We start from the raw sequence: 57671 nt of genomic DNA on the forward strand, positions 1-57671 counted from the left end.
TGCATAATGCAGGTTTTTTATGCTTGCCGCACCTAGAACCTAGTCGTGATACTGCTCTGCAGCATATAAGGTATTTTCTAATAGACTCGCAATCGTCATCGGGCCAACACCGCCGGGGACCGGAGTGATAAAGCTGGCATTTTGCGCTGCGACTTCATATTGCACATCGCCAACTAAGGTGCCGTTATCTAAACGATTAATACCTACATCGATCACTATCGCCCCTGGCTTGATCCACTCTCCCGGAATAAAACCGGGTTTACCCACTGCAACCACTACTAAGTCGGCTTGGCGGATCTTTTGTTCGAGGTTTTTAGTAAAACGATGACATGTGGTCGTTGTGCAACCCGCCAGCAGTAACTCCAGAGTCATTGGGCGGCCGACAATGTTCGATGCGCCAACCACAACCGCATCTAAACCATAGGTATCGACGCCAGTGGATTTAATGAGTGTCATAATGCCCATCGGCGTGCAAGAGCGCAGCACCGGAATACGTTGGGCTAAACGGCCAACATTATAGGGGTGGAATCCATCGACATCTTTATCGGGGCGAATGCGCTCGATGACCTTAGAATCTTCAATATGGGCTGGCAATGGAAGTTGTACTAGGATGCCGTCAATGGTTGGATCATCATTGAGGTCATCGATCAGCTTGAGTAATTCTTCTTCGGTGCAGCTAGTGTCGAGATCATATGAGCGGGAAATAAAGCCTACTTCTTCACAGGCCTTACGTTTGCTTCCAACATAGACCTGGGAGGCCGGATCGGCTCCCACTAATATTACGGCTAAACCCGGTACGCGTTGTCCAGCCTCTTTGCGGGCGGTGACTTTTTCACGAAGTTGAGTGCGGATGGATTGAGCAATCGCCTTGCCGTCGATTATTTGGGCTGTCATGGGTGTAGGATATCCTTTATATGGGCGATGGTTAAAACGGTAGTTAACACAGAGATTGGCAATCGCGGCTATTTTAACAGGGCCTAGCAATTGTGTCATGGTTAAAGCCAAGGTCGAATAGACAAAAAAAGCAGTATTAGCCTGATAATTCAGCACCTAGAATCAATCGTTAAAAAAATCGTTGACGGGTGTAAAGTGAGGGGATAAGATGCGCTCCGTTCTCAGGCATACTTATCTAGTAGCTTATAAGTAGGTAATAATTGAGACCTTTGGTGATTAGCGCAGTCCGGTGGTGCATCCAGATTATGGATGAGAACGGACCAGAGGGAATACTCTGAGTTGATACCAAATAAAATGTAAGACCTTCGGTGATTAGCACAGTCTGATAGTGCATCCAGATTTTGGATGAGAGCGGACCAGAGGGAATACTCTGAGTTGATACCAAATAAAATGTAAGACCTTCGGTGATTAGCGCAGTCCGGTAGCGCATCTGGTTTGGGACCAGAGGGTCAGAGGTTCGAATCCTCTATCACCGACCAATTTATTGTTATTTGCTTGCAGAATTGAATTCAAATGAGCGAATAACATGGATAGCCAAACGCTATCCAACGCCGGTTAGGATGCAGATATTCTGTAGACCATGCGCCCGTAGCTCAGTTGGATAGAGCACCCGCCTTCTAAGCGGGTGGTCGCAGGTTCGAATCCTGCCGGGCGTACCAGTTTCAGTGGTGATTGTAGCTCAGTTGGTAGAGTCCCGGATTGTGATTCCGGTTGTCGTGGGTTCGAGCCCCATCAGTCACCCCATTTTTAGTACTTCGAGTACAAAATAAAAAAAGCGACCTCGGGTCGCTTTTTTTATACCCCAGATTCGGCTGTTGAGGCTCGACTCTGCAGAAAACGGTGGCTATAATGTCGCGTCTTGATAGATATCAACTATGAGCGACCTGTGCCAAAAGCCAGTAGTGGTGGGCATTGTAGTCAAATTTAATGATCAAGAAACGAATACCTGAATAGTTGATGATTCGGCTATTACAAAGGACGTTAGACAAATTTCGAGGTAAAACAATGCAAGTTTCTGTTGAAGCAACCCAAGGCCTAGAGCGTCGCCTGACCATTTCTGTTCCTGCGGAACAAATTGAAAAGCTGGTTAAAGACAGTTTACAACGTGAAGCTAAGCGTGCTCGTATCCCAGGTTTCCGTCCTGGTAAAGTGCCTGTCACTGTAATTAACAAACGTTATGGCGCGGCAATTCGTCAAGATATTACTGGTGAAGTGATGCAACGTAACTTCATCGAAGCCATCATTGCTGAGAAATTAAACCCAGCGGGTGCACCAACTTTCGTTCCAGGTTCAACCGATGGCGAAAAATTCGAATTTATCGCTACCTTTGAAATCTATCCAGAAGTTGAGCTGAAAGGCTTAGATGCAATCGAAGTAGAACAACCAAAAGCACAAGTAACTGACGCTGACGTTGACACTATGATTGAAACTTTACGTAAACAACACGCGACTTTCGCGGCTGTTGAGCGTGAAGCTGCCGATGGCGACAAAGTAAAAATGAACTTTGTTGGCTCAGTTGACGGTGAAGAATTTGAAGGCGGCAAAGCTGACGATTTCGAACTGCAATTAGGTAGCGGCCGTATGATCCCAGGTTTTGAAGCTGGTATCTTAGGTCACAAAGCGGGCGAAGAATTTGTTATCGACGTGAACTTCCCAGAAGAATATCACGCTGAAAACCTGAAAGGTAAAGCGGCCAAGTTCGCGATTACGCTGACTGAAGTGCAAGCGGCTAACCTGCCAGAAGTGAACGATGAGTTTGCGGCTCTGTTCGGTATCAGCGAAGGTGGCTTAGAAGCCCTTAAAACCGAAATCCGTAAAAACATGAACCGTGAACTTGAGCAAGCGTTAAAAGCTAACGTGAAAGAGCAAGTGATCAACGGTCTGTTAGCTAACAACGATATCACTTTGCCAAAAGCATTGATCGATGGCGAAGTTAACGTATTGCGCCAACAAGCTATGCAACGTTTTGGCGGCCAATCGGCTAACATGCCAGAACTGCCAGCTGAGCTGTTCACTGAACAGGCTGCACGTCGTGTTAAAATCGGTCTGCTATTAGGCGAAGTCATCAAGACGAACGAACTGAAAGCCGAAGACGAGCGCGTACAAGGTCTGATCGCTTCTATGGCTTCAGCCTATGAAGATCCGAGTGAAGTTGTGGCTTATTACAACAGCAACAAAGAACTGATGCAGAACATGCGCAACGTTGCTTTAGAAGAGCAAGCGGTTGAAGCACTGTTAAAATCTGCTAAAGTGGCCGAGAAAGAAGTTGCTTTTGAAGAATTTATGAACAAGGCTACTGGTCGCGCATAAGCTAAGCTTGACTTGATTGGCTGTTCGCCATTTATAATGGCTCGTATGAGGCTCCTCATGCGAGCCATTTTTATTTAGGGAAGTAAATAATGCATAATGCGTCAGACATACAAAGTGCTTTAGTGCCTATGGTGATCGAACAGACTGCTAAGGGTGAACGTTCATACGATATTTATTCTCGTCTATTGAAAGAGCGGATTATCTTTTTGGTCGGTCAAGTTGAAGAACACATGGCTAACCTGATTGTGGCGCAATTGTTATTTTTGGAATCAGAAAGCCCTGATAAAGATATTTTCTTATATATCAACTCACCCGGCGGCTCAGTTACTGCGGGTATGGCGATTTATGATACCATGCAATTTATTAAGCCTAACGTGAGCACTGTGTGTATTGGCCAAGCGGCCAGTATGGGCGCCTTCCTGTTAGCGGGTGGCGAGAAGGGTAAACGTTTCTGTTTGCCAAACTCTCGGGTGATGATCCATCAACCATTGGGCGGTTTCCAAGGTCAGGCTTCTGATATCGCTATTCACGCACAAGAAATTATCGGCATCAAGAATAAGCTCAACCTGATGCTCGCCGAGCACACTGGCCAGCCACTCGAAGTGATTGAACGTGATACCGATCGCGACAACTTTATGAGTGCGACTCAAGCCGTGGATTATGGTTTAGTTGACGCTGTGATGACAAAACGCGGCTGATTTTTGCTTTTGACTGGGCTATGCTCTGTAAAAGGTTAAGCAAATTTAAGACTGGCAGTAGAGCAGACTGCAAATGAGGTAATTAATGGGCGACAACAAAAATAATGGTGACAGCGGTAAGTTGCTGTACTGCTCTTTTTGCGGTAAGAGCCAGCATGAAGTGAGAAAACTGATTGCTGGTCCATCAGTATACGTATGCGATGAATGCGTTGAATTATGTAACGACATTATTCGTGAAGAGATTAAAGAGATCTCTCCAAAACGTGATAACGATAAATTGCCAACGCCACATGAGTTGCGTGCGCATTTAGACGATTATGTGATTGGCCAAGACCGAGCCAAAAAAGTGCTTTCTGTCGCGGTTTATAACCACTATAAGCGCTTAAAAAACTCATCACCTAAAGATGGGGTTGAACTAGGCAAAAGCAATATTTTGCTGATTGGCCCAACGGGTAGTGGTAAAACTCTGCTGGCTGAGACACTGGCGCGCTCGTTAAACGTACCTTTCACCATGGCCGATGCCACCACCTTGACCGAAGCGGGTTATGTGGGTGAAGACGTTGAGAACATCATTCAAAAATTGCTGCAAAAGTGTGATTACGATGTCGAGAAAGCGCAGCGCGGTATCGTTTATATTGATGAAATCGATAAAATTAGCCGTAAGTCAGACAATCCATCGATCACCCGTGACGTTTCGGGCGAGGGTGTGCAGCAAGCACTGCTCAAGCTGATTGAAGGCACAGTTGCCGCAGTTCCACCCCAAGGTGGCCGAAAGCACCCGCAGCAAGAATTCTTACAAGTCGATACTTCTAAGATCCTGTTTATTTGTGGTGGCGCGTTCGCTGGGCTTGAGAAAGTGATTGAGCAGCGTGCCCACGTTGGCTCGGGCATCGGTTTCGGTGCTCAGGTAAAAGGTGAAAAAGAGAAAGCAACGATTTCTGAAACCTTATCCCAAGTTGAACCCGGTGATTTAGTCAAATATGGCTTGATCCCTGAGTTTATCGGCCGTCTGCCGGTGGTTGCGACTCTGACTGAACTGGATGAAGAAGCCCTAGTGCAAATTCTATCTCAACCTAAAAATGCCCTAACTAAGCAGTACAGTGCGTTATTTGAGATGGAAGGCGTGGAGCTTGAGTTCCGTGAAGATGCGCTAAAAGCGATAGCCCATAAAGCCATGTCCCGTAAGACGGGGGCCCGTGGCCTGCGTTCAATTGTTGAAGGTATTTTACTCGATACAATGTACGACATTCCTTCAACCGAAGGCGTGGTGAAGGCGGTTGTTGATGAGTCTGTGGTCAATGGCGAGTCTGCACCTATCCTGATTTATGAGCGAAATGACACTCAAGCGGCTTCTGGCGAGCAATAATCGTACTGTTCGATAGCAAACTGAAAAACAAGGAGCCCATTGGGCTCCTTTTTTCGTATTGACCATTGAAACTCATTAAACCGTCCCAATATACTCCATTATCAATCCCATTCACCAAAACGGAATCGAGCTATGACCCTAGAGCGTGAAGCGCATATCGAACTCCCCGTGCTGCCACTGCGAGATGTGGTGGTCTATCCCCATATGGTAATTCCGTTGTTCGTTGGCCGAGAAAAGTCAATTCGTTGTCTCGAAACGGCAATGGCCCAGGATAAACAGATTATTTTAGTGGCTCAGCGAGATGCCGAGCTCGATGAACCGACGAAAGATGATATTTTCGATGTCGGTACAGTTGCCTCTATTTTGCAGTTATTGAAATTGCCTGATGGTACGGTAAAAGTGCTCGTTGAAGGTGGTCGTCGCGCCCGTATCACCCGTTATACCCAAGAAACTGAATTCTTTGTGGCTAAGGCTGAGTATCTGGAATCAGAACCGCTGGAAGACAAAGAAGAAGAAGTGTTGGTGCGCAGTGCCATTGGTCAGTTTGAAGGTTATATCAAGCTCAATAAAAAGATCCCACCAGAGGTCTTAACCTCTTTATCGGGTATCGATGAAGCGGCGCGTCTGGCAGATACTATGGCCGCGCATATGCCACTCAAGCTTGAAGATAAACAATCTGTGCTTGAGATGATCAACGTCGGTGAACGTCTGGAATATTTAATGGCGATGATGGAATCGGAGATCGACCTACTGCAGGTTGAAAAACGTATCCGTACCCGCGTTAAAAAACAGATGGAAAAAAGCCAGCGTGAGTATTATCTGAACGAACAGATGAAAGCCATCCAAAAGAATTGGGTGACTTAGACGAAGGCCATGATGAGTTTGAAGCCTTAAATCGTAAGATTGAAGAGGCTAATATGCCAAGCGAGGCAAAGGAAAAGCCTTAGCCGAGCTGAACAAATTACGCATGATGTCACCCATGTCGGCGGAAGCCACAGTTGTGCGCAGTTATGTGGACTGGATGACGTCAGTGCCTTGGAGCCAACGCTCAAAGATCAAACGTGATTTAGCCAAAGCCCAGGAAGTGCTGGATACTGACCATTATGGTCTGGAGAAAGTGAAAGAACGTATTCTGGAATACCTCGCGGTTCAGAGCCGTGTTCGCCAACTCAAAGGGCCAATCCTGTGTCTAGTTGGACCACCAGGTGTCGGTAAAACCTCACTTGGCCAATCGATCGCTAAGGCGACCGGTCGTAAGTATGTGCGTGTTGCCTTAGGCGGCGTACGTGATGAGGCGGAAATCCGTGGACATCGCCGTACTTATATTGGCTCTATGCCGGGTAAAGTCATTCAAAAGATGGCTAAAGTGGGGGTGAAGAATCCCTTATTCTTGCTCGATGAAATCGACAAAATGAGTTCTGATATGCGCGGCGATCCGGCTTCTGCTCTATTAGAAGTCTTAGATCCTGAGCAAAATGCGACCTTTAACGACCATTACCTCGAGGTCGATTATGACTTATCCGATGTGATGTTCGTGGCAACGTCTAACTCTATGGACATTCCTGGGCCGCTACTGGACCGTATGGAAGTCATTCGGCTATCGGGTTACACCGAAGATGAAAAGCTAAATATTGCTAAACAGCATTTGTTGACCAAACAAATCGAACGTAACGGTTTAAAAGCCAATGAAATCCATGTGGATGATAGCGCGATTGTTGGCATTATCCGCTACTACACCCGTGAAGCGGGGGTGCGTTCACTCGAGCGTGAGTTATCTAAGATTTGCCGTAAGGTCGTGAAAATGATCCTGCTCGACAAGTCTGTTAAGTCGGTGACTGTGAATCAAGATAACTTGAAGTCATTCCTTGGCGTGCAGCGTTTTGACTACGGCAAAGCGGAGTCGAATAATCAAATCGGCCAAGTGACGGGGCTAGCTTGGACACAAGTGGGTGGCGATCTACTCACTATTGAAGCCACCTCAGTGCCAGGTAAAGGAAAACTGACTTACACTGGCTCCCTTGGTGATGTGATGCAAGAGTCGATTCAAGCTGCGATGACAGTGGTTCGCGCCCGCGCCGAACAATTAGGTATCAACGGCGACTTTTACGAGAAGCGCGATATCCACGTGCATGTGCCAGAAGGTGCGACGCCAAAAGATGGTCCATCGGCTGGCGCGGCTATGTGTACCGCTTTAGTATCAAGCTTAACGGGTAACCCTGTGCGTGCCGATGTGGCCATGACAGGGGAAATAACCTTACGTGGTGAAGTGTTACCTATCGGTGGTTTGAAAGAAAAACTGCTGGCAGCCCACCGCGGCGGCATAAAATTGGTACTTATACCAAAAGAAAATGAGCGTGATTTGGAAGAAATTCCTGCCAATGTGATTGCCGATTTAGAAATTCGTCCCGTGCGTTGGGTCGATGAAGTGTTAAAACTGGCCCTAGAAAGGCCAGTTGAGGGCTTCGAAGTGGTTAAAAACTTGGCATAACGCAAGAAATTGCGCTATCACGTTAAAAAAAATGAAAAAAGGGGCTTAACAAAGCGCAGACCTGTGGTAGCCTAGGTCTGTGGAGAGCCAGCTGCTCCAAGCCCTTGGCGCAACTGGCTTTGAGCTGTATCCAGTTTTAATTCTTTGGTTTTCGAACTCAGCTTGAACTTTGAATTCAAGCTTGTTATAAAAGCCTCCGCAGACCGCTCTAGAGACGGATTTGGTTGCGGCGCAAAAAAATTACATTCAAGGGGATGACATGAACAAATCTGAACTAATCGAGAAAATCGCTTCTGGTGCTGACATTTCTAAAGCCGCTGCCGGCCGTGCACTGGATTCTTTTATCGCTGCTGTGACCGAAGGTCTGAAAGAAGGCGATAAAATTTCTCTTGTTGGTTTTGGTACTTTTGAAGTGCGTGAGCGCGCTGAGCGTACTGGTCGCAACCCACAAACGGGTGAAGAAATCAAAATCGCAGCAGCAAAAATTCCTGCATTTAAAGCAGGTAAAGCTCTGAAAGACGCTGTCAATTAATTTTTGATATCGTAGCCTTTGTAAGGCATTCGTAATGATAAGCACTGTTTAATCAGTGCTTTTTACGAATTGAAAGTAATGGAATTTGAAGTTTTACTTTAACCATTACTCGGGGTTTTAGTACTTACCTATGGTAGCGTCTGAATTATCCCCATAAATTACAGAAAGGCGCATCTCAAATCGATGCGCCTTTTTATTTTGTTAATCGCAACAAGCGAGAAATCTGATGTTAGAAAAGATCCGCGACGGTTCGCAAGGCGTGATTGCTAAAGGCATTCTCGTACTTGTGATTTTATCTTTTGCATTTGCAGGTGTCAGTAGCTACTTAGGCTCAACAACTGATGTACCCGCCGCAGAAGTCAATGGTGACAAGATCACTAAAGCCGAGTTAGAGCAAGCCTATCAGAGCGAACGCTCTCGTATGGAGCAACAACTGGGTGAAATGTTTGCTGCATTATCTGCCGACGAAAAATACCTAGAAAGCATAAAGCAGAGCGTGTTAGAACGTTTAGTTGCCGACAAACTCATCGACCAAGCCGCACATGCGATGGGCTTAAGAGTATCCGATGAGCAAATTATTGCAGCCATCAAATCAGAGCCCGCTTTTCAAACTGATGGCAAATTTGATAACGAGCGTTATCAAGCAATTCTACGTCAGTTAGGTTATCAGCCCCAAACCTTTAGAAACATGATGCGCGTGGATATGACACGCCGCCAGCTGACTGCGGCCCTAGTTGGTACAGAGTTTGTGTTACCCGGTGAAGCTAAGCAATTAGCCGAACTACAAGGTCAAACCCGTGACATTCGTTACTTGGTGGTAGATTCTGCCCCATTCCTTGCCAATGCCATTGTTACCGATGAACAAGTAAAAAATTACTACGATGCTAACCAAGGGCAATTTATGAGCCCAGAAAAGGTGAGCCTAGAGTATGTTGAGCTAAATGCTGCTGATTTTGCTAAAAATAGCCCCATTTCGGACGAAGAAGCACAAGCTTATTATGATGAACACAAGGCACAATATGTGGCGAGTGAAAAGCGTCTGGCGGCCCATATTCTGGTAACTCCTGGTAGCGATGAAGCCGCAGCAAAAACCAAGGTGGAAGATTTAGCGAAGCAACTAGACAATGGTGCAGATTTTGCGGCATTAGCTAAAACTAACTCCGACGATACCTTAAGTGCAGAGCAGGGCGGTAAGCTAGATTGGTTTGAACCCGGCGTGATGGATCCAACGTTTGATGCCGCACTCTTTGCGTTAAATAAGGGTGAACATTCTGGCGTTGTTAAAACTGATTTTGGTTTCCACATTATTAAATTACTCGATGTGCAAGCCGGTGCGACAGTGCCCTTTGCCGACGTGAAGGCTAAAATTGTGGCCCAGTTGCAGGACAAGAAAGCCGTAGATCAATTCTACAGTTTGCAAAGCAAATTAGCTGATACTAGCTATGAGGTACCAGATACCTTAACTGAAACGGCAAAAGCTGTAGGTTTTGCAGTTAAAACCACACCACTATTTTCCCGTGATGATGTCCCCGCTGAGTTCAATAAGCCGGATTTTGTGAAAGCCGCCTTCTCCGATGCTGTGATGCTACAGGGCTTGAACAGTGAAGTGATTGAGCTTGCACCCAACCATGTAATTGTTATTCGTGCAAAAGAGCATCAGGATGCAGGCACTTTGCCATTAGCGAATGTGAAAGCCGATATCACGGATCGTTTGAAGCAAGAACAGGCGAACGTTGCTGCCCGTGCTAAAGCGCAGGAAATGTTGTCACAGGTTAAAGTTGGGGCTACCGATATTGCGCTAATTGCTAAAGCTAAATTGGGTCGCGGTGAGCAAACCATTGACGCTGCCATTGTGGGTAAAGTATTCCAAATGCCAACACCGAGTACGACCCCAGTGGTTGATACTGTGGCTTTAGCAAATGGTTATGCTGTGGTCGCGCTGGATAAAGTTAACGCTGCAGAGAGTGTTAGCGATGAGCTAGTGAATGCACTTAAGCAACGTTTGAACGCGCAATACAGTGAAGCAGACTATCGTGGCTTGATCGATTCACTCAAAGCCAATGCCAAGGTGTTGTACCCGGTAGAAGGTTAATTCACGCATGGATAGTGGTTAAGGCTGTTATCCTCTAAGACACTGAATAAAAGGCCAAGTTAATTCACTTGGCCTTTTTATTTGTGTGTTTATCTAGGATGTGATACAGCTTTAAATCAATGGGTTAATCATCCACTCCAATCATAACACTGCTCGCTTTGATAAGCGCATAAGCTGAATTACCGACTTTAAGGCCTAAACGTTCGCAGGATGCCTTAGTGACCACAGCGGTGAGCACCACGCCCGGTGCTAGTTCAATAGTGACCTCATTATTCACTGAGCCAATTTCGATAGCGGTAATTTTTCCACTAAGGTTATTACGTGCACTGATTTTCATTCCTTGTCCCTATGCTATCTGTGAAAAGTCATGCTAGTTTAGCTTATTGCTCTGGGGTTACAGCAAATAAAAACGCCACCCGAAGGTGGCGTTTAACATTATGGTGTTAATGCATGCGAATTAGAGTTCGATCACGTCAAATTCAACGTAAGGATTTACATCTGCATCGTAATCAATACCTTCGATACCGAAGCCGAATAGTTTAATAAATTCAGCCTTATATTCTTGATAGTCTGTGAGTTCAGAGAGGTTCTCTGTAGTGACTTGCGGCCATAAATCACGGCAATGCTGCTGAATATCTTCACGCAGTTCCCAGTCGTCTAAACGTAGACGATTGTCGCTGTCGGTTTCTGGCTTAGCGCCATCGGCGCGGAATAGACGCTCGCTGAACATACGATAGATTTGCTCCATACAACCTTCATGGAGCCCTTCTTGGCGCATTTTCTTAAATACCATAGCGATATACAGTGGCATCACAGGGATGGCCGAGCTCGCTTGAGTTACAACGCTCTTCAGTACCGCCACATTTGCGCTGCCGCCAGTGGCTGACAGTTGCTCATTTAAGGCTTTTGCTGCGCGGTCCAGATCCATCTTGGCTTTGCCAAGGGCACCATGCCAGTAGATTGGCCAAGTCAGCTCAGTACCGATATAGCTATAGGCAACTGTTTTGCAGTTATCGGCTAATACACCGGCTTCCGATAAGGCTTTGATCCACAGTTCCCAATCTTGTCCGCCCATCACTGTGACAGTATCAGCAATTTCTTGCTCAGTTGCTGGCTCAACGGTGGCTTCAATGATGCAGTCTTTATTGGTATCGACAGCAGTCGCAGTGTAGGTTTCACCTATAGGTTTCAGTGCAGAGCGAATAAGCTCACCGGAATCGGGCAGTTTACGCACAGGGGATGCCAGTGAGTAAACGACCATGTCGATTTCACCGAGATCTTGTTTGATAAGCTCAATGACTTTTTGTTTCGCTTCATGGCTAAAAGCATCGCAGTTAATGCTCTTAGAATACAAACCAGCGGATTTTGCGAACTTATCGAAAGCGGCAGAGTTGTACCAACCTGCAGTTCCAGGTTTTGCCTCTGTACCTGGCTTTTCGAAGAACACGCCAATGGTCGCTGCATCGCTACCGAAAGCGGCGGCGATACGTGAAGACAGACCATAACCGCTAGATGAGCCCACCACTAAAACCTTTTTAGGGCCATTAGTGATTTTGCCTTTTGCTTTGGTTAAGGCGATTTGTTCTTGAACGTTTGCTTCACAGCCAACGGGATGGGTGGTGGTACAAATAAAGCCACGAATTTTGGGTTTGATAATCATGTTTAAGCTTCTTCTATCAAAATAGCCAATAGGATAAATATTTCGGCGCGTAAATGGCATCTATTTTTAGCCAATTCGCCTGATTATTTAAGTGGTTGGAGCAGTTTAACGCTTGTGGACAAACAGGCTCTGCTCTTGGATCAGCCTCTGGGTGTATTCATGTTGTGGCGAGTTAAATATCTGTTCTGTTGGGGCTTTCTCAACCATAATCCCCTTATGTAATACCATAATTTTATCGCTAACATGGCGGATAACATTGAGATTATGGGAGACGAAGATATAAGACAAGCCGAGATCTTTTTGCAGTTTTAGCAATAAGTTCAGAATTTGCGAGCGTACAGAAAGATCAAGCGCGGTTAAGGCTTCATCGGCAATAATAATTTTGGGGTTGAGCATTAAAGCCCGTGCAACCGCGACCCGTTGTTTTTGGCCTTCGGAGATCATATGTGGATAGAAATCAGAATGCTCCGGCAATAAACCGACTTTCCTTAAGGTGTCTATTACTTGACTATGACGTTCTTTGGCTGAAAGCTCAGTGTTAAAACGCAACGGTTCATCTAGCAACTGACCAATAGTGAGTCTGGGATTGAGTGAAGTATTAGGATCTTGGAAAATCATCCGGATCAAGCGGCAACGCTGCTTGATGTTGCGGCTATCTAAGGCTTCACCTTCAAAGTATATTTCACCGCCGCTGCGGGGTTCTGCACCGACTAAAATTCGCGCAAGGGTACTCTTGCCTGAGCCAGCTTCGCCGACTATGGCTAAGGTTTCTCCACTATTGAGCTCGAAGGACACAGGGGCTAAGGCATCGTTATATTGACGTGAAAAGCCTTTATAGCCAGTATCATATCTTTTATAGAGATCGTTAACTTTAAGCAGTGGGGTCGTCATTTGTTGTTTCGCCGTGGTAAGGGAAATGGCATGCAAAGTAGCGGTCTTTTAGGTGGCTTAAACTTGGCTGGTTAACACATTTCTTTTGTGCTTCGGGGCACCTTGGTCCTAAGCGACAACCAATGGGAAGATGTTGTAGCGCAGGTGCTGAGCCAGGGAGTGTGGGCATTATAGTCTTGTGCGCTTTGATACCCGAGTAGTCAGGCATATTATCGAGTAATGCCTTAGTGTAGGGGTGATAGGGGGAGGCAATCAGTTCCTCTGTTGGTCCCGACTCCATCACTTGACCACAATAGAGTACTGACAAGTGATCGCACCACTGGGCTAAGGTTTCAAGCTCATGGCTGATGATCAAAATCGACACATTTTGCAGCTGATTGAGTTGGGAAAGTAGGCGAAAAATCTGAGCTTGAGTGCTAAGTTCCATTGAGTTTGTCGGTTCATCGGCAATCAACAGGCGCGGTTGATTGGCGACGGCCATAGCGATCATTACTTTCTGGCATTCACCTTCGGACAATTCCCATGCGTAACTCGCCATCACTTTCTGTGGGTTTTTAATTCCGACTTTATGTAGCCATTTTTGTGCTGTCAATTGTGTCAGTTTGCGCCTCTGCCAGAAATAGGCTTTGGGATTCTTTGGCATCGCCTGCATCAACTGACTCCCAACAGTCTGTGCGGGATCGAGGCTGCCTGAAGGATCTTGGAAAATCATCGCCATATCTGAGCCCATCAGGTTACGGCGCTCCTTTGAACTCATCGTCATCAGATTATTGCCGTCCCACATCATACGATCGGCGGTAATAGTCCAATTGGGTCCTGGGATCCCAAGAATCGCCCTTGCTAACAGGCTTCGGCCAGAACCGGATTCACCGACTAGGCCATGAATTTCCCCCGCATTGAGCGTTAGACTGACCTTTTCGAGTGCCCGCACTCTGCCGTGGGGCGTATCGAGTTCAATGGTGAGATTTCGTACGTCGAGTAAAGGCATAAGTTAGTTTCTGATGGGCGCGAGCGCCGATCTTAAGCCATCGCCAACCAAGTTAATGGCCAGCACACTAAAAAGAATCGCGAGTCCCGGGATGCTTACCGTCCAAGGTGCGGTCAATAAATTATCTATGCCCTGTGCCACCATTGCTCCCCATTCTGGGCTTGGCGCCTGTGCTCCTAAGCTTAAGAACCCGAGGGCGGCTATATCTAAAATGGCGGCAGAAATGGCCAAGGTTGTTTGAATAATCACGACTTCCCATACGTTTGGCATGATGACATACCAAAAAATCTGCAGTGAATTGGCGCCATCTAAACGGGCGGCTGTCACGTATTCTTTTTGCAATTCCTCATGCACAGATTGATGAATGGAACGCACAAACTGTGGAGTTAAGGCGATACCTACAGCCCAAAACACATTTTCGAGTCCTGGTCCCATCACGGCAACCACTAAAATGGCCATCAAAAGTGAGGGGATTGACAGCAGAGCATCGAGTAAATGACCGAGGATACTGGACTTTAAGCCGCGCATCATTCCGGATAATGAACCGATAATAAATCCTGTTACTAAGGCAGTAACTACAATTAAAAGCGCCATGCCGAAGGTCAAATGGGCACCATGTAGTAAACGACTAAAAATATCGCGCCCGAGATCATCCGTCCCTAAAAAGTGTGCCACTGTACCCGAAGGATCCCAAGATGGAGGTAATAATAACGCCCTTGGATCTTGGGCTTCGGGTGGGAAAGGCGCAATCATAGGGCCAAACAGGGTTAGCAAGAGCAAGAATGCAATCGTCCACAAACCCGCCAAGGCGAAGGGGTTAGCCGAAAAATTTTGCCATACCCGCATCATAGGGGAGGCGATTTGCTCTTCTTGATAGATTTTAACTGGCGGCATAAAGGTCTTTTCTGCTCAGTGGATTGAAGACAGTATGCAACACTTCAATCAAGATACTTAGGAAGATGATCAGCAAGGCAACAGCCAGAATACCACCTTGGATAACAGTATAATCCCGTTGATAAATCCCCGATACTAACCATGAGCCAACCCCCGGCCAAGAGAAAATCATTTCAACCACAATGGCATAACTGGCAAAGGCGCCAAGCATTAAACCAAGGTGCTTAAGCACAGGGATTAAGGCATTGGGTAATGCATGGCGCAGAATAATAGTGCTGGTGTGCATTCCCCGGGCTTCGGCGGCGCGAATAAAAGTCTGATTCATCACATTCATCATGGCGGAACGGGTACTGCGGACGACTACTGTAAAAGGTAAAACGGCCAACGTTGTTGCGGGTAAGACAATATGTAACAGCGCATCTTTAAAGGCTGACATGCTGTATTCAGACTCAGAAAGTAAGGTATCAACTAACATAAAGCCTGTGATGGGTTTAATCTCATACAACAAATTAAGCTGTCCTGATATAGGTAACCAGCCGAGATCGACCCCAAACCAGAGCGACAGATAGTGCCCCAACCAGAAAACGGGCACTGAATAGCCCGTGAGGGTAATCGCCATGATAGTATTCTGGGTGAGTTTATGCTGGCTTTGAGAAGCTAAAACCCCGAGAGGTACACCTAAGCCAATGGCAATTATCGCCGCCATAACGGCTAATTCAAACGAGGCGGGAAGGACGGCGCGTAATTCTTCGGCAACGCTTTGATGTGAGGTGACCGATACCCCTAAATTACCGCTTAATCTTTGTTGTAAATAAGCAAAAAATTGCCACGCTTGATTGTCATTCAATTTGTAGTCTTGTTCTATTTGCACCAATTGGCTTGCCGTAGGGGCATGAATGCCTGTCAGTGCAAAGCTACGCTCAACGGGAAATAATCCTGTGGTATAAAACAACACCCCAACCATTACCAGTGAGGTCGCAAGAAAGAGATAGAGGCGACGTAAAAGGTATCTGAACATCAGCGAGCCTCCAGCGGAGCTTGGCTGGTATGGGCAAAGGAAATTCCACCAAAGGGCGTGAGTTGCATATTTTGGATATTGTTACGGGTTAAGGCAACACGTTTCGCGTGGGCTAAACTCAGCATAGGAACTTGGTCGGCTAAAAAGGCTTCGGCCTCTTGATAAATGGCTTTACGTTCTGCTTGGTTCGACACCACTCGCGCTCTGTCTAAGATGGCATCAAATTTGGGGTTACACCAGCGAGAACGGTTGTTATTCGACTGCATTGCTGAGCAGCTCAGCAGTGGAGTAAAGAAATTGTCGGGATCGCTGTTATCGGCATTCCAGCCGATGAGCACTGAGTCATATTCATCGCGGCTGAGCCTTTGACCAAATACACTCCAGTCGTAGCTGATAATATTGACCTTAACGCCGATATTCGCTAAATCAGATTGAATTAACTCAGCAGTTTTCAACGCATTAGGGTTATATGTCCGGGCTACTGGCATGGCCCAAATATTGATGCTGAGATTTTTTATCCCTGCTTCTTTGAGTAAATTACGTGCTTTTTGTGGGTTGTAATCGTTTAGCCCTTTATTGTTGTCGTAGGCCCAAGAAGCGGGTGGCAGCACCCCTGTCGCCTCAATGGCGGTATTTTGATAAACCGCCTGAAGGATATTCTGTTTATCGACCGCATAGGCGAGTGCACGGCGTACGCGGACATCATCGAGCGGCGGTTTCTGGGTGTTAAAGGCCCAAAATGCGACGTTCAGCCCAGGTTGGGATTCAATCGTTAATTCGCTATGTTGTTTGATGACGGGCAGTTCTCCCGCCTTAGGTAGCGCTGAAACGCTGCAATCACCCGCGATAAGTTTAGCGAGCCTGACCGTGCTTTTAGGGGTGATATCAAAAATTAACATTTCAACGTGTGCGGGTTCCCCCCAAAAATCTGGATTACGGCGATAGCGAATATATTCGTTTTTAGCGTATTGCACTAAGGTAAACGGCCCAGTACCGATGGCAAAGTGGTCGACGTTTTCAGGATGACCTAGGGTTAACTGCTGCTGGGCATATTCGGCGGATAAGATCACCGCAAAGTCGGTGGCGAGATTTGACAGAAAAGAGGCATCTTTACGGGCTAGATAAAAAACGACTTCATGGTCATTTATCTTTTTTATCTCCTTCACTTGCTCTGAAAAGCCAATGCTTTGGAAAAAGGGGTATCCAGTGCGAGAGACCCAATGGTAAGGATGTTGAGGGTCAATGATACGATTAAAAGAAAATAACACATCATCGGCATTGAAAGTGCGGGAGGGAATAAAACGCGACGAGTATTGAAACTTGACATTTTCCCTGAGGACAAATCGGTAGCTTAGACCATCCTCTGACATTGACCAATGGGTTGCTAATGCAGGAACGAGTTTGCCCGACTGAGTATCGTAGTCGATCAAGCGGCTATAAATTTGGTGCGAGGTGGCATCGATAGTGGTGCCTGAGGTCACCAACTGTGGATTAAAAGACTCGGGATTTCCTTCGGAGCAATAGACCAAACCAGAAGGAAGTCGTTGGGGGCCACACGCGACCAACAACCAACTCATGCAAAAAACTGCAGTTGTTAGGCAAAGGCGTCTAATTAGCACACTCATTTATAAATCATTATTTTATCGACTATGAAAGGCTATTTTAGCAGTGCATCTCCCCCGTGGGCAATCTGCTTATGCTTTATCGAGTAAATTGTACTTTTTCAGGATGCCTCGCAGTTGGTGATAGCTCAATCCTAGAAGCTCCGCGGTCTTTTTTTGATTATATTGGCTGTTTGAGAGTGCCTGCTGGATCAGATCCATTTCGTACTTCTCAGTTTGCTCTTTAAAATCCAGCGGGAAATTAAAGCTATTCATTGCAGGATCATTGTTGGCAACTGCTTCCGATTCAAGTGTTGGTACAACTTGGGGTGTACTGGCAACGGTTGTTGGCGTTACTAAGGGGAGTTGGCGCTCGCGGGTCTTGACCCGAGTTTTAGGCCGATAGGGTGAAGCAAAGGGATCAAGGGTAATATGATCGATTGGCCGATTTTCACCGCCATTGCGATAGACACTGCGCTCGACCACGTTTTTAAGTTCACGGATATTCCCCGGCCAGTCATGGGTCATTAACTGCTCGACCGCATGGGCGCTGAATCCACTAAATAGCTGTAGCTTCAATTGGCGCGCCATGCCAACGGCAAAGTATTCCGCCAGCGTCATAATGTCTTCAGGGCGACAGCGCAGTGGTGGCAGTGTGATCACATCGAAAGCGAGTCTATCGAGCAAGTCGGCACGAAATTCGCCAGCTTCGGCAAGCGAGGGGAGATCTTCGTTAGCGGCGCAGATTAAACGGACATCAGCCTGCACGGTTTTACTGCCGCCGACCCGTTCAAATTCGCCATATTCAATGACGCGCAGGAGCTTTTCTTGGATGAGCCCAGAGGTATTGGCTAATTCGTCGAGGAATAAGGTGCCGCCGTCGGCGCGCTCAAAGCGGCCTTCGTGTTTGCCTTTGGCGCCAGTAAAGGCGCCTGACTCATGGCCAAACAATTCGCTCTCGAGTAAATTTTCACTCAAAGATGAACAGTTTAGCTTAATAAAACTTTGATCCCAGCGCTTAGACAGATAATGTAAGCGTTCGGCAATAAGCTCTTTACCTGTGCCACGTTCACCAATAATCAGTACGGGTTTAGACAGCGGCGCTATTTGCGACACATGTTCTAACACTTCGAGTAGGGCGTTGGATTGGCCGATAAGGTTGTCTTGCTGAAATTTATTATCCACGATATTTTTTAGTCTTTCGCGCTAAAATTTGGTGAAAATGATAATAAGTGGCTTGAGACGTAAAAGGAAGTAAAAGTTAATGTTTTGTTTAAGTTGCTGTATTTAAACATGAAGTTAAAGTTGGCACGGTTAGTGTATTACCTTGTACGAGACCAACATCAATTTGAGGATAGGATTATGGGAATTTTCTCTCGTTTCGCCGATATCATTAACTCTAATATCAGCGCATTGCTGGATAAAGCCGAAGACCCAGAAAAAATGGTTCGACTGATTATCCAAGAAATGGAAGACACACTCGTTGAAGTGCGTTCTACCTCAGCTAAAGTGTTAGCTGAAAAGAAAGAGCTGCAACGTCGTATCAATCGCGTGTTAGAGCAAGTGCAAGATTGGCAAGATAAGGCTGAACTAGCGCTGTCCAAAGACCGTGAAGACTTAGCGAAAGCCGCTTTAGTTGAAAAACAAAAAGCGACCGGTTTAGCAGACACGCTGAATCAAGAGTTAGCCGTTATCGATGAACATATCGCACGCTTGAAAGATGAAGTGGGCATGTTGCAAGAAAAGCTGCTCGATGCAAAAGCACGTCAAAAGACCATTATTTTGCGCACTCAAACAGCGTCATCACGCTTAGAAGTGAAAAAGCAGTTAGATTCAAGCAAGATCGACAACGCTATGCTCAAGTTTGAGCAATATGAGCGCCGTGTCGAAGGCTTAGAAGCCCAAGTTGAATCCTACGATCTTGGCAGTAAGAAGACCTTAGCCGATGAGTTTGCGGCGCTAGAAGCGGAAGACTCTGTGAATGCAGAACTGGCAGCGCTAAAAGCCAAGGTAAAAGCTAAAGCGCCAATTAAGTCAAAAGAATAACAATTCAGAGGTGAGTTATGGATATGGACGTACTGATGGCGCCGATTATTATTTTCATGGTGATAGTCGCGCCAATATGGTTAGTTCTTCATTATCGCAGTAAGCGACAAGTGAGCCAGGGACTCACTGAGGAAGAGTTTTCACAACTCAATGACTTGATTGCCAAGGCCGATAAAATGGCGGCACGTATCGAAACCTTAGAGGCCATTCTGGATACAGAATCGCCTGAATGGAGGGGGAAAAATGAGAGGATCTAATGGCCGTACTTTGTACCGCATTCCCCAGTCAGGCAAAATAGCGGGTGTATGTGCAGGGATTGCCGAGTACTTTGCGATTGAGACTTGGTTAGTGCGAGTACTGGCGGTGTCTATCTTCTTACTCGGTGGCTCGGGTGTGGTGTTTATCATCTATGTTGCCCTGTGGGTGATTTTAGACATCAAGCCACAAAAGTCGTACGATAGGGACGATATTGAAGTGAAGAAGAAGCCGTGGCAGTCGGGAGAACCCGCAAAGCAAGCACTGAGTGACGTGAGCCGTCAATTTCGAAATTTGGAAGTCAGGCTGCAAAATTTAGAACGTCACGTCACCTCTGACAACTTTGATTTAAAGAGACAGATCAATAGTTTGTAACCCTTCTAAAGGGCGGCCATGTCCGCCCTTGTTGCTTAATCTCTGCTCCAATCCAGTGTATAGTTAACCTCATTCGACATAAGGGAAGTCTCTATGGGAATGCTTGATGCTTCACTCCATAAATTAACCCAAAAGGGTCAATCCCTGTTACATCGCACCGCGGACCGACATTTACGTTTGGCCGTGACTGGGCTTTCTGGTGCGGGAAAAACGGCGTTTATCACAGGGTTAGTGAATCAGTTACTCAATTCTGGGCCTGTTTCAACCTTACCCCATGCCCGTAATAACAGCGCTTTACCACTGTGGCAGGTGAGCCGCGATCAGCGTTTGCTCGGGGTTAAGCGTGCCATGCAGCCGGATCTGGAAATCGCCAGTTTTGATTATCAAGGCGCCATGTTAGCGCTCACTTCCGATCCAGCAACTTGGCCAGCCTCCACTCGCACTATTTCTGAATTACGATTGGCGATTAAATACCAGCCGCAAAAGGGCCTACTGGCTAAACTTTCCGATACCGCCACACTGTATTTGGACATAGTCGATTATCCCGGCGAATGGTTACTCGATTTACCTATGCTGCGCCAAGACTTCGTTACTTGGTGCCGTGCACAGCAAGTTCGCATTGAGAATCTTAAAAGCTCACCCTTGTATGCCCAGTTTGAACAATCTTTGATGTCATTAGATTTAGCCGCCAGCGCCGATGAGCAGCAATTAAAGCGGATTGCCGATCAATATCAGTTATTACTCAATGATTTAGTACATGTGCAAGGTTATTACCAAGCGCAACCAGGGCGCATGTTATTGCCGGGTGAATGGCAGGGCGCGCCCTTATTGGCTTTTTTCCCCCTGTTATTGGTCAATGATGAAAAGTTCGCAGCGCTTTCGCAAAGCGATAAACACAGTGGATTCCATGTACTGGAAAAACGCTATCAAGAATATGTAGCTAAGGTGGTTAAGCCTTTCTATAAAAATCACTTTGCCGGTTTTGATAGGCAACTCGTGCTAGTTGACTGTTTTAGTGCGTTGAATCGCGGTAAAAAGCAATTTGAGGATATGGGTGCGGCGCTCAATGCCATTATGGAAAGCTTTCAGTTTGGCCAATCGAGTTATTTACGGCGTTTATTTGCCCCCCGCATCGACCGTTTGTTGTTTGCCGCGAGCAAGGTCGACCATGTGACGCGCGATCAGCAGAGCCATGTTTTGTCCCTGCTGACCGATATGTTGAAACACAGCCAGCATTTTGCCAGCTTCGATGGTTGTAAAGTGGAGACGATGGCGATTAGCGCCATCAAGGCGACACGCCACGGCATGGTGACGACCCAAGAGGGCGAGGTCGAAGTCGTGCAGGGGATAGGGCTCAATGGCAAAGCCCTGACCTTGTTTCCAGGCGAAGTGCCCACTCGCTTACCTGAAGCTAATTTTTGGCGTGATCAAGGGTTTAACTTTATCGGCTTTGCACCACCGAGCAATGTCAATGTCGACCCATCTCAAGTGCACTTTGACCATATTCGTCTCGATCATTTGTTGCAGTACTTACTGGGAGATAAGTTGGAATGACGCTAAAGCTATCGGATAACGCTAATGAGCCGGCCTCCAATTCCTCTGCCAACTCATTTGAACGCTCGACTGAACAATCAGTTGAACAATCCATTGAACAACAGGCCATTAAACAAAAGCCGCTGAAAAAGCAGCAGCTGTTTGATCCACAAGTCGTGGCGCTCAAACCCAGCAAAGAGGAACTCAAAGGGGCTAAAGCCTTTGAACCGCATACGCCTGTGCAAGAAGTGGCTACCGATATTGAGGAATTGATGGATGAGACGCTGTCTGCCCATCCAAAAATGATCGATGCCAAATCGGTATCGCCTCAACTCGTTAAGTCACGCCGTTGGTCTTGGCTCGCTCGTCTGGCGGTATCGAGTTTATTGCTGCTCGTAGTGGTTCAAACGGGATTAGCACTGAGGGATGCTTGGTTTGAGAGCCCTTGGTTGTTCAGTTTTTATGGTGTGGTGCTTGGGGTCGTCAGTGCGTGGGCATTGGCGGGCGCAGTCAGTGAGTATCGTAAACTGAAGCGACTCAAACAGGTCGCCGATACCCAAGAAACTGGCGCTAGGCTGGCGCAGAGCATGCAAATGGGTGAGGCAGATAGCTTTATCGATAATATCGTGTGCCACTATGACGACAGTCAAGGTGTACAGCAACTTCGTCGCTCATTAAAGGATGAGCATAATGATGCCGAGAAAGTCTTGTTATTTGAGGACTTAGTTCTGACGGAGCGAGATGAACTGGCCAAAAAGGTGGTGCGACGCTATGCGGCTGAATCCGCAGTGTTACTGGCGGCCAGCCCGTTAGCCGTGCTCGATATGGCGATCATCCTATGGCGTAATCAACGTATGCTGCGCGATGTCGCCCGCTGTTATGGCATAGAGCTAGGCTATTGGAGCCGGATTAAACTTATCCGCAGTATTATCATCAATATTATTTATGCGGGCACCAGTGAGTTAGTCACAGATTTAGGTACACAGCTGTTATCAGTTGAAATGACAGGTAAATTGTCTGCTCGCTTGGCCCAAGGTTTAGGGGGCGGCATGCTAACTGCGCGCCTCGGATATCAAGCCATGGCGTTGTGTCGGCCGATTGTGTTTAGGGAAGAGCAAAGGCCTAAATTGTCTAAAGTGCATCAGGAATTGTTAATCGAACTGAAGCAGTTTTCAGGCAAGCTGTTTACCAAGGAAGGCCGCGACGCATTAAAAGGCCAGTTCGCCGACGTTGATGACAAGGTCTATCGGTCAGCTAAAGATAAGTCTAAAGAGTAGATGCTATTTAATATCATATAATTAACTGATTTTAACGGCCTAAAGTAGATGCGCTAATGGACTTGTTCCTTAGCGCATTTTTTATGATTTTTTACAGGTATCGAGTATGAAAAAATGCGACTTAGAAGTGTTATGTAACAAGTTAATTACACTTTGCGCGCTGCTATTTTCGCCATGCTACTGGCTTAAGTGCTTGGCCGCGTTATGGTAGGGCTTATTCGATAGGGCTAATGTTTCATTAACTTATCTATTGAATTGTCCATAATGCGGGCATTGAGCGCTCCACACCAACAATCAATCAAGAACGGGAACCGCTCAATGCCAATCACAAGGAGTTAGGTATGCAAGATGAGTCAGGCAAGATGTGGAAAGCGGCAACACAGGTTATTCATGGCGGCCATGAGCGTGAGGCCTTTGGTGCCTTAGTGACGCCGCTTTATCAAAGTGCGACTTTTGTGTTTGAGTCGGCGCAGCAAGGTGGTGAGCGATTTGCGGGTAATGAGCCGGGTTATATTTACACGCGCTTAGGGAATCCAACAACCGCCGAGCTTGAACGTAAAATGGCGATTTTAGAAGGGGCAGAGGCCGCTGCTGCAACGGCATCTGGCATGGGTGCAGTATCCGCCGCATTACTGGCCAACTTGCAGATGGGCGATCATTTAGTAGCATCCAATGCCGTATATGGTTGTACTTATGCGCTAATGACGACGCAGTTCGCTCGCTTTGGTATTGAAGTGTCCCTAGTGGACTTTTCATCGATAACAGAAACAGAAGCGGCGATTAAATCCAATACTAAGGTCATTTTCTGTGAGACCCCAGTCAATCCCCATTTGCAGGTGTTTGATTTAGCGGCAATTGCAAATATTGCCAAACGTCATCAACTGGTCAGTATTGTCGATAATACCTTTATGACGCCATTACTACAGAGACCGCTGGATTTTGGTATCGATTTAGTGATCCACAGTGCGACTAAATATTTGAATGGTCATGGCGATGTGATTGCGGGGATAGTGTGTGGCAGTGAAGAGCAGCTCCATAAAGTGAAGTATGAGATCTTAAAAGATATTGGTGCTGTGATATCGCCCCACGATGCTTGGCTGATCTTGCGCGGCCTTAAAACCTTAGACGTGCGTCTACAGCGCCATTGCGATAGCGCCCAGCGCGTGGCCGAGTTTTTGGCCGAACATCCCAGTATTAACCGCGTGTATTATCCTGGACTTGCCTCTCACCAAGGGCATCAATTTATTGGTCAACAGATGAAACGTGCCGGTGGGGTGATCGCATTTGAATTGGCGGCAAATTTGGAACAAGCCATGGCTTTTGTGGGTTATCTAAAGCTATTTTCTATAGCGGTGAGCTTAGGGGACGCAGAATCCCTCATTCAACATCCGGCATCGATGACGCACTCTCCCTATACGCCAGAGGCGAGAGCGGCGGCTGGGATTAGCGACAATCTGCTGCGGATTTCTATTGGCTTAGAAGATTGTGACGACATTATTGCCGACCTAAGCCAAGCCTTAGAGAGATTGGCATGATTGTAAAGTAGCGCATTCAACAGCGGTAAAAATAGGGCGCGAGTTGGCGCCCCATTTTTATGAGCAAACATGCGCGCTATTTTATGATTAAGCATGCGTTGAATAGGCCTGAAGTTTAGGGATAGGTAATATTTGTTGTTGTGATTTGGTAATTCAGAAGAGCTTAGTCTATTTTTGATTTGAGGCCACGGAAGTAGGACGAAAGGCCGAATATCATGGAAAGAGGAACTATTATGAAGACCAAACTCAATATAACGGCTATTGTGAGTGCAATTGCACTTACTGCATTAGTAGCAGCCCCTGCAATGGCAGCGGATCCCGTCAAAGAAGCCACAAAAGTACAGACTCAAGCAAAGATGGATGTGAAGGATGCTGCATCGGAAGCGAAAAAAGCGATGCCAGATACCGCTCAAGTTAATATCAATACCGCCTCCTTTGAACAGTTGCAAATGTTGAAGGGGATCGGCGCCGCCAAGGCTCAGGCCATTATAGATTACCGTACTCAGAATGGTAAGTTTAAGGCGGTTGATGATTTAGCGAATGTCTCTGGTATAGGTGCAAAACTGATTGAACAGAATCGACATTTGATGAAGATCTGAATCATTAATCAGTGCCAAATAATGATTATTTGAGCGTAAAAACGACAAAAAGCCTACAAATGTAGGCTTTTATCATTTAAATACTTTGGTTTGCCTATAGATTGTCCACTTAAGCAGGATATTTGCCAAATGGGTGGATTAGCACTTGATCCCTTAGATGCCATAGGGGATAATCCGCGTCGTTCAGTCATCATCAATGATGTACTCGAAGTTATGGTGACCCTAGGGTCCCCCCGCAATGATAACTTGTGAACTCGGCCAGGCCCGGAAGGGAGCAACCGCAGCAAGCGACTCGTGTGCCGGGGTGTCGGCTCTAGGGGAACCTCCAATTCCTGCTTATTTATCTTAGTTTTCTGCCAAATTTCAATCTTATTTAGCTTCACGTTATCATTATTCTGATAACAGCTGCCGTTGGCAAAAAATTAATATTCAGTTTCTTCTTGTAACCTTTTTTGTAGATTCTGTTTGAGGAAGGCACGGGATTTTTCTAATGCGGCTTGAATTTCCCGCTTCAGCTCCTGCAACTCGTTGTAGTCTTCAAAAAAGTAAGTGTCGACGAGGTGGCGTATATAACGTACGGGCAGTTGGTTGAGTGTTACACAACAGAGATCGGCTAAATAATCCTCTGGCAGTTCGTCCATAAGTCCTTCATCTGATAACATTTCCATTAAGAGAACTTCGTAATAATTACGGATTTCGAGTTGCATCGCTGTGCTCCATGATGGTTTTTATTGAGTTTGCTACCACAAATGGTTTGCCGCAATAAAAAGTTGGCTGTGTCTTTGGCTTAATTGTAGTGCGTCTCTGCTATAACCGCCGCCTATCACTGCTGCAATTGGAATATTTGCCGATTTTGCGATTGATAATACAGTTAAATCCCGTCTGAACAGCCCTTCTTGGCTGATATTAAGCAAACCGAGATCGTCATTCTGATGAATATCGACCCCTGCATCATAGAGGATAAGATCCGGCTGGTGGATCCGAATGAGCAGGGCAAGCGTTTGCTCAACGGTTTCGATATAGGCTTTATCATCGACGCCCTTTGAAAGCTCAATATCATAGTGGGAGCTTTGTTTACGGCTAGGAAAGTTTTCTTTGCAATGGATTGAGCAACTGATGATCCCATTATGCCTATGGCTCAGGGTGGCGCTACCGTCACCTTGATGTACATCACAGTCAAAAATGAGCACACTATGGAGTTGTTTTGCTGCAATAACTTTTTGGGCTGCGATGATTAAGTCATTGAAAATACAGTAGCCACTACCAAAGTCATAGTGAGCATGGTGATAACCCCCCGTTAAATGCAGGCTAATACCATGTTCAATGGCCAATGAGGCTGTGAGTGTCGTGCCAGCCACAGAATGCAAGGTGCGCTCGACTAAGGCCTCACTCCAAGGAAACCCAATTCGCCTGAGCGCCATCGTTGGCAAAGTCCCAGTGATAAACTGCTCGACGTACTCTTTTTGATGCACTTGCATAACATCCTGTGCCGTCATAGCGATAGGTGCATGAAACTGCGCAGGTGTGGCAAGCTGATTATCGAATAAGTATTGTCGAAGATTTGCGTATTTTGTGGTGGGAAATTTGTGGTGAGAGGGAAGCGCCAGCTTGGAATAGCTGGCGTGATAAACCAATGGGATCATAGTCAATATCGACTAAACCTCGTTATAGCAAGGTGTTATAGCTGAGAAATCGCCCAGCTCATAAATTCTTTACGTGTTTTCTCATCGGCTTGCAGCCACCAATACTGCAACATTTGCTGGGGATTCGCTCCCGCAGCCTTAGATGCATCGACCGGCTTCGTTAATGAAGTCGCATTCACCGCGGCTTGGGTAGATGTTGGCGCAGCGGCTACCACGACGGCTGTGGCGCCCGCTGCTCCAGTGGCTGCTGCAGCCGTACCTGATACATCAACTGCTTGGTTACCACTGAATAGGCGAGAAACAAAACTTTCTTCTTCAATATCGGTATTGGCAACTTGATAGTTGACTTGGCCTTTGTCACTGCGGGTTAACACTACCTGTGGGTTTTGTGCATAGGACTTAGGTTTTTTTACCACTTTACCTTCGGCGGCGCGTAGATAATATTGATGATCACCATCGACTTCTAAGGTCACGATAAAAGGGGCTGACTTTACAAAGGTTTGGCTATCACTAAAGTCATCTTCGACCATTTCATGGTAACGAATGGCGATTTTGTGGGTGCCGGGCGCCAATTCTAAACTGCTCTTGTGATTGAATACGCTGGACTCGACTTTTTTGCCATCGAGGGCAAGGTATTCGAAGGACATGGGAATATTCAGATCTGCAGCAAAGGCTGAGGCAGAGCCGAGTAACACGAGCAGACTACTGATTGGCAAAAGTGATTTCATTATTGTTCCTTAACGATTATGGCTCTGATGCGGACGTTCGAATGCTTGAATGCGATCTTCTATGTAACTGATAGCTTGTCTGCATTTCCCTAGACGACGATGCATCAAAAGGATGTCATTTTGCAAACTGATTTTGTCAGCACTATGACAGTTTTCAAGTTTTGATTCCATTTCTGCAATTTTTTGTTCAAATTTTTTCGCCCAGTTTAGGTGCTTGTTCAATTCCTCGTAAATTTCATGGCTATTTTGTAGCACATTGCTGGCAATCCAGCCAAATCCGCTTTCTTGATGGGATAGGGCTTGGCGCTTAGCAAACCGTGCGCGGCTACTGGCGCGTTGCTGGTTTTTTGATTTTAAATCAATGGATGTGGTCAATAGTGCCCGCTTTACGGCTGTGAATCTATCTTGAATGCGTTCACAACTTAACGTGATAGTGTGAGGTGCGAGTTTGAGGTTAATTTGTTTTTCCAACTGACTGATGCTACTTCGGATCTGTTCGATGCAGGGCATTAGCTGGGCGCCATGCTGAATAAATAACGATTGGTTAAAACGTTCGGTATCCTGCAACAGTTTTCGTTGCTGTGGTGCGAGGTGGTTATCGTGTTGAATGACTTCCTGCTCGAGAGCTTTTAGTTGATTTTTCAGGATGCTGAGTAGCTGCTTTGTATTCAAAACCATGCACTCCAAACTAAATTTGCCGCAATCGCTAGTACAATTAGTACAAACAAAGGCCGAATAAAGGGGAAGCCCAATTTAATCGCACAGCGGGCGCCGATAAACGAGCCTAACATCATGCACAAGCCCATCCAAAGCCCTATTTGCCATTGTACTTGCCCTAGCCAAGCAAAAATCCCTAAGGAGGTGAGGTTACTAGTGAATGTCATCGCTCGGGCAAGGCCGCAGCTGTGAAGCAGGGGTAATTTATAGAGAGTCCCTGCGCTGACAGTCCAAAATGCGCCAATCCCTGGGCCTGCAAAGCCATCATAGGCGCCTAGGATCAGCCCTTGTAGTCCTTGCTTTTGTCTCGGTGGGGGCTGAATCAATGCTTGGCAATCGGTATCGGATATCGCATTTGGGCTCACTAAGCTATAGACAGCTATACCGATAATGAGTAGGGGCAAGATTTTTTCGAGCCACTGCGTGTCGAGCAAATAAACTAATAGGCTACCAAGGGCGGCACCTACAAAAGTGGCAATAAAAGCTATGTACCAGAATGCGGGTTTAAAGAGATGTTGGCGGTAGTAGGTCCATGCTGCCATGGATGAGCCAAAACTTGCTGCGAGTTTATTCGTGCCAAGGACAGTGTGTGGGGCAATGCCAAGCGTTAAAAGTGCCGGAATTGACAATAGACCACCGCCGCCAACGACGGCATCGATAAAACCTGCGATAAGACCTATGACTGCCAACAGGGCCCAGTTGCTGGGCTCGAGTAACAACTCCAAATTTAAATCCTACTCTATGACACGTCTAAAGGGAGGTAAGGCATCTAACAGGGATTTACCGTAGCGTTTAGTCACTAAGCGCCTATCTAGAATAGTTACGCGACCATAATCCTGTTCTTTACGCAGTAATCTACCACAACTTTGGATGAGCTTGCGCGAGGCATCTGGAATTGTCAGTTGTAAGAAGGGGTTGCCACCTTTGACTTTGACATATTCAGCATGGGCTTGTTCAACGGGTGAGGTGGGGACTGCAAAGGGTAGCTTAGTGACAATCAGATTAGTCAGATAATCCCCTGGTAAGTCGAGTCCTTCCGAAAAACTGCCTGTACCAAACAAAATGCTGGGTTCACCTTTATCACACTTTGCTTTATGATTTTCGAGCAATTGCTGCCTTGGGGCATTGCCTTGGATAAGCAGTTCAGTTGTCAGTTTACCTTCAAGTAATTCAACCACTTTTTCCATTTGCCAGTAAGATGCAAACAGCACTAAAGTTGCCATTTCCCCCTCAATCAATTCAATGATTTGCTCGGCTAACTCTTCGGTATAGGCATCATCCGTAGGCTCAGTTTTCATCTTGGGTAAATAGAGTGTGGCATTATTGGGGTAATCGAAGGGAGATTGCAGCGCTAAATAACGACTACCATCATTGAGGGATAAACCGATCTGATGGGCGAAGTGATCAAAGTTATTGAGGGCTCGTAGGGTAGCACTGCATAACACGACTCCTGCAGCTTTTTGCCACAGCATAGATTCGAGCATAAAGCCGACTTCGATGGGGGAAGCACTGAACAGGTAATCCACTTGCTTACCTGTGATAAGTTCAATCCAGCGTGCCATTGGCGCACCTTTATGGGTGTCTTCCTTGGCCATCATGCGCCATAGCTTTTGCAGATTCTCGAGGCGCTGTAACATAAACCCCATTTCGGCTTGCAATGCTTCGGACTGATGTTTGGGGATATCACCGTCTTTAATGGCTTCTGTGAGCAACAATTGCATCTTGTTAAATTGCTTAAGGGCAAGATTGGCTGTGGTGGCTAAGTTTTCGGCTGGGATCCTAAGGGGCTCCGGCAGCTTACCATGTTCAAAGCGATAGCGGCTTTCTGGATTGGCAAATTGTTTGGTTTGGGTATCGCAATAGTGGGCGACTTGATTAAGCTGGGCGATAAGATCGCCAATATGGTCCTGCATTGCCTGTGCGGGGGCGATGATATTATTGCTTTTTATCTGATTTTGTAATTTGGCGCTGGTCTTGCCGACCTTTTCAAGCCAGTCGGCTGCGCCCCTCAGGGTCGCCTGTGCGCTGGAAAAGTCCCGCGCCACAATGGGCAGATGGTGGGCCTCATCGATAACATAAAAGACCTCTTCGGGATCGGGCAGGATCACACCACCACCTAATTCTAAATCGGCAAACAGCAAACTGTGGTTAGCGATCAGCACATCCCATGTATCCACGTCTTCACGAGCCTTGTGGAAGGGGCAATTTCTGTGACTCGCCACTTGCCGATGACAGCTGTGTTTATCGCAGGCTATTTGCTGCCAAAGGTGATCGGGGATGGGGGAGGCCAAAGTATCGAGTTCGCCATTCCAGCGTCCTTCGGTATAGTCCTTTAGCAATTCATGCAACATGGCAATCTGGCTATTATCGGGCTTAGTTTGCCACATAGCCATTTGGGTACTGTTATCATCACCAATCAACATGGCTAATTTCGAAAGGCAAACATACCGCTGGCGACCTTTTACTAGACCAAAGCGAAAATTTAACCCTGACTGTGCAAGAAAGAAGGGAAGATCTTTGTGCAGTAACTGCTCCTGTAGTGCGACTGTTGCGGTGGCTATACAGACCTTTTTCTTGCTTGCGAGGGCGAGCGGAATAGTGCCCAAAATGTAAGACAATGATTTACCAATGCCAGTGCCAGCTTCGACCACAATAATACGCCTGTCTTTGTCGTAATCACCGGCGAGGGTCTTAGAAATTTCGGCCACCATATAATTTTGTTCGCGGCGCGGCCTAAAATTAGGCAAGGCGCTGGCGATATCTTTATAGATGGCGCGGATCTGGGTTTTTACATTGTCAGGTAACATGCGTCACTACTTTATCGAATTAATGCTGTACATAATAACAGTGATTGCATAGCCTAAGAAACTTTTCTGCCATTTAACGGCATTTAAATTGGAAACCTATGCAGATGACGCCTGAGACTATGGCACTAATGAGTGTACAAGGTCGAGTCTTAACCCGCCATGCGAGCCAACGTCATGGGTATTTAGTGTTGCAATATTACTTGGCAACCGAGCAAGGCCCTGTGCTGGTAGAAGTGCAAGATGCTGAATATCTATGTTTTTGCCATCAAATGGATGTGGCTGCATTGCAGTTGCAGACGCCGGGCCAAGCCCTACGATTTGTCCCGTTAGCCCTTAAAAGCTTCAAAGGTGCGGCCGTTGCGGGGATTTATGCAAAATCAAGTAGCACTATGCGGACACTACAGCGGATTGCGAAGGACGCCGACATTCCCTTATTTGAGGCCGATATTCGTCCCGAACAACGATTTTTAATTGAGCGTTTTGTAGCTCTTGATGTGGCCTTTTTAGGGCATTATCGCCCATCTGATGATAGTCATGCGTCGGTTTCTGGCACTATTCCTGTGTTTGTTGCCCAGCGGGCTAGGAGCATTGTGCCGCAAACATCGATCCACTTACGCACTGTATCGCTGGATTTTGAGTGCAGTTTCGAAGGCCTACTCTATTCTGTGGCTTTGTATGGCAGAGATGATAATGATCAAGTCTACGAAAAAGTGATTATGGTGGGGGAGCCTGAGTCGAACGCGCCTAGTTATATCGAATGGGTAAAGGATGAGCCCGAGCTTATTCATCACTTAATTGCTTGGTTTGCAGCTTATGATCCGGATTTCATCATAGGTTGGTCGGTGGTGACTTTTGACTTAGCCTTGTTATTTCGCCGGGCACAATTGCACCGCATTCCACTTCGAATTGGACGCGGTGGTACTTTACTCGAATGGAAGGTTGACAATAAATTCCGCCCAGAAACCTTAAGTTTACCGGGCCGCGTGGTGCTCGATGGCATAGATTGGCTTAAGGCGGCCTTTTATCATTTTGAGCGATTTTCTCTTGAATTTGTCGCCCAAGCGCTTTTAGGTGAAGGTAAAGCGATTCATAACGTCGATAACCGTGTGCAAGAAATTGATGCCCTTTTTGCCAGTGATAAGCGAGGGCTAGCACACTATAATCTAACCGATAGCCGCCTCGTTTGGGATATTTTTCACCATACACAGTTATGGGATTTTGCCCTTGCAAGGGCTGAACTGACGGGTTTAGAGCTTGGCCGCGTCGGTGCTTCGGTCGCTGCATTTAATCATTTGTACTTACCCCATTTACATAGAGCGGGCTATGTTGCGCCAGATACGCCAGCGAGTCAGGGGATAGAGAGTCCTGGCGGTTATGTGATGGACTCTGTTCCTGGCTTATATCAGCATATTTTAGTTTTTGATTTTAAAAGCTTATATCCCTCGATAATTCGCACTTTCCTGATTGATCCTAAAGGATTGATCGAAGGGTTACAGTTGCCCGAGTCAGAGTGTGTCCTTGGGTTTCTTGGGGGACGATTTAGCCGCCAACAGCCTATTTTACCTAAACTCATCCAAAATCTTTCTGAGCAGCGTGAAAAAGCCAAGCGCGAATCAAATGCGCCTTTATCCCAAGCGATTAAAATTATTATGAATTCGCTTTATGGCGTTTTAGGTTCCCAAGGATGTGTGTTCCATGATGCCAAATTGGCAAGCTCGATCACTATGCGCGGCCATCAAATCATGAAGCAAACGCGGGCTTGGATTGAAGAGATGGGATATCAGGTGATTTATGGTGATACCGACTCGACCTTTGTATGGTTAGGTACAGATCCTGAGCTTATGGATGTTGCTCAGTTAGGTAAGACCATGGCTGCACAAATTAATGCTAAATGGCAGATTAAAATTCAACAGGAGTTCCAAGTCGAGAGTTTTCTTGAATTGCAATTTGAACGGCATTATGAGCAATTTTTTATGCCGACATTGCGAGGTTCACTAGAGGGCAGTAAGAAACGCTATGTTGGCGCTTGGCGAAATGGCCAAGATGAGCTTGAGATCACCTTTAAGGGAATGGAACAAGTACGAAGTGATTGGAGTCCTCTTGCGCGAAACGTTCAGGCTGAATTGTATGATCGCATGTTTAATCAACGGGATATTAGTGGTTATCTCACATCGGTTATTGATGAACTCTTAGCCGGAAGGCGTGATGATGAGTTAATATTTAGTAAACGGATGCGGCGTAATTTGGAGGAATATACCGCGAAAGCATCTCCACATGTCAAAGTGGCGAAACAACTATGCGACCTAACAGGAAAGGTTTCATTTGGCAAGAGAGGTGCGCAGATTGATTATGTGATCACAGTCAATGGTCCGGAACCTGTACTGTACAGAACGTCTGTAATTGACTATCAATATTACATTGATAAGCAAATTGGTCCTATCGCCGAGCCTGTGTTTTCAATAATGAAACTAAACTACATGGATATTGCATCGAAACAACTAATGTTAATATAGTGTTTCTATTGTTTTTCACCTGTTGATTATACTGGTTGTTATAGCGTTTTAACCTGTATTATAGAGGTTAACTGGTTTATTTTTGTGATGTTAGTCGACATATTCTTTAGGTTTCGCTTTGAGAGCTCGTTGAAAGTTTGCTACTCTCAGGGGGAAATTGTAAGGAAATATAACAACGGAATGACGTTGATAGAACATAAACGAAAAAGGTTAAGCACCAAATGAACAAAACGTTAGTAGCAACTGCGTTAGCAGCAATATTCCTCGCTCCAACAGTCTCGGCAATTGAGATCTATAAAGACGATAAAAATGCCGTTGAAATCGGTGGATTTATTGATGTGCGCGTAATCAATACGCAAGGGGAAACTGAAGTTGTTAATGGTGCTTCTCGCATTAATTTTGGTTTTAGCCGTGAACTTACCCACGGCTGGAATGCATTTGCCAAATTAGAATGGGGTGTTAACCCCGTTGGTAGCAGTGACATCGTTTACAACAATCGTTTTGAATCTGTTCAAGATGAGTTCTTTTACAACCGCCTCGGTTATGCTGGTATATCCAATGACAAATACGGAACTATTAGCATTGGTAAGCAATGGGGTGCTTGGTACGATGTGGTATATAACACTAACTATGGTTTTGTATGGGATGGTAACGCCGCTGGTGTTTACACATTTAACAAAGATGATGGTGCGGTTAACGGTGTAGGCCGTGGTGATAAACTGGTTCAATATCGCAATGCATTTGGTGATGTGAGCTTTGCGGTTCAAGCCCAACTGAAAAACAGTAGTTTTTATACCTGTGATATTGAAGATATTACCGAAGAAGCTTGTGAGGCTCGTTGGAACCAAGGTGAAGCTGATGCACAGCAAGTGACTTACAACTATACCTATGGTGGGGCTATTACCTACCAAGCAACGGATATGTTGAGTCTAATGGCAGGTATTAACCGTGGTGAATTTGATATTGATTACGGTAACGGTGCTCAAAAGACCGCAGTCGACTTGATCTATGGCGTGGGTATTACTTGGGGGAATTTTGACAATAACGGTTTCTATGCTGCTGCTAACGTAAACAAGCAAGAAAATCACGATACCGATAATATTGGTCGATTAATTAAAGATGCTTATGGTATTGAAACATTAGTATCTTACAAGTTTGACAATGGCCTACGTCCATTTGTGTCTTACAACCTGTTGGATGCGGGTAAGGATTATGTGATTCAACCTAACTTTAACGCCGATCCTAATGATGTCTTCAAACGTCAATTTGTGGTTGCTGGGTTGCATTTTGTCTGGGATCCGAACACGGTTCTTTATGTCGAAGCGCGTAAAGACTTCAGTGATTTCACGAGTGCGAATAAAGAGCAAGAAACCAGAATGTCGCTTTCAGAAGATGATGGTATCGCAATCGGTATTCGCTACACTTTGTAAGATGTAAAGTAAGCTAAACAGCGTAAACTATTATTTTTATTGCCCAATGCCAGTCAGCAATGACTGGCATTTTTGTTTTTGGGGTAGCACCTCAGTTAGGGACGCTATAATGTTAATCGCATTAGCTAACAGCTTTATCACCTTTAAGTTTTGCAATCCAAGATGTGCAGGTTCCGAGATATTGTTTTCTTTAAACTTGAGATAAGTCTACTTACGCTCCTCTGGCTTTGCGTCAATAGGTACTTAAGTATGGCTCATAATTGTTTTAAGGGAGGAAAAGAAGAGTGGCTGTTTAAAAGGTGAACTGTTATCGAATTGTCTTATAGTCCTAGTATGCCGAAATTTACATTTAGACGCAGTCCTCAATGAGCATAATTTTTTGAGAGTAGGAGACTAATTTTTGTTAGATCAAGGGCATAAATCTTAGTGACTTTATCTTCACACCTAAGCGTACTTCTTACTCTGTGTGATTTCAAATCTATGTAATATACTGATTTTAAAATAATTTTTGTGTTTTTTATATTTGGTTATGCATTACTATTGTAATTCTGTGGTTGTATTTGTTGATTTTATGTTTCCCATGTGTTTTTATTGTGTCGCCTATACGTGGCTTTGTGGCGCATTTGGTGCCTAAAGGTTGCTCAGAGTAAAAAATAATAAATAACAAATATCCAGGGAGATAGACAATGCATAAGAATAGCTTATTGGCTAAGTCAGTACGTTTTGCGTTGATTAGTGGTGTTACTGCCGCAACGTTAAGCGTACCTTTTGCTTTTGCTGCCGAAGAAGATGGCGCAAAAGTTGAGCGTATTGAAGTTACTGGTTCACGCATCAAACGTAGTGATCTAGAAGGAGCTTCACCTATAACCACAATCACAACAGAAGATATGAAAGTTGAAGGTAACTTTACAGTTGCGGACGCACTCCGTAACAGTAACTTAAACTCCTTCGGTTCATTCTCTGAGCGTTCTGGTAGCTCTGCACAATCACAAGCTACTATCGATTTACGTGGTGCTGGTTCTGCACGTACTCTAGTGCTGATCGATGGCAAACGTTTCCCTGGTTCTCCTACTCTTGGTGGAGCATCTGCTAACTTGAACGCCATTCCAATGGCGGCCGTTGAACGCATTGAAATTTTGACGGATGGTGCATCATCAACCTACGGTTCAGATGCGATTGCGGGTGTAGTTAACATCATCATGAAGAAAAACTATCAAGGCATTGAGTTCAATGTCGGCGGTGGTTCACGTGAGCGTGATGGCGGCTTAACAAGCAAAGAATTCTCTGTCGTTGCTGGTTATCAGATGGATAAGGGTAACGTCACGTTTGCCTTTGATCATCAGGACCGTAAGGGTATCTCTGACGGTGACCGTGATTACACTGCAGCAAGCATGACTGACTTGAACGGTGATGGTGTTATTCAATTTGAGGAAACAATTGGTTGGAGCCAATATGGCGCCACAGTTCGTAGCCCAGATAAAAAAACGAAACTAGCATCACCACTCTGTGATGACTTAGAAGCAAAATATGGTTCAGATGTATTCCAAACCATTAAAGCAGACAACGTATCAGGTCCTGGTCATACCTATTGTGGTTACGCATATGCAAACGTTGCTTATAACAAAGCTTCTGTAGACCGCAATACAGTTTATGTTGATGCTAACTATGAACTTGCCGAAGATTTAGAATGGTTCGGCCGTGTTATGTTTACTCAAAATAACTCATTTGGCCGTTATGCTCCTCCAGCAGCACCTTGGTCGAATATGTCGGCTGATAACCCACACAACCCATTTGGTGAAGATGGTGCGACAGGGTATTTCCGCTGGGTAGATATTGGTACTCGTGATGGAAACGTTGACGATTATAACCAAGATTATTTGACTGGTTTACGTGGCACCATTAGCGCGTTAAATGATGCAACTTGGGAAGTCTATTACCACCACAATATTGCAGATAATAAATCTATTGGTGAGTATTATCTCAGCTATTCTGGCTTAGCATACAATGAAGCCAATGGTATTGATCTCGGTTCTGAAGCCGGTGTTAATAACATGAAGGCGACAACACTAACGCAGGACAGTGCCACATTCCAACAATGGAACGCTGGTATAGGTTTCGATGCATTTGAATTGCCAGGTGGTGCAGTTGCTCATTACTTTGGTATGGAATATTTCGAACAAGATTATTCTTCTGTTTATGATGCACAATCCGAAGCTGGTTTAGTCGGTGGTAGTGCTGGTAACTCTGCTGGTGGTGATCGTCAAGTTTGGGCTGCATTCTATGAAGCAGTATTACCAATTACTGATACTATTGAGTTAAACCTTGCTGCTCGTTATGACGATTATAGTGATTTTGGTAATAACGTTGCGCCAAAAGCAGCTATTCGTTGGCAAGCGCTTGAGAACTTAGTTGTCCGTGCATCATATTCTGAGGCTTTCCGTGCTCCAGCCTTAGACCAACTGTATGCTGCGACAACATTCAGTGCAGAAAGTGGTACCGATTATCCATATTGCGAATCAAATGGCATTAGCGAAACTGCTTGTTTGGAAACGCAGTATGATACATTTATTACTGCAAACAAAGACTTAGGTCCTGAAACATCTGATTATATCAATTTAGGTGTGGCTTGGGATGTTGTTGATAACTTTAGTGTTAAGGTGGATTACTTCGATCTAAATATCGATGATGTAATTAGCCAGCGTAGCATTACTAACGTTATGGAAGGTATTGCTTCTGGTTCTTTGACGGCAAACGATACTTTCTATGTATTACGTGCACCAGGTACCGGTGGCGCTCTAGGCCAAGCGTATGAAATTGGTACAGGTTATGGTAACGGTGATAAATTAGAAATCGAAGGTATAGATGTTACATTAAACGGTAACTTAGAGACTAGCTTTGGTGATTTCTCTTTAAGCTGGACTAACAGCTTTATCCTGAGTTATATAGAGGAAGTCGAAGGCGGTTCTGCAGCAATTGATACCGCTGGATGGAATGGTCAACCTGATTATAAGTCTGTATTTACTACAGTTTATAAAATTGGTAACAATTCTCTATCATGGAACATGAACTACACTGATTCTACATATGAAGATAAAGAGTCTGGTAGTTTGGATTCATGGTTAATTCATAACATCAGCTACAGCTATGATTTCGGTAACTATGGTTCAGTTTTACTCGGTGTTAATAACTTAACCGATGAAGATCCTGTCTTAGACTCTTCTGGTGCTTATACTAACCCTGACTTGTATAACAACTATGGCCGTGAGTATCGCGCTAGTTATACTTTGAAGTTCTAATTCTAGATATTAGAATTTATATAAGGCCAGCAAATACGCTGGCCTTTTTCTTTATTAATCAATAGTAACTAAATTGGGGGGAGCATGAAGCAACATTGGAGTGAATATTGGAAACAAGGACATTTAACTTCTTTTGGAGCTGATTTTAATGGAAATTATGCAGGGATATTACGGAATGTCTGGTTGCCTATTTTGGATGGGCTAAAACCTGGTTTTGAAGTTCTAGATGTTGCGACAGGTAATGGGGCAATACCGTTGCTAATTGGAGAGTATTTAGGACCGTCTAATATAAATGGGCGGGTTAGAGGTATTGATTATGCTGAAATACAGACCGCTACTATTGAAAAAAACTATCAGATAGAGATTGATTTGATTGGCGGTGTAAACTGCGAGTCAATTCCATTTGAAGAACAAGTAGATTTAGTGACATCTCAGTTTGGTATTGAGTATTCAAATTTGACTGAATCATTAATACAAATCTCTAATATTCTAAAAAATGGCGGGCGTATTTCACTTGTATGTCACCATTCAGATTCAGTGATTATCGTTCGTAACAAGCGTATATTAGCGATTGTTCAAAATAGCTTAGTTGGTGAGCTTATTGATAACTTGTTTTCACTAGTCGAAGCCATGGGAGATATTTTGAATAAGTCAGATTTGCAACGATTGCAAGAAGATACTGTTTGCGAAAGGTTGCGTATGAAAATCAATCATCTAATAGGTGAACTTGTTGCGATTGATCAGTCAGCATTACAAGACGCTGAGATTTTGAATTATGTAATGACGTTCTTTAAAAAGGGTATGTTTTGGTCGGTAAAAGATAAAAAGAATTACCTTAAATTTGTTCAGCAGCAGATCAATGATCTAGGATTGAGACTTGCGGAGCTAATTAACGCAGCATTAGATGTTCCTAAACTTGCAGACATGCTAACACTACTGAGTAGTGTAGGAGTAAAGCTCTCTTCAATTTCAACACTAAAAACAGATGATAATCAAATAATCGCTTGGCACTTAGTGTTCGATAAACAAGTTAATTAACTGTTAATTAGTGCTTTATACATGACTTGGAAAGCCAGATTAATACTCAAAATGTACATATAGTAACCCTCAGCGCTTGGTTCGTCTCGAAACACCCATTTCTGTGACTTTTCATTCACGTCAATTGTTGACACAGGTCAACATTTTGTGAAATGATGCCAGCGGGTCTATGCCTGTAAAGGCATAGGAAAGGGAAGAAAAAACTAAGAATCACAAGAGAAAGACGAACTTACAGTATTTATGGCCTGAAGCAGTTGTTGCTAAGGGGTATGTTGCTGGTAAGTTAAACCTTTTTATTCACTTCAAATTGGTTGGGAACTATGTCCAAGGTAAGCAATAGAACAAAAATCGCTACTGCACTTGTTGGCGTGCTGGCATTAGCGAGCAGCAACTTAGTAGTTGCAGATCCTCTTACCGACGTGCAAAAAGCGGATAGTTTGATCCACGCTGATGCCGCTGCGTCGCAAAAGAATGTTGATAAGTATTTCGATCAAGCACAAGACATGCTTTTTGAGTATGGCTCTGTTGCCGATGAACGCGAGTCACTGAAGTCGTATAACGATTATGTTGCTAGCTTAGTTGCTGATCAACAAAAGACAATGGACTCTGTTCAAGACGATATTAATGGCGTTGATAAATTACGTCAGGGCGTCGTGCCTTTAATGTTTAAAATGGTTGAGTCTTTAGAGCAATTCGTTCAATTAGACTTACCATTTAACTCTGAAGTACGTGCAAACCGTGTTAAAGAGTTAAAGAATCTTTTAAACACTGCTGAAGTAACTCTAGCTGAAAAATACCGCTTGATCCTTGATGCATATAGCATCGAGCGTGAATATGGTAGTGCTGTTGCAGTAAACCAAGGCAAATTAAACCTAGATGGTAAAGAAGTATTAGTTGACTTCTTCAACCTAGGTCGCGTTGCGCTTTATGCACAGAGTCTAGATCAAAAGACTGGCTGGATGTATAACTCTCAAACTCAAGCTTGGGACAAGTTAGATGACAGCTACCTGCGTGAACTGACAAAAGGTATCCGCATTGCCCGTAAACAAGGCGCTCTAGATCTATTCGCGTTACCAATTCCTGCTGCGGAGACTGCACAATAATGAAGAAGTTAATTACTACAGCTGTATTAGCTGCAAGTTTCTCTTTAACTGCTGGTATGGTAAGTGCTGCTGATGCACCTAAGACCATTGACCAACTATTGCAGCAAGTTAAAGTTGATCGTGCTGCTGAAGGCAAAGTTAATAGCAAGCGTGAGCAAGAATTCCAAGCAGAACGTGGTGATAAAGCTGCACTGTTAAAACGCGAGAAAGACGCTCTAGCTGCTGAAAAACAACGTGGTAAAGATCTGAACCAAGCGTTCTTAGATAACGAGCGTAAGATTGCTCAGTTAGAAGAAGATCTGAAAACTGCTCAAGGTGACTTGGGTGAAATGTTTGGTGTGGTTAAAGGTGAAGCCGGTGATTTCGCTGGTAAACTGTCTAGTTCAAACATCAGTGCCCAGTATCCAAATCGCGATAAGTTTGTTGCTGATTTAGGTGCGCGTAAGCAATTGCCTAAAATTGAAGAGTTAGAACAATTCTGGCAAGAGCAGCTATTTGAAATGGCGCAATCTGGCAAAGTTGTTAAATTCGAAGGTTCCGTCACTGGTATCGATGGTAGTGTTAAGACAACGACTATTCACCGTATTGGTGCTTACAACTTAACTGCTGATGGTAAATATGTTGTTTTCAACCCTGAGTTAGGTCTAATTCAAGAGTTATCACAACAACCAGAAGGCTATCAAGTTAGCGCTGTTGGTAAGTGGGAGCAAACAACTTCAGGTGCAGCACCATTCTATATTGACCCTGCACGTGGCGTATTGTTAAACATCTTCACTAACAAAGCGAGCTTTGAAGACCGTCTAGAAGCCGGTGGTACTATCGGTTACATCATTATTGCTCTGTTAGTATTAGGTCTGTTGATCTCTATTGAACGTCTAGTCACTATGACCATCATCGGTGCTCGTGTTAATAGCCAACGTAAGAATATTGATAATCCAGGTAACAACGCATTAGGCCGTATCCTGAAAGTGTATCAAGAGAATAAAGACGTTGATGTAGAAACATTAGAACTGAAACTTGACGAAGCGATTCTAAAAGAAACTCCAGCGTTAGAGTCTCGCATTTCAATCATCAAAGTTCTGGCAGCTATCGCACCTATGATGGGTCTGTTAGGTACTGTAACGGGTATGATTGCAACCTTCCAAAGTATCCAATTGTTCGGTACTGGCGATCCAAAACTGATGGCTGGCGGTATTTCCATGGCGCTGATCACGACGGTTCAAGGTCTGGTTGCTGCACTGCCTCTGATGCTAATGCATGCAGTTGTTGTTGCTCGTAGCAAGTCAATTGTACAAGTTCTGGAAGAGCAAAGTGCTGGTATCATCGCCGCGCATGCTGAGAAGAGGGCTGACTAATGATGCTATACCTGATGGACATTTGGGATTCCGTCAGGGGCTTCATGGCCTCCGGAGGCGACGTCCTCTGGTTAGTTGCGGCCGTACTGTTCTTAATGTGGGTATTAATGCTTGAACGCTACTGGTATCTAAATTGGGTATCTCCAAAGCAACATCAAGCAATCATAACTGCATGGGATGCAAGAGAGGAAACAACCTCTTGGTACGCACACCGTATCCGTGAAGCTTGGCTGTCCCAAGCTAAACAAGATTTGAATGCACGTATGCTGATTATTAAAACCTTAGTAGCGATTTGTCCTATGATCGGTTTGTTAGGTACCGTAACCGGTATGATTTCAGTGTTCGATGTGATGGCAGTTCAGGGGACGAGTAATGCTCGTTTGATGGCGGCTGGTATTTCAATGGCAACAATGCCCACAATGGCGGGAATGGTTGCTGCATTATCGGGAGTATTTTTCAGTACTCGCCTTGATGCAAAAATGAAAATCAGTTTAGAAAAGCTAAAAGACAGCATGCCGCACCACTAGAGAGAGATTGAACATGGCACGTAAAAAGCATTCCAGTGTAGATGAGGAAGCGCAAATTGACATGACCCCGATGCTCGACATCGTGTTCATTATGTTGATCTTCTTCATTGTAACAACGTCATTCGTGAAACCATCTGGTTTGGACTATAACAAACCAAAAGCTTCACAAGCGACTTCAAAGCCTTCGGCTAACATCTTTATCGGCGTCAGCAAAACTGGCGTGATCATGATGGAAAACCGTCAGGTTGATATCGAACGTGTAACTGCAAACGTTGAGCGTATGCTAGCTGAAGCCCCAGAAGCAGCTGTGCTTATTCAGGCAGACAAAGATACGCAACACGGCTTAGTAGTTAAAGTACTAGACCAAGTCAAAGCGGCTGGTATAGATAAGATTTCGGTATCTGCGGGGAACGATTAATATGCTAAGAGCACTAGTATCAATCATTATTGGTGCTGCTGTGACTTTTGGTCTGTTCGCTTTTATGGCGTTCTTGGTCGGTGGAGGTGCGCAACGCGCAGATACATCGTCCGAGACCCCTGTAATTGAAATCACTATGGATAGACAGGATTCAAAAGCACAGAATAAGCCAAGGGTAGTGCCTAAACCGCCACCACCACCAGAACAGCCTCAGAAACCTGATGCTACGCCACCGGACACATCGTCTAATATTGATACGTCTATGTCGTTCAATATGGGGGGCGTTGAAGCGGGTGGTCCGAGTACTGGTTTCAAATTGGGTAATATGATGACTCGCGACGGTGATGCGACACCTATCGTTCGTATTGAGCCTCAATACCCAATAGCCGCAGCTCGTGATGGTAAAGAAGGTTGGGTGCAATTGCGCTTTACGATTAATGAATTAGGGGGCGTTGATGATGTTGAAGTTATCCAAGCCGAGCCTAAGCGTTTATTCGATAAAGAAGCGATTCGCGCACTGAAAAAGTGGAAATATAAGCCAAAGATTGTTGACGGCAAGCCACTGAAACAACCCGGTATGACAGTGCAACTTGACTTCACCTTAGATAAAGGAGGCAACTAACGATGCGTAATGCTAATAAAATCGCAGCTTTATTATTGCTTTCTCTTTGTGGCGGTTTTTCTGTTTCATCTGCCGTAGCAGCTGAAAAGTGTGAAATTGATAAACGCCAATCTAAAGCTGTAGGTGAGGGCGCTGCGAAGAAAGTTCAGAAGTCTTTCGAAGCTTATACTAATGGCCAACTCGATGAAGCCATTGCTATTTTGCTAGAAGCAAACGCTAAGAACGATTTCGATAAAGCCTATGTAGCACGTATGCTAGGTAACTTTTATGCCGAAAAAGGCAAGATGGATACCGCGATCAAATACCTGAAACAAGCCGTTGAGGCGGATATTTTAGGTGGAACCGATCATGCAGCGACTATGCGTCTTTATGCTGATTTGCTGCTACAAGAGAAGAAGTTTAAGGAAGCTATTCCTTATTACTATAAGTGGATGGACTTCACTTGTAAGGCTGACTCTCAAATGTATCGCCGTATCGGTATTGCATACTCAGAGCTGAAGCAGTGGGATAAAGTGATTGAAGTGGCCGATAAGGGTCTTTCTCTTGCTGAAACTCCTGATAAAGGTTTGTATCAGATGAAGCTAACGTCTTACTTCAATCAGAAGAAGTATAAAAAGGCCGTTGGTGTGTTAGAAGTCATGGTGCCTTTATTCCCGGATGATGGCAGATTATGGGTTCAGTTAGCACAGTTTTATCTGATGGTAGAAGACTATGATAAGTCTCTTGCAACCTACGATTTAGCTTACAGAAATGGTTTCCTTGAGAGTGCGGGTAACATTACTCGTTTAGCACAGCTGATGGCGCAAAAAGGTGCACCATACAAAGCCGCTAAAATCTATCAGAAACACATGAAGTCAGGTTTGATCGCTGAAGATGCAAAAACGCTTGAAATTTTAGCGGGTTTCTACCAAAACGCGAAAGAGTTTAAAGAAGCCGCTGAGTTTTATGGTAAAGCTGCAGCTATTAGCAATGATGGCAAGCTTTATCTGAAACAAGGCCGCTTACTGAACTTAAATGAACAATATACAGCAGCGATCCCTGTGCTTGAAAAGGCAATTTCGCTCGGTATTGAACATCCAGGTGAGGCAAACTTTGAGTTGGCTTTGGCTCATTTAAGTTTGAAACAGTACAAGTCTGCTTATAATCGTGCAGTGTTAGCTGCCAAAGATAAGAAGACTGAGAAGAGTGCAAACAGCTATATCTCTTATATTAAAGAGAAAGCACGTATGCATAACGTCACACTGTAACCTATAGCCTGTATTAACAGCGTTCGAAAAGCCCCTAAATAGGGGCTTTTTTATTGTAGCCTTATCAACGCTTGGGACTGCTGCAGATTCTTCTCTAACTCCAAGGATAATTTCGATACGTTTGTAAATAGGGTTTCAATTCTCTGCTCTTGTGTTGGTAAGCATATACAAGCTGCGAGTTTATAGTCGATTTTTAACTTGTGATTTTTACCAAAATCTTGATTAAACGCATGTATATGTTGCTCAATTCTCTCCAGTACGACCTCAGTACCTTCTTCATCAATATTAAACAAACCTAAGGCAAAATGGTTATGATCTAGCCTAGCAATCATATCCGTTGCTCTCAGTAAGGCTTCTTGTACTTGTTTAGTGAAGAATTCGAGTAAATGGGGTTGTTTGACTGTTTCATGAATGTGGGGGCACAGATACAATAGTGCCAAGCTTTGGTGTTCTCTCATATGACGATGCCATTCTCGGTTAAACACTTCCATGAAATAAGTTTGATTGTAGACCCCTGTTTCTGGATCCCTAAAACCCGAGTTGCGAAATGAGTAGATCATAGATTAACTCCGTTAGCAGACTTTTTATTAAGTATAGGAACTGTTCCGCTATCACGGATCCAAAAGGAGAAATATAAAAATGAAGTTGAGTTTATTGGCGGGAACAATAGCGTTACTGTTGACGGTGCAAGGTTGTTCAAAACCTGAGGTGGCCCTAGCTGAACAAACTAGTTCAGTGAATATCACTACCCCACTGGATAATGAGCAGACGGCTGAGCAGCGTTATGTTGCCCTTGTCGATGCCTATTTTAAAGATTATCTAAGACTCGAACCTATTTACGCGACTTTTGTTGGTGTTAACGACTATAACGCCCAATTTGGTGGTGATTTGACCGAAGAGTATCTTAAGGCGCGTCACGAGCTGAATACTCGCTACTTAGCTCAAGTAAAGGCGATTGATGTTGCACAATTGCCCGCTGATTTGCAATTAAGCTATGCACTATTTGTCTACGATCGTGATATGGCGCTTGTGGATGAAACATACCCATCACGCTTTATGCCGATTAGCCAGTTCTACAGCACAGTGATTACTATGGTGCAACTTGGCAGCGGTGAAAGTGCACAACCTTTTAATACTGTTCAAGATTATCGTAATTGGGAACAAAGGGTCGAGGGGTTCATCAAATGGATCCAACTGGCGCAAAACCGCATGAATGAGGGGATTGAGAGCAAAGTCGTACTACCAAGAGTGCTAGTGGAACGCATTATTCCGCAGCTCGACGCCATGCTAACAACGGACGCAACCCAAAGTATTTTCTACTCGCCAATACAGCATTTTCCTGAAAGCTTTTCTGAGCAGGATAAATCCACGTTAAGTGCGGCCTACCAAGTAATGATTAGTGAGCGTCTTGTGCCCGCATTAACTGGGCTTAGGGATTATTTCAAACAAATCTATTTACCTAAGGCCCGTGCGACTGATGGCTGGTCAGGTTTACCGAATGGAAAAGCTTGGTATCAACACCTCGCAAATTCACATACTACGACTGCGATGCCAGTGGATGAAATCCATCAAATTGGTTTAAGCGAAGTGGCACGGATCCTTTCTGAAATGGATAAAGTGCGTGAACAAGTGGGTTTCAAGGGGGATTTAAAAGCGTTTTTTGCCTCGTTATCTTCCGAGCTACAGTACTTCTATACAGACCGTCAAGGTTTAATCGATGGCTATATGGTGCTTAAAGATAAAATTAACCAAGTATTGCCACAGTATTTTAATGTCATGCCTAAGGCCGATTATGTGGTTAAACCCGTAGAAAGCTTTAGGGAGCAATCGGCGGCCGGTGCATCCTATGAATCTCCTGCGGTCGATGGTAGTCGTCCAGGGGTGTTTTATATCAATACCTATAATTTAAAAGCGCAACCTAAATGGGGCATGACGACGCTATCTTTGCACGAGGCTGCGCCGGGGCATCATTTCCAAATTGCGATTAAGCAAGAGCTAACAGGTGTGCCTGAGTTCCAGCGCTTCAGTGGTTATACCGCCTTTGAAGAAGGTTGGGCACTTTATGCGGAATACCTTGGTATCGAGATGGGCTTGTTTAGCGATCCTTATCAGTATTTTGGTAAGCTCTCCGATGAAATGCTGCGGGCAATGCGCTTAGTTGTGGATACTGGACTGCATGCTAAAGGGTGGAGCCGTGAACAGGCGATTCAATATATGAAGGACAACTCGCCCATGGCCGAATCTGATATTGTGGCCGAAGTTGAACGTTATATGGCAATCCCAGGTCAAGCCTTGTCTTATAAAGTGGGGCAGTTGAAAATTCTGGCACTGCGTGCCCGCGCCGAAAAGGCTTTGGGTGATAAGTTTGATTTAAAGGCATTCCACGATCAGATCTTAACCTCAGGCTCATTACCCATGGCCGTTATGGAGCAGAAAATTGACCGCTGGATAGCGCTGAACCAAGCATAAGCTGCTCACACTACTGTTATTTATGCTGAAAGTGAGTGACGGTCTTTTTAGTTCTTTTTAATTAAACAGAATGTTTTTATACTGAACATTCGTATCCCGTTTTGAGTCATATGACGGGAACTACGTGATATTTGGGGCAAATGTCTCATGATCTTCAACGGAGTTTTATTATGGTACAGGCAACAGCAAGACATTTGTTAGTCAGCAGCGAAGAGCAGTGCCAAGCGCTCAAGCAGCAAATTTTAGACGGTGCGGATTTTGCTCACCTTGCCCGTTCACATTCTTCTTGTCCATCGGGGGCTCAAGGTGGTGAACTCGGCTCATTTGGCCCAGGTATGATGGTACGTGAGTTTGATGAAGTGGTATTCAGTGCGCCATTAAATGAAGTCCAAGGTCCAGTGAAAACTCAATTTGGTTATCATTTGCTTGAAGTGACCAGTCGCGGCTAATTGTTGAGCTGCAGATAAAACGGCGGCTTATGCTGCCGTTTTTTTATAGGTCCTTACCACGGAGTCGCTATGTTAGAACTCTATACAGATAGATTAAAACTCAGAAGCTTACAAGAGAGTGATTGGGAGCATTTTTATATGCTGCATAGCGATCCACAAATTAATCAATATGTCCGCATCCCCGAATCAGAAGAGGTGATCCGCGCTAAATTCCAACAGCGTTCAGATACTTGGTTTTACGGCTCTGGTGAATGGCTCACCTTAGCCATTGAGACGCTTGATACTGGCATCTTTGTTGGGCTGACGGGGCTTTATTGCCAAAGTATGGAGGCGCAACGTGCAGAAGTGGGCTATTTGCTCGCTAAAGAAGTACATGGGAAAGGGTATGCGACTGAAAGTCTGCAGGCTGTGATTGACTGGGCCAGCTTGAGTTTTAACGTGCATAAATTTGTTGCCCATTGTACCCAAGATAATAATGCTTCGGCACGTGTGCTTGAGAAATGTGGTTTCAAGCTTGAAGGAGTACTCAGGCAGGAATTTAAGATAGGTGAGCAATGGTTTGACGATTGCGCCTATGGTTTACTGACCGCTGAAAGGCAAAGATAATTGAAATTTCTGCATCGCAGAGGACATGCTGCTATAATGCCGCAGGTTTATTTTTAGAGGCGTGTTTAAGTGACGCAAATTAATCAGTTAGCTTTGCATTCCGGTGATGATTTCATTGAGTTGTACAAAGTATTAAAAGTGCAGGGCATGACAAATGCGGGTGGTGAAGCCAAGCATTTTATCGACGAAGGCCTAGTCACAGTCAATGGTGAAGTGGAAACGCGTAAGCGTAAAAAGATCGTAGCGGGTGATATCGTCAGTTTTAACGGTGAATCTGTTCAAATCATTGCGGCTGAATAAGCCTGATCCAGTGGAGAAAGATATGCAATTTCCTGATGATGATAATGGCAAGATGCTGGCTGCAATGGCAGAAGCTGGCATTGACTTAACCAAAGCTTTAGATGTTGATTTCTTTTTAGTTTTTGATGACCAACGTGATGCTGAATCCGCATTAGAAGAACTGGCGAATTCTGATTTAGACGGTGAACTTGAGCTTAATCTGAACGATGAACTGGGTAAGTGGGAAATTATTGCATGCATCAATATGGTGCCTGACTACGATGATTTAGTTGAGCAGGAGACTATGCTCAACGAATTTGCCGCAGAGTTTGGGGGCATGACCGATGGTTGGGGGGTAATGCAACACCAAGAAGGCGATGATGAGTTTATGGACGATGATGATCATGGGCATGTCCATGATGAGCATTGCCAGCACTGAGCCAATGGGTCTACCCTTAAGTAATAAAAACCACCGTTAGGTGGTTTTTTATTGCGGTCTAATCAGCCTTTTATGCCATGGCTGTTGGGTTTAGGGTATGGGTATAAGCTCTTTGTATTTTGACAACACTTTTTACGGTAGTCGTTAATGGCAATGGGTCAATGACGATAGGGCGCAAAGATCTCCAACAACCAGTCAATAAAGGCTTGTACTTTGAGTGGCATACTCGGGGATTTTGGGGTGAGCAAATAATAGGCATACGGGCTGATAAAGTCAGCATCGAAGGGGATCACTAAACTGCCGTTTGCGAGTTGCTCTTCAATAAAAAAACGTGGGATGAGTGCCGCACCCATCCCACTGGCCGCGGCTTGACTCAGCATATAAAAATGTTCAACACCAAAGGTTTGTGCTTGGGTGAGCTTAAGCCCGACTTTTTCTGCCCAATACTCCCACAACTCAGGTCTGGTGGTGTGCTTAAGTAGAGTGACGCTATTAATATCTTCAATACACTGAAGCCTAGGTGCCAGAGAGGGGGCACAGACAAGGCATAAATCCTCATCCATCAGTTTGATATAGTTGACCCCTTTGGGAATGACAGTGCTGCTACGAATGGCGATATCGTAACGGCCTTGGCTAAAATCCACGGCAAAATCCCCAATGGAGAGATCCACATACAAGTATGGGTGGCGGGATTTAAACTGCTCCATTCTTGGGATTAACCAGTTGATGGTTAAGCTTGGTAGCACGTTGATGGCTAAGGTTTGCGGCTTAGAAGGCTGACGACGTAAGTCACTCGTGGCACTGGAAAGGGTTTGCAGCGCAGCTTGAACATGGGGTAAATAGCGCTTAGCTTCATCGGTTAAACCGACTTTTTTATGTAAACGCACAAAGAGCGCAAAACCTAAATAATCCTCTAATACTCTGATCTGTTTGCTGATCGCGCCATGGGTGACATGCAACTCCTTGCTGGCGAGTGTCATACTTTGCAATCTCGCGGCTGCCTCGAAGGCTCGAAGGGTATTGAGTGGTGGTAAATCGGGAAACATAGCGATATCCAAGCTACTGATTTAGGCCAAAAATGATGGTTTAGTGTGAATTTATCTCACGCTATGGGGACAATAACTCCTTTGCGTTTATAAGGCAAACACAGTCTAATGCACTGCAATGGCTCCCATTTACCTAAAAAGAATCATAAATCATGCTCGAGTTTGACCTCACTCTACAAATTGCTGCGTTACTTTTTGCCGTCGCTATGGTGGCGGGATTTATCGACTCCATCGCCGGTGGTGGTGGCTTACTAACGATACCTGCCTTAATGTGGGCGGGTTTACCGCCGGCGGTAGCCTTAGGAACAAATAAACTCCAAGCCTGTGGCGGCAGTTTTTTTGCGAGCCTGTATTTTGTGCGTAAAGGACTCGTTGATCTTAAGTCTGTGAAATTGTCGCTCTTTTGCGCGTTTATCGGCGCAGCATTGGGCACTATTCTCGTTCAGTTGGTTGATACTAAAGTGCTGGAGTTGATGTTGCCCTTTTTGATTTTAGCCATTGGTTGTTATTTCTTATTTTCGAAAAAGATTTCTGAAGACGATAAACATCAAGTGCTGACACCGACTGCGTTTGCGTTCACCGCGGCTTTAGGCGTGGGCTTGTACGATGGTTTTTTTGGCCCCGGTACGGGCAGCTTTTTTGCGCTGGCCTTTGTATCCCTCGCGGGCTTTGGTCTCGCAAAAGCCACGGCTCACGCCAAACTACTTAATTTCTCAACCAATATTGCCTCATTGATTTTCTTCGCCTTGGGCGGCAAAGTGATTTGGTTATTGGGATTGGTGATGTTAGCTGGGCAAGCGATTGGCGCAACCTTAGGCTCACGTCTGGTTGTCACTAAAGGCACTAAGATTATCAAGCCGTTAGTCGTGACTATGTCCCTTGCCATGAGTTTTAAACTGTTGGTGAATCAATACCAGCTATTTTGATCGGTCGAGTCAATTTGGGGGATTCCCATCATACTTGGATGGAAATCCCCCAGCGTGTTTCTAATTCATTCACTCCTCTCGCTTTGGCTATACACTGTAAGGTTTTTTGCATAGTATAACCTGTCATTTCTAATGCACTTTTTGAGTTTATTTCCATTGTTTTTCTTGTATTACTCAGTGTGTTACATCATCTGCATTTGCTCCAACTACAGCAAATATGAATATCAGCCCTCGGTTCGGCTGCAATAGGGTTTAAGAGCGATTATGAAATTTATCCACACCTCGGACTGGCACATAGGTCGTCAGTTACACAATCAGCCATTATTGGATGATCAGGCCTTTGTGCTCGACCAAATTGTGGCTTTGGCAACGGAACATAGCGTCGATGCCGTGATTGTGGCGGGGGATATTTATGATAGGTCGATCCCCCCTGCCAATGCCGTGGCACTATTAGATGATGTGCTCAATCGGCTAGTTCAGGATCTGGGTGTGCAAGTGATTATGATTGCTGGTAACCATGATGGCCACGAGCGTTTAGGGTTCGCGGCAAAACAAATGTCGGCAAGTGGCTTACATATTGTTGGGCCGCTTAGCGCAGCGCTTTTACCTATTCGGCTAGAAAGTCCAACGGGTGCCACCTATTTTTATCCTTTACCCTACGTTGAACCTGCCACAGTGCGGCAGGTCTTTGACTGTGAGGCGGCAAGCCATGAGGCCGCAATGGCGGTATTACTTGAGCAAGTGCGTCAGCACGATAGTCAAGGCTTACCGAAAGTAGTGATCAGCCATTGTTTTTTGGATGGTGGCAGTGAGTCGGAATCAGAGCGACCATTGAGTATTGGTGGCGCCGACAAAATATCGCCAGCGCTATTCACTGAGTTTGATTATGTTGCCCTTGGGCATTTGCACGGGCCGCAATACAAGGGCGCCGAGCATGTGCGCTACTCAGGATCGATTTTGAAGTATTCCTTTAGTGAACAAGATCAACACAAGTCGGTGACCTTAGTCGAACTAGGCGCTCAAACGCCGATTGATATCCGTTTATTACCGTTAACCTCAATGCGTGATGTGCGCATCTTAGAAGGGGAGTTAGACACCTTACTCGCCCAAGGAAAAACGGATGCCAAGCGTGAGGATTACCTTATGGTCAGGCTCCTCGATAAGCACGCTATTTTGGATGCTATGGGTAAACTCAGGGCCGTTTATCCCAATGTACTGCATTTAGAGCGCACAGGGCTGATGGCGGGGCAACAGCAAGTCGCCTTGAGTCGGGATCATATCAAGAAAGGCGAGATGGACATGTTTTGTGACTTTTTCTCCCAGGTGTCTGGCGAGTCATTAACGCCAGCTCAGCAAGCCGTGATGGATGATCTTTTGACTAAGCTACACAATGAGGAGCGCCAGGCATGAGACCACTTAGCCTTTCAATGTCAGCTTTTGGTCCTTTCGCCACGACTCAGACGATTGATTTCACTGCATTAGGTAATAATCCGTTATTTCTCATCAATGGCCCAACGGGCGCGGGTAAGACGACCTTGCTCGATGGCATTTGTTTTGCGCTCTATGGCAAAACTACGGGCAACGAGCGTGAAGGCAGTCAGATGCGTTGCGATATGGCCGACAATAGCCTACTTACAGAAGTCACTTTCAGTTTTCAATTGGGCAATGACAGTTATCGTATTCGCCGTGTGCCGGAACAGGATAGAGTTAAGAAAAACGGTGATGGCTCGACGGTGCAAAAGAGCGAAGCACAGCTCTATAAAATTGACGCCGATGGCAATGAAAGCTTACTGGTCGCCAGTAAAGTGTCCGAGGCCACCGCTGAGATTGAAGCCTTAACCGGGCTCGATGTGGAGCAGTTTCGCCAAGTGATGGTATTGCCTCAGGGTAAGTTTCGCGAATTGTTAATGGCGGACTCTAAGGCGCGCGAACTGATATTTAGTCAGTTATTTCAAACGCATATTTACCGACGGATTGAAGATACCTTAAAAAATAAGGCTGCAGATATTAGCGCCTTAGTGAAAGATCAACGCAGTCGCCGCGATGGTATTTTACAAAGTGCGGGCCTAGCATCCGATGATGAGCTTAGCAGTGAACTCGCCAAACTTACGCCTGAACTTGCGCTCGCCCAAAGTGTCAAGGAGCAGGCATCACAGCAGCAACAATTAGTGGTTAAAGCCAGCGATGCCGCCCAGCATCTACTCGCTGAATTTGCGCAGTTTGATACCTTAACTCAAACGACTGCAGCGCTCGAGGCGCAGCAAGAAAGCATCGCCGCGCAAACCCATAAGCTGAATTTAGCCAAGCAAGCACAGCGCTTAGCTCCTATGGTTGACGTGTTCTTCGCCCGAGAGCAAGAAGCAAAGGCCGCCAATCTCGCCTTTAGCAATGCGCAAACGGCACTGACTCAGGCCAAGCAAGCCTTTGATAATGCCGAGCTCAAAGCGCAAGACTTGCCCGTATTGGAAGCGTCGTTACTCGAGCAGGAACAAGCCAAACAGCAACTGAATGCGCTGGGGCCGCAGCTTAGGGAACTGGATAGACTCAACAAGACCCTCGAGCAAGAGCAAGCGCAGTTAGTTAAAGCTAAAACACAGCTTCAGATCAGTAAAAATGAGTTAACCGCCGCAACCCAAAAACGCCGTGAACTGGAATCGGCTTTGCCACAACTGCAGGCCAACAGCGACACTCGCCTCTCATTGCAACAGGCGCACCAGCAGCAACAGCAGTTATTGTCGACTTATCAGCAATGGCAACAAGTGGCTGCAAGGGTATCATCGACAGCGGCAAAACTTGCTGAGGCGAAAGCGCAAGGGCAACAACTCAATGCCCGACATCAGCAAGTACAGGTTGCGCATAAAGCCCTATTAATGACTTGGCACCAAGGACAGGCAGCCATTTTAGCGCGGCAATTACAGCAAGATGAACCTTGCCCCGTCTGTGGCAGCCAAACCCATCCTCAGCCAGCACAGAGCCAAGAGTCGCTTCCAAGTGATGAAGCGCTACAAATAGCCCAAGACGCTGAAACAACGGCCCAAGAAATCCTGAGCAAAGCCAGAGCGGAGTACCGTGGATTACAGACACAGTTAGAGACCCTGCAGCAGCAAGTGAAGGAGCTCGCTGCTCAACTAGGTACTGCGGTTGATATTTCTCTAGATGAACATGCATCTACCTTGTCGCAATATGCTTTCTCACTCACGCAAGCCGAGCAAGCACATCAACATTTGCAACAGTTACAGCAAGAGATTGTATTGTTGCACGCACAGGAAACGCATCTGCAACAAAAACTAGAGCAAGGGCAAACACACGACAGTGCGTTGCAATCTAGAGTGGATTTATTGCAGGGGCAGTTAGCGCAAATGCAGCAAAGTGTCCCCTCTACGCTTACAACGCTTGAGGCATTAACTGCAGCGATAGCGCAAAATCAGCAAACTATTAGCCAAATAAAACAACAGATTGCTGACGTGAGGGCACTTCAGCAACAAACTGGACAAACCTTTGTAGCAGCTAAAGCGGCGCTCAATGGCGCCGAAAATGCCGCTGAGGCGGCATTAGCCCAGCAAACGCGAGCGTTGCAGCAACTTAACCAGCAGTTAGTCGCAGCGGGGTTTGCTGATCAACAGGCCTTATTTGAGGCCATGTTGGATGAAGAGCGACTGCATGCATTAGCCCGCGAGATTGAGGCTTATCAACAGCACAGAGCTTTGACTATGGCCCAGTGCGAGCAGTTAGCGCTCAAGCTTAAAGATAAAGTGCCACCCGATAGCATTAAGCTCGCTGCCGAGCTTGAGTCTGCGCAGCAGGCATTACAAGCGGCAGAGCAGATATGGCAACACCTTCATACTCGCACAGTATTGCTGATGCAAACCCAAACCCAGCTGAGTATTGCAGATACGAAAGCTAAGGCTTTAGAGGATGAATATGCGGTTATCGGCACGCTTGCCGATGTGGCGAATGGGAAAACAGGCAATAAGATCAGTCTGCAGCGTTTTGTGTTAAGCGTACTGCTCGACGATGTGTTACTCGAAGCGAGCCATAGGCTACATCTGATGAGCAAGGGGCGATATCGCTTACTGCGTAAGGAAGATAGGGCAAAGGGCAACAAGGCGTCTGGGCTCGAGTTAGAAGTGGAAGATGCCTATACCTCTAAAGTGCGTCCAGTAGCAACCCTAAGCGGCGGCGAAAGTTTTATGGCGGCCTTGTCCATGGCGCTAGGGTTATCCGATGTAGTACAAGCCTATGCTGGGGGGATTAAACTCGACACCCTGTTTATTGATGAAGGTTTTGGTAGTCTTGATCAAGACTCATTAGAGCTGGCTATTCGTACTTTGATGGATCTGCAATCCTCTGGTCGTATGATAGGGCTGATCTCTCACGTTTCAGAGATGAAAGAGCAGATAAATACCCGTATTGATATCTTAAAAACCTCCCATGGGAGTGAAATTGCTATCGTTTTGCCTTAGTCACGGCTTATAGAGGTAAAAAATTTATAACAACATGTTTTTCAATATAAATTTAAGTTCACTTCGGTATTTTAGTATAGGGATATAAGGCATGTAACAGGTTTAAAGTGCAAGCTAGCGCATATTTTTCGTAAATAGTGCAGCAAAAGTGCAAAATAGCGTTTGTCATAATCGATTTTTTGGGATAAGTTGACAAAATTAGGGCTTCCCCAAAAGGGACTGATTCAAAAATATAACGCAATAACGATAACAAAAGGTGAAAGCGTTGCAGACAGGCAAACCCAATTTTATCAATTTTTCGCAAACCCGTTTGCAGAATTTATCGCCAGCTCACAAGAATATTCTTTTAGTGGGTGGTTTATTGATTGGCGCAGCCATGTTAATGCCCAATGCTAATCATGTTGTGCCCACCGCACAGCGTATTCCAGTCGTCCTTGATCTTGACAATATTTTACCTCAGGTTTCTGCCCCCCTTGAGCAAGAGTCTATAATAGACAACACTCCTAATTTCGAGCGTATTATTGCTTCAGGTGATACTTTAAGTAGTTTATTTTCCAAGGCGGGTGTTGATCAACAAACTATGTATAAGGTATTAGAGGCTGACTTAAACGTACTCGCACTCGATACCTTATTACCCGGTAACCGTATGCAGTTTTGGCTTGATAATGAAGGCCAATTACAAAAATTAGAGCTTTATTTTAACGCAGCACGCCAAGTGGTATTTACTCGTTATGAAGACGGGAGTTTTAATGTTGAAGAAGTCAATGTGGAAGGTGTTTGGCAAAATCGCATTGTGACTGGGGATATTAAAGGTTCATTTTACGTATCTGCTCAAAAAATGGGTTTAGCAGCTGCCGATATTCAGCGGATTGAAGATTTACTCAAAGAGAAAGTGAATTTTGCACGGGATCTACGTGTAGGAGATAAATTTTCTGTTTTGGTAAATGATCAATATGTTGAAGGCGAAGCGACGGGTAGTAGCCAAATATTAGGTGTGAGTATTAAAACGGGCCGTTCTGAAATTAGTGCATTTCAACATACCGATGGCAGTTATTATGATGCTAAAGGTCAAAGCTTAGTTCGTGCATTCCAGCGTATTCCATTGGCTAAACAACCTCGAATGAGTTCTCGTTTTAATCCCTATCGCAAGCACCCGATCACTGGTCGTGTTTCACCCCATAATGGTGCTGACTTTTCGGTGCCTATCGGTACTAAGATCATTGCACCAGGTGATGGTGTCGTGAGTTTAGTTACCGATCACCAATTTGCGGGTAAATATATAGTGATAGAACATGGCGGTAAGTATCGCACTCGTTATCTGCATCTTTCTAAGGCTTTGGTACGTAAAGGACAGAGAGTTACCCGCGGTCAAGTGATTGCTTTATCTGGTAATACTGGTCGCTCGACTGGCCCGCATCTACATTATGAGTTCCATGTTAATGGTAAGCCTGTCGATCCTATGAAGGCCGACATTCCGATGGCGAGTCAATTAGCAAATCAAGAGCTGTATAATTTTGCGAATACGGTTAAAAGCCGCCAAGCTTTAATGAATTTAGGTTAATTCATTTATTAAGCCTGTGATTATTTCAAACCGATAATCCGAATTTTAAAAATGCCGATGAAATTTCTTTTCATTGGCATTTTTTATTACTATGTCCTATCACAAAGGCTTAAAATTATCTAAGGGTGTTATAGGCCAATGAATGCAGTATGTATTTTAAAATACAATGCAGCTTGAGTGTTTGGGTTTATATCACTAGAAAGGTTGCATGAGGGACTAATAATAAGATTGAGTACTTAAAATACTTTTTAGTTCAGCCGTAAAACATAGAAACCGTCATAAGTTCTGCAGCACGCTTTTTCAACTCGCTTGACGCTTTTGCATTGCCTTTAAGGCACATTTGCATAATCGTCCTTTTAAAGCCGGACAGCTACCACAGGGTGATTTTTTATAGGGACGTAGGGCAAAACTGCGGCCGATCGGTGAAGGTGATAAACGTTTAATCACGGCCGATGACAGGAAACTTGCATCATTAGCGGCAATAAAATGGGCTTTAGCGAGTTTTAATTGCCTTTTAAGCGTAGGCTTATCGAGATGCTTGATTTGTTGTTTCGCGAGATAGTTGGATAATAATTGACCTAAATATTTGCGCTGATTTTTTTTGCTTTGCAATCGAGTATTTAGATTTAAATTAGCTGAGGTGTTAGACACTGGTGACATGAATTTCATCGAAGCTGATATGCCAGTCGATTTTTCCTGTTGCTTTTGTAGTTTTTTTGCTTGTTTTTTACACCATTTTTCAAGCTTTTTATCAATATTCTGCTTTTTCATACGACCTGACTATTACTGATAAGTCGAATTCATTCTAAATGAAAACTATTATCAGTCAAGTGGTGGGTGATAAAACTGAGACGCAGAGGAGGAAACTGTGATTAAG

General features: G+C 45.1%; 50 protein-coding genes, 3 tRNA genes, 1 other RNA gene and 1 pseudogene (1 of these 55 running past the window's edge). 36 read left to right on the forward strand and 19 right to left on the reverse strand.

Features of this window, described 5'->3' with window-relative positions:
* Nucleotides 1-39 precede the first annotated feature (39 nt).
* Entirely contained in the window at nt 40-894 is an 855-nt protein-coding gene (folD, locus tag SOHN41_RS07205; protein ID WP_037458430.1) for a bifunctional methylenetetrahydrofolate dehydrogenase/methenyltetrahydrofolate cyclohydrolase FolD, read from the reverse strand.
* A 462-nt stretch (nt 895-1356) separates the two neighbouring features.
* Here folD and SOHN41_RS07210 point away from each other — a divergent pair.
* From SOHN41_RS07210 to SOHN41_RS07250, 9 genes and pseudogenes are all read left to right on the forward strand, one after another.
* Nucleotides 1357-1433 (forward strand) — tRNA-Pro (locus SOHN41_RS07210).
* A gap of 103 nt (nt 1434-1536) precedes the next feature.
* A tRNA-Arg gene (locus tag SOHN41_RS07215) sits at nt 1537-1613 on the forward strand.
* Nucleotides 1614-1622: 9 nt separating this feature from the next.
* Nucleotides 1623-1698 (forward strand) — tRNA-His (locus tag SOHN41_RS07220).
* 261 nt (nt 1699-1959) lie between these two features.
* A complete protein-coding gene (tig, locus tag SOHN41_RS07225) occupies nt 1960-3264 on the forward strand; it encodes a trigger factor (RefSeq protein WP_007647145.1) in 1305 nt (434 codons plus the stop codon).
* A gap of 89 nt (nt 3265-3353) precedes the next feature.
* A complete protein-coding gene (gene clpP, locus SOHN41_RS07230) occupies nt 3354-3962 on the forward strand; it encodes an ATP-dependent Clp endopeptidase proteolytic subunit ClpP (protein WP_007647146.1) in 609 nt (202 codons plus the stop codon).
* A gap of 85 nt (nt 3963-4047) precedes the next feature.
* Nucleotides 4048-5328, forward strand: a complete 1281-nt coding sequence (clpX, locus tag SOHN41_RS07235; RefSeq protein WP_007647147.1) for an ATP-dependent protease ATP-binding subunit ClpX — start codon at nt 4048-4050, stop codon at nt 5326-5328.
* 132 nt (nt 5329-5460) lie between these two features.
* Nucleotides 5461-7816 (forward strand): annotated as a pseudogene (gene lon, locus SOHN41_RS07240) (endopeptidase La).
* Nucleotides 7817-8075: 259 nt separating this feature from the next.
* Entirely contained in the window at nt 8076-8348 is a 273-nt protein-coding gene (gene hupB, locus SOHN41_RS07245) for a nucleoid-associated protein HU-beta (protein ID WP_006081127.1), read from the forward strand.
* Between the two features lie 226 nt (nt 8349-8574).
* The gene (locus tag SOHN41_RS07250) at nt 8575-10440 is read left to right on the forward strand and encodes a SurA N-terminal domain-containing protein (protein ID WP_007647156.1); all 1866 of its coding nucleotides are present in this window, start codon (nt 8575-8577) and stop codon (nt 10438-10440) included.
* Nucleotides 10441-10564: 124 nt separating this feature from the next.
* Here the strand turns inward: SOHN41_RS07250 and SOHN41_RS07255 are convergent, their stop codons facing one another.
* From SOHN41_RS07255 to pspF, 8 genes are all read right to left on the reverse strand, one after another.
* Nucleotides 10565-10777 (reverse strand): TOBE domain-containing protein, encoded by a 213-nt coding sequence (locus tag SOHN41_RS07255; RefSeq protein ID WP_007647158.1) that lies wholly within the window; start codon nt 10775-10777, stop codon nt 10565-10567.
* Nucleotides 10778-10897: 120 nt separating this feature from the next.
* Nucleotides 10898-12100: an enoyl-ACP reductase FabV gene (fabV, locus tag SOHN41_RS07260; protein ID WP_007647159.1), complete on the reverse strand. Its 1203-nt coding sequence runs from the start codon at nt 12098-12100 to the stop codon at nt 10898-10900.
* A 105-nt stretch (nt 12101-12205) separates the two neighbouring features.
* Nucleotides 12206-12991: an ATP-binding cassette domain-containing protein gene (locus SOHN41_RS07265; protein ID WP_007647166.1), complete on the reverse strand. Its 786-nt coding sequence runs from the start codon at nt 12989-12991 to the stop codon at nt 12206-12208.
* Nucleotides 12972-13979: an oligopeptide/dipeptide ABC transporter ATP-binding protein gene (locus tag SOHN41_RS07270; protein WP_007647168.1), complete on the reverse strand. Its 1008-nt coding sequence runs from the start codon at nt 13977-13979 to the stop codon at nt 12972-12974. Before SOHN41_RS07270 ends, SOHN41_RS07265 begins: the two co-directional genes overlap by 20 nt.
* Before the next feature lie 3 nt (nt 13980-13982).
* On the reverse strand, nt 13983-14873 hold the full coding sequence (locus tag SOHN41_RS07275; protein WP_007647170.1) for an ABC transporter permease subunit: 891 nt from the start codon (nt 14871-14873) through the stop codon (nt 13983-13985).
* Nucleotides 14860-15891 (reverse strand): ABC transporter permease subunit, encoded by a 1032-nt coding sequence (locus SOHN41_RS07280; RefSeq protein ID WP_007647176.1) that lies wholly within the window; start codon nt 15889-15891, stop codon nt 14860-14862. The genes SOHN41_RS07275 and SOHN41_RS07280 overlap by 14 nt, the downstream gene beginning before the upstream one ends.
* Nucleotides 15891-17516, reverse strand: coding sequence for an ABC transporter substrate-binding protein (locus SOHN41_RS07285; RefSeq protein ID WP_037458400.1), 1626 nt, complete (start codon nt 17514-17516; stop codon nt 15891-15893). The genes SOHN41_RS07280 and SOHN41_RS07285 overlap by 1 nt, the downstream gene beginning before the upstream one ends.
* A gap of 69 nt (nt 17517-17585) precedes the next feature.
* Nucleotides 17586-18677, reverse strand: a complete 1092-nt coding sequence (gene pspF, locus SOHN41_RS07290; RefSeq protein ID WP_007647180.1) for a phage shock protein operon transcriptional activator — start codon at nt 18675-18677, stop codon at nt 17586-17588.
* 177 nt (nt 18678-18854) lie between these two features.
* Between pspF and pspA the strand changes: the two genes are divergently transcribed.
* The 8 genes from pspA to ffs all read left to right on the forward strand — a co-directional run bounded on the left by pspA (nt 18855) and on the right by ffs (nt 25432).
* Complete coding sequence (gene pspA / locus SOHN41_RS07295; RefSeq protein ID WP_007647181.1) at nt 18855-19538, forward strand: phage shock protein PspA; 684 nt, start codon at nt 18855-18857, stop codon at nt 19536-19538.
* 17 nt (nt 19539-19555) lie between these two features.
* Nucleotides 19556-19795, forward strand: a complete 240-nt coding sequence (pspB, locus tag SOHN41_RS07300; RefSeq protein ID WP_007647182.1) for an envelope stress response membrane protein PspB — start codon at nt 19556-19558, stop codon at nt 19793-19795.
* Nucleotides 19782-20168, forward strand: coding sequence for an envelope stress response membrane protein PspC (gene pspC / locus SOHN41_RS07305; RefSeq protein WP_007647186.1), 387 nt, complete (start codon nt 19782-19784; stop codon nt 20166-20168). The genes pspB and pspC overlap by 14 nt, the downstream gene beginning before the upstream one ends.
* A 93-nt stretch (nt 20169-20261) precedes the next feature.
* The gene (locus tag SOHN41_RS07310; RefSeq protein WP_007647187.1) at nt 20262-21722 is read left to right on the forward strand and encodes a YcjX family protein; all 1461 of its coding nucleotides are present in this window, start codon (nt 20262-20264) and stop codon (nt 21720-21722) included.
* The gene (locus SOHN41_RS07315) at nt 21719-22978 is read left to right on the forward strand and encodes a YcjF family protein (RefSeq protein WP_007647189.1); all 1260 of its coding nucleotides are present in this window, start codon (nt 21719-21721) and stop codon (nt 22976-22978) included. The genes SOHN41_RS07310 and SOHN41_RS07315 overlap by 4 nt, the downstream gene beginning before the upstream one ends.
* A 341-nt stretch (nt 22979-23319) precedes the next feature.
* Nucleotides 23320-24513 (forward strand): methionine gamma-lyase, encoded by a 1194-nt coding sequence (gene megL / locus SOHN41_RS07320; RefSeq protein WP_007647191.1) that lies wholly within the window; start codon nt 23320-23322, stop codon nt 24511-24513.
* 233 nt (nt 24514-24746) lie between these two features.
* A complete protein-coding gene (locus SOHN41_RS07325) occupies nt 24747-25112 on the forward strand; it encodes a ComEA family DNA-binding protein (RefSeq protein WP_007647193.1) in 366 nt (121 codons plus the stop codon).
* A gap of 222 nt (nt 25113-25334) precedes the next feature.
* Nucleotides 25335-25432: signal recognition particle sRNA small type (ffs, locus tag SOHN41_RS19820), an RNA gene on the forward strand.
* Between the two features lie 102 nt (nt 25433-25534).
* Here ffs and SOHN41_RS07330 read toward each other — a convergent pair.
* The 6 genes from SOHN41_RS07330 to dinG are packed head-to-tail and all read right to left on the reverse strand — an operon-like array spanning nt 25535 to nt 31007.
* Nucleotides 25535-25819: a late competence development ComFB family protein gene (locus SOHN41_RS07330; protein ID WP_007647196.1), complete on the reverse strand. Its 285-nt coding sequence runs from the start codon at nt 25817-25819 to the stop codon at nt 25535-25537.
* Between the two features lie 33 nt (nt 25820-25852).
* On the reverse strand, nt 25853-26761 hold the full coding sequence (locus tag SOHN41_RS07335; protein WP_007647198.1) for a histone deacetylase: 909 nt from the start codon (nt 26759-26761) through the stop codon (nt 25853-25855).
* A gap of 29 nt (nt 26762-26790) precedes the next feature.
* A complete protein-coding gene (locus SOHN41_RS07340; protein ID WP_007647200.1) occupies nt 26791-27483 on the reverse strand; it encodes a DUF2057 domain-containing protein in 693 nt (230 codons plus the stop codon).
* A gap of 9 nt (nt 27484-27492) precedes the next feature.
* Nucleotides 27493-28155 carry a primosomal replication protein gene (locus SOHN41_RS07345; RefSeq protein ID WP_037458436.1) on the reverse strand — a complete coding sequence of 221 codons (663 nt, stop codon included), beginning with the start codon at nt 28153-28155 and terminating at the stop codon, nt 27493-27495.
* Entirely contained in the window at nt 28152-28925 is a 774-nt protein-coding gene (locus tag SOHN41_RS07350) for a sulfite exporter TauE/SafE family protein (RefSeq protein WP_007647206.1), read from the reverse strand. The genes SOHN41_RS07345 and SOHN41_RS07350 overlap by 4 nt, the downstream gene beginning before the upstream one ends.
* A gap of 9 nt (nt 28926-28934) precedes the next feature.
* Nucleotides 28935-31007 carry an ATP-dependent DNA helicase DinG gene (dinG, locus tag SOHN41_RS07355; RefSeq protein ID WP_007647209.1) on the reverse strand — a complete coding sequence of 691 codons (2073 nt, stop codon included), beginning with the start codon at nt 31005-31007 and terminating at the stop codon, nt 28935-28937.
* A gap of 98 nt (nt 31008-31105) precedes the next feature.
* On the opposite strand from dinG, the gene SOHN41_RS07360 reads away from it, so the two are divergent.
* The 10 genes from SOHN41_RS07360 (at nt 31106) to SOHN41_RS07405 (ending at nt 44556) form a co-directional block, all read left to right on the forward strand.
* Nucleotides 31106-33520: a DNA polymerase II gene (locus SOHN41_RS07360; protein WP_007647212.1), complete on the forward strand. Its 2415-nt coding sequence runs from the start codon at nt 31106-31108 to the stop codon at nt 33518-33520.
* A gap of 221 nt (nt 33521-33741) precedes the next feature.
* Nucleotides 33742-34950, forward strand: a complete 1209-nt coding sequence (locus SOHN41_RS07365; protein WP_007647216.1) for a porin — start codon at nt 33742-33744, stop codon at nt 34948-34950.
* Between the two features lie 686 nt (nt 34951-35636).
* Nucleotides 35637-38246, forward strand: coding sequence for a TonB-dependent receptor (locus tag SOHN41_RS07370; protein WP_007647218.1), 2610 nt, complete (start codon nt 35637-35639; stop codon nt 38244-38246).
* Nucleotides 38247-38330: 84 nt separating this feature from the next.
* On the forward strand, nt 38331-39284 hold the full coding sequence (locus SOHN41_RS07375) for a class I SAM-dependent methyltransferase (protein ID WP_007647220.1): 954 nt from the start codon (nt 38331-38333) through the stop codon (nt 39282-39284).
* A gap of 320 nt (nt 39285-39604) precedes the next feature.
* Nucleotides 39605-40387 (forward strand): DUF3450 domain-containing protein, encoded by a 783-nt coding sequence (locus SOHN41_RS07380; RefSeq protein ID WP_007647225.1) that lies wholly within the window; start codon nt 39605-39607, stop codon nt 40385-40387.
* Nucleotides 40387-41742 carry a MotA/TolQ/ExbB proton channel family protein gene (locus SOHN41_RS07385; protein ID WP_007647227.1) on the forward strand — a complete coding sequence of 452 codons (1356 nt, stop codon included), beginning with the start codon at nt 40387-40389 and terminating at the stop codon, nt 41740-41742. The genes SOHN41_RS07380 and SOHN41_RS07385 overlap by 1 nt, the downstream gene beginning before the upstream one ends.
* Nucleotides 41742-42269: a MotA/TolQ/ExbB proton channel family protein gene (locus SOHN41_RS07390; protein WP_083820757.1), complete on the forward strand. Its 528-nt coding sequence runs from the start codon at nt 41742-41744 to the stop codon at nt 42267-42269. The genes SOHN41_RS07385 and SOHN41_RS07390 overlap by 1 nt, the downstream gene beginning before the upstream one ends.
* A 13-nt stretch (nt 42270-42282) precedes the next feature.
* Entirely contained in the window at nt 42283-42687 is a 405-nt protein-coding gene (locus SOHN41_RS07395) for an ExbD/TolR family protein (protein WP_011623215.1), read from the forward strand.
* A 1-nt stretch (nt 42688) separates the two neighbouring features.
* Entirely contained in the window at nt 42689-43309 is a 621-nt protein-coding gene (locus SOHN41_RS07400) for an energy transducer TonB (RefSeq protein WP_007647232.1), read from the forward strand.
* A gap of 2 nt (nt 43310-43311) precedes the next feature.
* Nucleotides 43312-44556 (forward strand): tetratricopeptide repeat protein, encoded by a 1245-nt coding sequence (locus SOHN41_RS07405; protein ID WP_007647234.1) that lies wholly within the window; start codon nt 43312-43314, stop codon nt 44554-44556.
* A 50-nt stretch (nt 44557-44606) separates the two neighbouring features.
* Here SOHN41_RS07405 and SOHN41_RS07410 read toward each other — a convergent pair whose 3' ends face one another.
* A complete protein-coding gene (locus SOHN41_RS07410; protein WP_007647236.1) occupies nt 44607-45116 on the reverse strand; it encodes a diguanylate cyclase domain-containing protein in 510 nt (169 codons plus the stop codon).
* A gap of 79 nt (nt 45117-45195) precedes the next feature.
* On the opposite strand from SOHN41_RS07410, the gene SOHN41_RS07415 reads away from it, so the two are divergent.
* From SOHN41_RS07415 to SOHN41_RS07435, 5 genes are all read left to right on the forward strand, one after another.
* Nucleotides 45196-47025, forward strand: coding sequence for a DUF885 domain-containing protein (locus SOHN41_RS07415; RefSeq protein WP_007647242.1), 1830 nt, complete (start codon nt 45196-45198; stop codon nt 47023-47025).
* A 170-nt stretch (nt 47026-47195) separates the two neighbouring features.
* The gene (locus tag SOHN41_RS07420) at nt 47196-47474 is read left to right on the forward strand and encodes a peptidylprolyl isomerase (RefSeq protein ID WP_007647245.1); all 279 of its coding nucleotides are present in this window, start codon (nt 47196-47198) and stop codon (nt 47472-47474) included.
* Between the two features lie 69 nt (nt 47475-47543).
* Nucleotides 47544-48080 carry a GNAT family N-acetyltransferase gene (locus SOHN41_RS07425; protein WP_007647247.1) on the forward strand — a complete coding sequence of 179 codons (537 nt, stop codon included), beginning with the start codon at nt 47544-47546 and terminating at the stop codon, nt 48078-48080.
* 69 nt (nt 48081-48149) lie between these two features.
* Nucleotides 48150-48380: an RNA-binding S4 domain-containing protein gene (locus SOHN41_RS07430; protein WP_007647252.1), complete on the forward strand. Its 231-nt coding sequence runs from the start codon at nt 48150-48152 to the stop codon at nt 48378-48380.
* A 22-nt stretch (nt 48381-48402) separates the two neighbouring features.
* Entirely contained in the window at nt 48403-48798 is a 396-nt protein-coding gene (locus tag SOHN41_RS07435; RefSeq protein WP_007647266.1) for a ribonuclease E inhibitor RraB, read from the forward strand.
* A 158-nt stretch (nt 48799-48956) separates the two neighbouring features.
* Here SOHN41_RS07435 and SOHN41_RS07440 read toward each other — a convergent pair whose 3' ends face one another.
* Nucleotides 48957-49844 carry a LysR family transcriptional regulator gene (locus tag SOHN41_RS07440; RefSeq protein WP_007647267.1) on the reverse strand — a complete coding sequence of 296 codons (888 nt, stop codon included), beginning with the start codon at nt 49842-49844 and terminating at the stop codon, nt 48957-48959.
* Nucleotides 49845-49996: 152 nt separating this feature from the next.
* Here SOHN41_RS07440 and SOHN41_RS07445 point away from each other — a divergent pair, with 152 nt between their 5' ends.
* From SOHN41_RS07445 to SOHN41_RS07460, 4 genes are all read left to right on the forward strand, one after another.
* On the forward strand, nt 49997-50770 hold the full coding sequence (locus tag SOHN41_RS07445; protein ID WP_007647268.1) for a TSUP family transporter: 774 nt from the start codon (nt 49997-49999) through the stop codon (nt 50768-50770).
* Between the two features lie 264 nt (nt 50771-51034).
* Entirely contained in the window at nt 51035-52180 is a 1146-nt protein-coding gene (locus tag SOHN41_RS07450) for an exonuclease SbcCD subunit D (protein WP_007647270.1), read from the forward strand.
* A complete protein-coding gene (locus SOHN41_RS07455) occupies nt 52177-55233 on the forward strand; it encodes an SbcC/MukB-like Walker B domain-containing protein (protein ID WP_007647272.1) in 3057 nt (1018 codons plus the stop codon). The genes SOHN41_RS07450 and SOHN41_RS07455 overlap by 4 nt, the downstream gene beginning before the upstream one ends.
* A 265-nt stretch (nt 55234-55498) precedes the next feature.
* A complete protein-coding gene (locus SOHN41_RS07460) occupies nt 55499-56794 on the forward strand; it encodes a peptidoglycan DD-metalloendopeptidase family protein (protein WP_007647274.1) in 1296 nt (431 codons plus the stop codon).
* 300 nt (nt 56795-57094) lie between these two features.
* Here SOHN41_RS07460 and SOHN41_RS07465 read toward each other — a convergent pair whose 3' ends face one another.
* Nucleotides 57095-57565 (reverse strand): hypothetical protein, encoded by a 471-nt coding sequence (locus SOHN41_RS07465; RefSeq protein ID WP_007647276.1) that lies wholly within the window; start codon nt 57563-57565, stop codon nt 57095-57097.
* A 101-nt stretch (nt 57566-57666) separates the two neighbouring features.
* A protein-coding gene (locus SOHN41_RS07470) for a M48 family metallopeptidase (RefSeq protein ID WP_007647277.1) crosses the window boundary here: on the reverse strand, nt 57667-57671 show its 3' end. The gene runs 505 nt beyond the window's last position; 5 of the gene's 510 nt are visible here — the last part of the coding sequence; the start codon falls outside the window, past its right edge — the gene reads right to left on this strand; the stop codon is at nt 57667-57669.

The organism is Shewanella sp. HN-41 (genome assembly GCF_000217915.1).
GTDB lineage: Bacteria > Pseudomonadota > Gammaproteobacteria > Enterobacterales > Shewanellaceae > Shewanella.

What these genes read in the sequence shown, in the direction of transcription:
- SOHN41_RS07465 (WP_007647276.1), bottom strand. Translation starts at nt 57,565, where the DNA reads ATGAAAAAGCAGAATATTGATAAAAAGCTTGAAAAATGGTGTAAAAAA.
- megL (WP_007647191.1), top strand. Translation starts at nt 23,320, where the DNA reads ATGCAAGATGAGTCAGGCAAGATGTGGAAAGCGGCAACACAGGTTATT.
- SOHN41_RS07415 (WP_007647242.1), top strand. Translation starts at nt 45,196, where the DNA reads ATGAAGTTGAGTTTATTGGCGGGAACAATAGCGTTACTGTTGACGGTG.
- SOHN41_RS07395 (WP_011623215.1), top strand. Translation starts at nt 42,283, where the DNA reads ATGGCACGTAAAAAGCATTCCAGTGTAGATGAGGAAGCGCAAATTGAC.
- fabV (WP_007647159.1), bottom strand. Translation starts at nt 12,100, where the DNA reads ATGATTATCAAACCCAAAATTCGTGGCTTTATTTGTACCACCACCCAT.
- pspC (WP_007647186.1), top strand. Translation starts at nt 19,782, where the DNA reads ATGAGAGGATCTAATGGCCGTACTTTGTACCGCATTCCCCAGTCAGGC.
- SOHN41_RS07255 (WP_007647158.1), bottom strand. Translation starts at nt 10,777, where the DNA reads ATGAAAATCAGTGCACGTAATAACCTTAGTGGAAAAATTACCGCTATC.
- SOHN41_RS07380 (WP_007647225.1), top strand. Translation starts at nt 39,605, where the DNA reads ATGTCCAAGGTAAGCAATAGAACAAAAATCGCTACTGCACTTGTTGGC.
- SOHN41_RS07400 (WP_007647232.1), top strand. Translation starts at nt 42,689, where the DNA reads ATGCTAAGAGCACTAGTATCAATCATTATTGGTGCTGCTGTGACTTTT.
- SOHN41_RS07450 (WP_007647270.1), top strand. Translation starts at nt 51,035, where the DNA reads ATGAAATTTATCCACACCTCGGACTGGCACATAGGTCGTCAGTTACAC.
- SOHN41_RS07265 (WP_007647166.1), bottom strand. Translation starts at nt 12,991, where the DNA reads ATGACGACCCCACTGCTTAAAGTTAACGATCTCTATAAAAGATATGAT.
- dinG (WP_007647209.1), bottom strand. Translation starts at nt 31,007, where the DNA reads ATGTTACCTGACAATGTAAAAACCCAGATCCGCGCCATCTATAAAGAT.
- SOHN41_RS07270 (WP_007647168.1), bottom strand. Translation starts at nt 13,979, where the DNA reads ATGCCTTTACTCGACGTACGAAATCTCACCATTGAACTCGATACGCCC.
- SOHN41_RS07410 (WP_007647236.1), bottom strand. Translation starts at nt 45,116, where the DNA reads ATGATCTACTCATTTCGCAACTCGGGTTTTAGGGATCCAGAAACAGGG.
- SOHN41_RS07250 (WP_007647156.1), top strand. Translation starts at nt 8,575, where the DNA reads ATGTTAGAAAAGATCCGCGACGGTTCGCAAGGCGTGATTGCTAAAGGC.
- hupB (WP_006081127.1), top strand. Translation starts at nt 8,076, where the DNA reads ATGAACAAATCTGAACTAATCGAGAAAATCGCTTCTGGTGCTGACATT.
- SOHN41_RS07280 (WP_007647176.1), bottom strand. Translation starts at nt 15,891, where the DNA reads ATGTTCAGATACCTTTTACGTCGCCTCTATCTCTTTCTTGCGACCTCA.
- clpP (WP_007647146.1), top strand. Translation starts at nt 3,354, where the DNA reads ATGCATAATGCGTCAGACATACAAAGTGCTTTAGTGCCTATGGTGATC.
- SOHN41_RS07315 (WP_007647189.1), top strand. Translation starts at nt 21,719, where the DNA reads ATGACGCTAAAGCTATCGGATAACGCTAATGAGCCGGCCTCCAATTCC.
- SOHN41_RS07340 (WP_007647200.1), bottom strand. Translation starts at nt 27,483, where the DNA reads ATGAAATCACTTTTGCCAATCAGTAGTCTGCTCGTGTTACTCGGCTCT.
- SOHN41_RS07440 (WP_007647267.1), bottom strand. Translation starts at nt 49,844, where the DNA reads ATGTTTCCCGATTTACCACCACTCAATACCCTTCGAGCCTTCGAGGCA.
- pspB (WP_007647182.1), top strand. Translation starts at nt 19,556, where the DNA reads ATGGATATGGACGTACTGATGGCGCCGATTATTATTTTCATGGTGATA.
- SOHN41_RS07360 (WP_007647212.1), top strand. Translation starts at nt 31,106, where the DNA reads ATGCAGATGACGCCTGAGACTATGGCACTAATGAGTGTACAAGGTCGA.
- SOHN41_RS07455 (WP_007647272.1), top strand. Translation starts at nt 52,177, where the DNA reads ATGAGACCACTTAGCCTTTCAATGTCAGCTTTTGGTCCTTTCGCCACG.
- SOHN41_RS07385 (WP_007647227.1), top strand. Translation starts at nt 40,387, where the DNA reads ATGAAGAAGTTAATTACTACAGCTGTATTAGCTGCAAGTTTCTCTTTA.
- SOHN41_RS07390 (WP_083820757.1), top strand. Translation starts at nt 41,742, where the DNA reads ATGATGCTATACCTGATGGACATTTGGGATTCCGTCAGGGGCTTCATG.
- clpX (WP_007647147.1), top strand. Translation starts at nt 4,048, where the DNA reads ATGGGCGACAACAAAAATAATGGTGACAGCGGTAAGTTGCTGTACTGC.
- SOHN41_RS07375 (WP_007647220.1), top strand. Translation starts at nt 38,331, where the DNA reads ATGAAGCAACATTGGAGTGAATATTGGAAACAAGGACATTTAACTTCT.
- tig (WP_007647145.1), top strand. Translation starts at nt 1,960, where the DNA reads ATGCAAGTTTCTGTTGAAGCAACCCAAGGCCTAGAGCGTCGCCTGACC.
- SOHN41_RS07405 (WP_007647234.1), top strand. Translation starts at nt 43,312, where the DNA reads ATGCGTAATGCTAATAAAATCGCAGCTTTATTATTGCTTTCTCTTTGT.
- SOHN41_RS07285 (WP_037458400.1), bottom strand. Translation starts at nt 17,516, where the DNA reads ATGAGTGTGCTAATTAGACGCCTTTGCCTAACAACTGCAGTTTTTTGC.
- SOHN41_RS07325 (WP_007647193.1), top strand. Translation starts at nt 24,747, where the DNA reads ATGAAGACCAAACTCAATATAACGGCTATTGTGAGTGCAATTGCACTT.
- SOHN41_RS07330 (WP_007647196.1), bottom strand. Translation starts at nt 25,819, where the DNA reads ATGCAACTCGAAATCCGTAATTATTACGAAGTTCTCTTAATGGAAATG.
- pspA (WP_007647181.1), top strand. Translation starts at nt 18,855, where the DNA reads ATGGGAATTTTCTCTCGTTTCGCCGATATCATTAACTCTAATATCAGC.
- SOHN41_RS07420 (WP_007647245.1), top strand. Translation starts at nt 47,196, where the DNA reads ATGGTACAGGCAACAGCAAGACATTTGTTAGTCAGCAGCGAAGAGCAG.
- SOHN41_RS07365 (WP_007647216.1), top strand. Translation starts at nt 33,742, where the DNA reads ATGAACAAAACGTTAGTAGCAACTGCGTTAGCAGCAATATTCCTCGCT.
- SOHN41_RS07275 (WP_007647170.1), bottom strand. Translation starts at nt 14,873, where the DNA reads ATGCCGCCAGTTAAAATCTATCAAGAAGAGCAAATCGCCTCCCCTATG.
- SOHN41_RS07445 (WP_007647268.1), top strand. Translation starts at nt 49,997, where the DNA reads ATGCTCGAGTTTGACCTCACTCTACAAATTGCTGCGTTACTTTTTGCC.
- SOHN41_RS07310 (WP_007647187.1), top strand. Translation starts at nt 20,262, where the DNA reads ATGGGAATGCTTGATGCTTCACTCCATAAATTAACCCAAAAGGGTCAA.
- SOHN41_RS07435 (WP_007647266.1), top strand. Translation starts at nt 48,403, where the DNA reads ATGCAATTTCCTGATGATGATAATGGCAAGATGCTGGCTGCAATGGCA.
- SOHN41_RS07425 (WP_007647247.1), top strand. Translation starts at nt 47,544, where the DNA reads ATGTTAGAACTCTATACAGATAGATTAAAACTCAGAAGCTTACAAGAG.
- SOHN41_RS07370 (WP_007647218.1), top strand. Translation starts at nt 35,637, where the DNA reads ATGCATAAGAATAGCTTATTGGCTAAGTCAGTACGTTTTGCGTTGATT.
- folD (WP_037458430.1), bottom strand. Translation starts at nt 894, where the DNA reads ATGACAGCCCAAATAATCGACGGCAAGGCGATTGCTCAATCCATCCGC.